Source organism: Nocardia sp. XZ_19_231 (genome assembly GCF_015355705.1).
GTDB classification, from domain to species: Bacteria; Actinomycetota; Actinomycetes; order Mycobacteriales; family Mycobacteriaceae; genus Nocardia; species Nocardia salmonicida.
The window spans coordinates 172,669-227,790 of record NZ_JACUZI010000003.1 but is presented as its reverse complement, the minus strand read 5'-3'; the positions used below and the strand labels follow the sequence as shown (position 1 = coordinate 227,790).

Genomic DNA, 55,122 nt, shown 5'->3' with positions numbered 1-55,122 from the left:
CCGCGCGGCGCTTCCGACGCACGGATTTGCCTCGATCGGCGCCGAGCAAGCCTCTCCGGCGCCGAATGTGACAGAAATCATAGCCGCTGCTGATGCCGTGTTATTGGCCCCGTCGAACCCCGTGGTGAGCATCGGCGCGATCCTCGCCGTGCCCGGGATCAGAGGCGCGTTGCGCACCAGCGAGGCCAAGGTGATCGGCCTGTCGCCGGTGATCGACGGAAAGCCGTTGCGCGGCATGGCAGATGAGTGCCTCACGGCGATCGGCGTCGAATCCACCGCCGAGGCGATCGGCCGCCACTACGGCGCCCGCTCGGCCACCGGCATCCTCGACGGATGGCTGGTGCACTCCACCGACTCCGCCGATATCGCGGGCGTCGAAGTGCGCAGCGTGCCGCTGTTGATGAGCGACCCCGAGGCGACCGCTGAAATGGCGCGCGCCGCACTGGAATTGGCGGGAGTGAAGGCATGAGCGCACAGGAGGCGGACGACTCGATCCAGCCGGAGAACGGCCACGTCGGCGTGTTGCCCGACCATGCCGCCGACGAGCTGCGGATCCTTCCGGTGACCGGCCTACCGGAGTTCCGGCCGGGTGACGACCTCGCCGAACACCTTGCGGCACAAGCGCCGTGGCTTGCCGACGGTGACATCATCGTGGTCACCAGCAAGATCGTGTCGAAGGCCGAGGGGCGCATCGTCGCCGCCCCACTCGACCCCGAGGAGCGCGACACCGCTCGTCGCAAGCTCGTCGAGGACGAAGCCGTTCGGGTGCTCGCGCGCAAGGGCCGCACCCTCATCACCGAGAACCGGCTCGGCATCGTGCAGGCGGCCTCCGGTGTCGACGGCTCCAATGTGGCCGAGGGCGAATTGGTGCTGCTTCCTGTCGATCCCGACGGGAGCGCGAAAGCCCTGCGCACCGCGCTCGCCCAGCGGCTCGGCGTCGACGTGGCCGTTGTCGTCACCGACACGATGGGCCGGGCCTGGCGCAACGGGCAGATCGACGCGGCCATCGGTTCGGCCGGACTGCGGGTGCTGCACGACTACGACGGCGCCATCGACAAGCAGGGCAACGAACTGCACGTCACGCAGGTGGCCATCGCCGATGAGCTCGCCGCGGCCGCCGATCTGGTCAAGGGCAAGCTCGGCGGAGTCCCGGTGGCGGTGGTGCGCGGGCTGAACACCGAGGACGACGGTTCCACCGCGGCGGCGCTGCTGCGCGGCGGCATCGACGACCTGTTCTGGCTCGGCACCGCCGAGGCGCTCGAGCAGGGCCGCAAAGAGGCTGTGCCGCTGCGTCGTTCGGTCCGCGCGTTCGCCGACGAACCCGTCGACCCGGAACGGATCCGCGCCGCCGTCGCGGTCGGACTCACCGCGCCCGCACCGCACCACACCCGCCCGGTGCGCTTCGTCTGGCTGCGCAAGGCGACCCTGCGGGCGCGGTTGCTCGAGGCCATGACCGAGAAGTGGCGCGCCGACCTCACCGCCGACGGGCTCGCCCCCGAACGCGTGCAGCGTCGAATCGCGCGCGGTCGCATCCTTTTCGACGCGCCGGAGGTGATCATCCCGTTCTGCGTGCCGGACGGCGCCCATGACTATCCCGACGCTCGTCGCCAGGCCGCCGAGCAGACGATGTTCACGGTGGCCGTCGGCGCGGCGGTGCAGGGCCTGCTCGTCGCGTTGGCCGCCGACGGTCTCGGCAGCTGCTGGATCGGCTCGACCATCTTCGCGCCCGAGATCGTCCGCGAGGTCCTCGATCTGGACGAGGACTGGATGCCGTTGGGCGCCATCGCAATCGGGCATCCACTCGAAGAGCCCGCACCGCGCGCCGTCGGCTCGGCCGGCGCGGGATTGGTGGAACTGTGACCTCGACAGCGATCGTGGAGTCGGCCCGATGAGCGCGGAATCGCTGCACGCCTCGGCGACCGAGTTGCTCACCCAGTGGGAGCCCAAAACCGGCGCGGATCACTCACTGCGCGAAGCGTTTCTGGCCTTTCTCGGCTCGGCGCCGCGTGGCTGCCTGCGCGAACACGCCCCCGGCCACATCACCGCATCGGCCATCGTGCTGTCGCACGATCGTCGCGACATCCTGCTCACCCTGCACCCGCGCGTGGGCCGCTGGATTCAGCTCGGCGGTCACTGCGAACCCGATGACAAGACCGTGCAGGACGCCGCGCTGCGGGAGGCGGTGGAGGAATCCGGCATCGCCGACCTGATCCTCACGCCGGGTCTCTACGGCGCGCAGGCCCACCCGATCACCTGCTCGCTCGGAGTGCCGACGCGACATCTCGACCTGCTGTTCGAGATCGTGGCGCCCCCGGGTGCGGTACCGGTTCGCAGCTCCGAATCGACCGATCTGCGGTGGTGGCCGGTCGACGGGCTACCTGCCGGCGCCGACGTTCTGCTTCGGTCAGAGCGGTGATGTAAAGGCCCCTGAAAAGGTCTCTGACCTGTAACGACGACGGTCGTGCCCAGCTGGGCACGACCGTCGTTTTCGTTGGTCTACCGGCTGATCTTTACAAATCGCGAAATTTGTCTAGACATCCGACAAGTCCGCACCTATCGTCTGTGACAGAGAGTTACGCACATCACAGGTGTGAGATGTGCCTCGGAACTGGAGACGATGATGTCGACTGATGCCAACGCGTCCGAGCAGCGGGTCGCGCCGCCGCAATGGCGAGATTCCAAACGATATTTGTGGCTGTGGGGCCTGTTCGCCCCGACCGGCCTGTTCACGATCGCGATCCCGCTGATCTGGGGTCTCAACCAGCTCGGCTGGCACCGCATCGCCGAGATCCCGTTCTGGCTCGGGCCGGTGCTGATCTACATCGTGATCCCGCTGGCCGACCTGTTCTTCGGGCCCGACGGCGACAATCCGCCCGACGAGGTGATGGAGTACCTGGAGAACGACAAGTACTACCGCTATCTCACCTACCTGTACCTGCCGTTCCAGTACGCCTCGCTGATCTTCGCCTGCTACATCATCACCGCGCCGAACCTGCACTGGCTCGGCTTCCCCGGTGGCGCCAACGTGGTGGACAAGATCGGTATCGCGATCAGCGTCGGGATGATCGGCGGCATCGGCATTAACACCGCGCACGAGCTCGGTCACAAGAAGGTCGAACTGGAGCGCTGGCTCGCGCGCATCGCGCTGGCCCAGTCGTTCTACGGGCACTTCTACATCGAGCACAACCGTGGTCACCACGTGCGGGTCGCCACCCCGGAGGACCCCGCGAGTTCGCGTATCGGTGAGTCCTTCTGGGCCTTCTGGCCGCGCACGGTCTCGGGCAGCCTGCGCTCAGCCTGGCACCTCGAGAAGGAACGTCTCGGCCGGCTCGACAAGAGCCCGTGGACGCTGCGCAACGATGTGCTCAACGCCTGGGCGATGTCGGTGGTGTTGTGGCTCGGGCTGATCGCGGTGTTCGGGGTCGAGGTGCTTCCGTACCTGATCCTGCAGGCCGTGATCGGGTTCAGCCTGCTCGAGTCGGTGAACTATCTCGAGCATTACGGCCTGGTCCGGCAGAAGACGCCGAGCGGGCGCTTCGAGCGACCGGCGCCGGAACACAGCTGGAACAGCGACCACATCGTCACCAACATCTTCCTGTACCACCTGCAGCGGCACAGCGATCATCACGCGTATCCGACCCGGCGCTATCAGACGCTGCGCAGCTGGGACGGTGCGCCGAACCTGCCGAGCGGCTACGCCAGCCTGATTCTGATCGCCTACTTCCCACCGATCTGGCGCAAGGTGATGGACAAGCGCGTGCTCGCTCACTACGGCGGGGACGTGACCCTCGCCAATATCCACCCCAAGCGCCGCGAGCAGGTGCTGGAAAAGTACGGAACCGAGGTCCAGTCGTGAGTGCCTATAAATGTCCGGTATGTGATTTCGTCTTCGACGAAGCCAAAGGCGCGCCACGCGAAGGATTTCCGCCTGGCACACTGTGGACTGCCGTTCCCGACGACTGGTGCTGTCCGGACTGTGGGGTGCGGGAGAAGATCGACTTCGAGGCGGTAGGAGTTTCGCAGTGACCGAGTACAAGCTCTTCCAGTGTGTCCAGTGCGGTTTCGAATACGACGAGGCCGAGGGCTGGCCCGACGACGGCATCGCGCCCGGCACCCGCTGGGACGACATCGCCGACGACTGGACCTGCCCGGACTGTGGAGCCCGCAAGTCCGACTTCTTCATGGTCGAGATCGAACGTTCGTGAGCGTCGCGGGTACCCCGCGCACCGGTTCGCGCATCCCGTATCAGGAGGCCGCGCGCGAACTGCTGCGCACCTCGGTCCTCGACGGGATGCGCGAACTGCTCACCGAGCGTGACTGGTCCAAGGTCACGCTCGGTGACGTCGCGGCCAGGGCCGGGGTGAGCAGGCAGACGCTCTACAACGAGTTCGGTTCGCGCTCGGGGCTCTCGCAGGCCTACGCGCTGCGCCTGGCCGATGATCTCGTCGACCATGTGCGCGAGGCGCTAGACGCCAATGTCGGTGACGCGCGCGCGGCGATTCGGGTCGGGATGAGCGGGTTCTTCCTCTCCGCCGCGGGCGACCCGCTGGTCCGTTCGCTGTTGAGCGGGGAGATGAAGCCGGACCTGCTGCGGCTGATCACGCTCGACGCGGCCCCACTGCTCGGGCACGCCACCGCGCGCCTGACCGAGGTTTTCATGCACAGCTGGGTGGACGCGACGCGCGCCGAGGCCGATGTGCTCGCGCACGCGCTGGTCCGCATCGCGCTGAGCTACATCCCGAATCCGCCCGTGCCCGAGCGCGACGCCCCCGCCGAGATGAGCGCCCTGCTCGGTCCGTATGTCGAGGCGATTGTGCAGGTACGAGGGCTGCGCGTCCCGTCAGGTGAAGTAGAGCACTGAGACAAGTCACGAGCGCGGATCGGCACTTGTGTAACCATCACCACGTTTGGGGAGCTGGCGGTGTGTAACGCGCCTAGGGTCTGTCAGTATTCACATCGGTCGGCGATGGTCTTTTTGTAGCGGAGCGGGTGTGCAAACGGTTGGCAAACCGGGGGGTCTTCGTGATCCCAAACGGTATCTCTGGGCTCTAGGGCTGATCGCCCCGGCGTGCGCGCTGTTGCCCTCCCAGCTGGTTTTCCATACCAAGGCTGAAGTGTTCTGGTGGATCGGACCAGTCATCGTGCTGATCGCCATCCCCGTGCTGGACTGGATCGTCGGTGAAGACGGCAACAATCCCCGGGACGAGGACTACGCGGCGCTCTCCGCCGACCGGTACTACCGGTGGTGCACCTACCTGTTCCTGCCGATCCAGTTGGTCAGCCTCGGCGTGGCCTGTTTCATGTGGACGAGCCCCGAACTGGCGCTGGTCGACAAGCTCGGACTGGCCGCCACGGTCGGCTTCGTCAGCGGCATCGGCATCAACGCCGCCCACGAATTGGGCCATCGGGTGGAGAGTGCTGAGAAATTGCTGTCGAAGATCGCGCTGGCCCAATCGGGCTACGGCCACTTCTTCGTCGAGCACAATCGCGGACACCACGCCCGCGTCGCCACCCCCGAGGATCCGGCCAGCGCCCGCATGGGTGAATCGCTGTGGGAGTTCTTGCCGCGCAGCGTGATCGGTGGTTTCCGGTCGGCCCTGCAACTCGAGAGCGCGCGCCTGTGCCGGAAGGGTCGCGGCTGGTGGAGCGTCGAGAACAACATCCTGCAAGCCTGGGCGATGACGGCGGTGCTGTTCGGTTCGCTGACGCTGGTCTTCGGCCCGGCGATCGTGCCGTGGCTGATCATCCAGGCCGTGATCGGCTTCGGGCTGCTCGAGACCGTCAACTACGTCGAGCACTACGGGCTGCTGCGCGCTCGCAAGCCCAACGGGCGCTACGAACGGTGCTCCCCGCGCGACAGCTGGAACTCCGATCGCCTGGTCACCAACATCTTCCTGTTCCATCTGCAGCGCCACAGCGATCACCACGCCAACCCCGGTCGCCGCTATCAGACCCTGCGCAGCACCGAAGAGGCACCTCAGCTGCCCGCCGGCTACGCCACCATGATCGTGCTGGCCGCCGTCCCGCCGCTGTGGCGTGCGGTGATGGACCCCAGGGTCGCGGCGCACTACGGCGGCGACCTGCGCCTGGCCAACGTCGCGCCCGAGAAGCCGCGACGGTTGCTGGCCCGATACCGCGCCGCGGCCTGAGACCCCACCTCGACGGACCGGGGAACGCGCGCGGCCCCAGACGGTAACCTAACCAACGTGACGACCTCAGAACTCCCCGCGCGCACCGAGCTCACCCCCGACGTCCGCAACGGCATCGACTACAAGGTGGCAGACCTCTCGCTGGCCGAATTCGGCCGTAAGGAGATCCGCCTCGCCGAGCACGAGATGCCGGGCCTGATGGCGCTGCGTCGTGAATACCACGACGTCCAGCCGCTGAAGGGCGCGCGAATCTCCGGATCGCTGCATATGACGGTCCAGACCGCCGTCCTGATCGAAACCCTCGTTGCTCTCGGCGCCGATGTGCGCTGGGCCTCGTGCAACATCTTCTCCACCCAGGACCACGCCGCCGCCGCCATCGTGATCGGCCCGAACGGCACCGTCGACGAGCCCGCGGGCATCCCCGTGTTCGCCTGGAAGGGCGAGACGCTGGAGGAGTACTGGTGGGCCGCCGAGCAGATGCTCACCTGGCCCGGCGAGCCGGCCAACATGATCCTCGACGACGGTGGCGACGCGACCATGCTCGTGCTGCGCGGTGCGCAGTTCGAGAAGGCCGGTGTGGTTCCGCCCGCCGACGCCGACCACTCGGCCGAGTACACGGTGTTCCTCGACCTGCTGCGCGAGAGCCTCGAGGCCGACAAGACCAAGTGGAGCGCCATCGCCGAGTCGGTCAAGGGCGTCACCGAGGAGACCACCACCGGCGTGCTGCGGCTGTACCAGTTCGCCGCCGCGGGTGAGCTGGTGTTCCCGGCGATCAACGTCAACGACTCGGTCACCAAGTCCAAGTTCGACAACAAGTACGGCACCCGCCACTCGCTGATCGACGGCATCAACCGCGGCACCGACGTGCTCATCGGCGGCAAGAAGGTGCTGATCTGCGGCTACGGCGATGTCGGCAAGGGCTGCGCGGAGTCGCTGGCAGGCCAGGGCGCGCGCGTGCAGGTCACCGAGATCGACCCGATCAACGCGCTGCAGGCGCTGATGGACGGCTACGACGTGGTCACCGTCGAGCAGGCGATCGGCGACGCCGACATCGTCATCACCTCGACCGGCAACAAGGACATCATCACCCTCGATCACATGAAGGCGATGAAGGATCACTCGATCCTGGGCAACATCGGCCACTTCGACAACGAGATCGATATCGCTGCGCTGGAGCGTTCGGGCGCGACCCGGATCAACATCAAGCCGCAGGTCGACGAGTGGACCTTCAAGGAGTCCGGCAAGGCGATCATCCTGCTGTCCGAGGGTCGCCTGCTCAACCTCGGCAACGCGACCGGTCACCCGTCGTTCGTGATGTCGAACAGCTTCTCCAACCAGGTCATCGCGCAGGTCGAGCTGTGGACCAAGCCGCAGGAGTACGACAACGAGGTCTACCGCCTGCCCAAGCACCTCGACGAGAAGGTCGCCAAGATCCACGTCGAGGCCCTCGGCGGCACCCTGACCAAGCTCACCAAGGATCAGGCCGAGTACATCAACGTGGACGTGGAAGGCCCGTACAAGCCGGACCACTACCGCTACTGAGTTCTGTACCCGCACGGTGGCCCGTCGACCTTCGGTCGGCGGGCCACCGTCGTCACCTCATCCGACCGGCCCGGTGGCGCAGATCGAGGGGCGACCGTTGCTGCTCAGGCCGGCCAGTCCGCAGATCAGGGCGCCGGCGAGTTCGCTGGAGCCGGTCGCGGTGGCGGCTTCGTTGCTCCCCGTCAGCAGGGCGGGGCCCGAGCCGGTCGTCACCACGCCGGTGACCAGCTCACTCAGTGAACCCATGACCTCGGAGGATCCGACCGCTTCTTGTGCCGCGGCGGTCGGGGCGGTGATGCCCCCGCCGACTGCCATGGCAGCGGTGACGGCGAGGACGGCGGCGGTGGTGCGGAAGATCGTTTTCATGGCGGAATCCTTGTCGGTCCGACGGGCGAGGACCAGACGGCAGAAATGGGGTGCCGGACGGACCGGGCGCGGGTCGGCGCTGGTTCGATCGGCGGGTAATCTGCTGCGCATGGGCGTACTGATTGCGGTCGAGGGGCTCGATGGTGCCGGTAAACGGACTTTGATCGATGGGCTGATCGCCGAATTGTCCGCGAAGGGCCTGCGGGCGGACAGTCTGGCCTTTCCGCAGTACGGGCATTCGATCCATGCCGATCTCGCGGCGGAAGCGCTGCGGGGCGGCAATGGCGATCTGGGCGGGTCGATCAACGGCATGGCGATCATGTTCGCGCTCGATCGGTCCGCCGCGCGTGCGGAACTGTCGGACCTGCTGGGCGGCAACGACATCGTGATCCTGGACCGGTGGGTGGCTTCCAACGCCGCCTACTCCGCCGCACGGGCGCACCAGGACGCCGATGGTGAAATCGTGTCGTGGGTGGGCGATCTGGAGTTCGGCAGGCTCGCATTGCCTGCGCCGGATCTCACCGTCCTGCTCGACGTGCCCACCGAGGTGGCGGTCGAACGGGCCCGTCTGCGAGGCGAACTCGACGACACGCGCGCCCTCGATGCCTATGAACGGGACGGCGGTCTGCAGCAGCGCACCGGCGAGGTCTATCGTGAACTCGCCGACCGCGACTGGTTCGGCCGGTGGTGGACATACCGATCCGATGACGATAGGCCCGCGTTACTCACCCTCTGCTCGGAAATCTTTTCCGGATGAGGTTGGATACGCGACGGGTTCGCACCATTAATGGCGTGGCGGCCCGATCTTGGCCTGGGAGATGACAACATAGGACTATGAAGCCCAAGATTCTGGTCGTCGACGACGATATGGCACTCGCTGAGATGCTGACCATCGTCTTGCGCGGGGAAGGGTTCGACCCGCATGTGGTGGGCGACGGCACACAGGCCCTGTCAGCGGTGCGGGAGATCCGCCCCGATCTGGTTCTGCTCGACCTGATGCTGCCCGGCATGAACGGCATCGATGTATGCCGGGTGCTGCGGGCCGATTCCGGCGTTCCGATCGTCATGCTCACCGCCAAGACCGATACGGTCGATGTGGTCCTCGGCCTGGAGTCCGGCGCCGACGACTACATCGTCAAACCCTTCAAGCCGAAGGAACTCGTCGCCCGCGTACGAGCGCGCCTGCGCCGCACCGAGGACGAGCCCGCCGAACTGCTCTCGATCGCCGATATCGTCATCGACGTGCCCGCGCACAAGGTGACTCGCGGCCCGGGGCAGATCTCGCTCACCCCGCTGGAGTTCGACCTGCTGGTCGCGCTCGCGCGCAAGCCTCGTCAGGTGTTCACCCGTGAGGTACTGCTCGAGCAGGTGTGGGGTTACCGGCACGCCGCCGACACCCGTCTGGTGAACGTGCACGTACAGCGGCTGCGCGCCAAGGTCGAGAAGGATCCGGAGAACCCGGAGATCGTGTTGACCGTGCGTGGTGTCGGTTACAAGGCCGGACCGCCGTGATCGGTCACTGCGGGGCGCCGCTGTGACCACTGGTCCAGTGGCGCAGCTGCGGCGGTGGGCGAGCCCGATCATGGCCTGGTTCCAGGCCGTCGGGACCGCACTCGGCCACCTGTGGCGCCGGTCGTTGCAGCTGCGAGTCATCGTTTCGACGTTGACCCTTTCGCTCATCGTGATCACGATCCTCGGGGTCGTGCTGACCGGTCAGATCACCGACCGGCTCCTCGAAGCCAAGATCAACGCGGCTGTCGAGGAGATGGATCGTGCCCGCAGCACGATCGAGAACAAGATGTCGGGCGTCCAGTCCGGCAACAGCCAGGAGCAGCAACTCGACGACGCGCGAGCCGCGCTGTCCAGCCGTGGCGGCACCGGTCAGTCCAGCGGCGCCGCGGGGAGTTTCGACTCGGCGCTGGCGATGGTCGGCGGCACTCCGCCCCACGAGATCGCGACGGGCCCGCTCTCGGAGGTGCCCGCGGAGCTGCGCCGGTTCGTCCAGCGCAACCAGGTCTCCTACCAGTTCACCACCGTCGCCGACCCCGACGGCTACCGAGGGCGCGCGCTGGTCATCGGCAGCCCGAGTGCCGAGGTCGCGACGTTGGAGATCTACCTGATCTTCCCGCTGGCGAGCGAGGAATCGAGCCTGTCGCTGATGCGCGGCACGATGCTCATCGGTGGGGTGGTCCTGCTGGTGTTGCTCGCCGCGATCACCGCGCTGGTCACCCGGCAGGTGGTGCTGCCGATCCGGTCGGCGGCGCGGATCGCGGGCCGATTCGCCGACGGCAGACTCAAAGAACGCATGCTGGTGCGCGGCGAGGACGACATGGCGCGGCTGGCGCAGGCGTTCAACGAGATGGCCGAAAGCCTGTCGAACCAGATCACCCAGCTCGAGGAATTCGGCAATCTGCAGCGCCGTTTCACCTCCGACGTCAGCCACGAACTGCGCACCCCGCTCACCACGGTGCGCATGGCCGCCGACCTCATCCACGGCTCCAGCGACGATCTCGATCCCGCCCTCGCCCGCAGCTCCGAACTGCTCGTCAACGAGCTCGACCGGTTCGAGGGCCTGCTCAACGACCTGCTCGAGATCTCCCGCCACGACGCGGGTGTGGCCGAACTGCAGGTCGAATCGCTGGATGTGCGGATGTGCGCGCGCGCCGCGATCTCCACGGTGCGCCACCTGGCCCGCGACGCCGAGATCGAGGTGGTGATCGACCTGCCGGAGGAGCCGGTGATCGCCGAGGTCGATCCGCGCCGCGTCGAGCGCGTGCTGCGCAACCTGCTCGCCAACGCGATCGACCACTCCGAGGGCAAGCCGGTGCTGATCCGCATGCGCGGCGACGCCGAGGCCAATGCCGTGGCGACGGTGGTTCGCGATCAGGGTGTGGGGTTGCGGCCGGGCGAGGAGAAGCTGGTGTTCAACCGGTTCTGGCGCTCGGACCCGTCGCGGGTGCGTCGGTCGGGTGGCACCGGGCTCGGCTTGTCGATCAGTGTCGAGGACGCGAATCTGCACGAGGGCAGGCTCGAGGCGTGGGGCGATCCGGGTGTCGGTGCGAGCTTCCGGCTGCTGCTGCCGATGGTGCGCGGCCGCAAACTCGGTCAGAGCCCGCTCGCGCTGGAGCCGATGCTGCGCAAGGTCCCCGCACTGCCGGAAGTCGAACCCGAGCCGACGGTCGTCGAAACCGAACCTGCCGAGCAGACCGGAGCCGAGCCGACGGATATCGATCCGACTGTCGACGACTCGACCGTCGCGGAGCCGGGAGCGGTCGAACCGCGAGACACCGAACCATCGGAGGACCCCGGCATCGACCGGCCCGCCACGGATGCGCACCCGACGACCAACGGTCGCGGCGCTGCCCCAGCCGACCTCGACGAGCCGATGTCTACCGAGACCAGAGACGGGAAGTCATGACCAGCGCGCGTGGTGATCGTCGGGATCGGCACGGCGCCGCACTGGTCGCGGCGATTCTGGCCGGGCTGATGGTGCTCACCGGCTGCGCGAGCCTGCCGGAGTCCTCCGCACCCCAGGCACTCGGCACGATCAATCGCGCCCCCACCTCGGAGGGGCCCACCCCGCCGATCTCCGGCCGCGACCCCGACCTGCTGCTCGGCGACTTCCTCACCGCCAGCGCCGATCCCACCAACAGGCACGCCGCGGCCCGCCAGTACATGGCGCCGGAGACGGCGGGCAGCTGGAACGACGAGGCGAGCACCACCATCGTCGACGATCGCCCCGACACCCTGCGCGAGTCGCGTTCGGGCGACAAGGCCAGCTACGTGCTGCGCGCCCGCAAGGTCGGTGAGCTCGCTCGCGACGGCGGCTATCGCGCCACCGAGGGCACCCTCGAGAACAAGATCGAGATGAGCAAGATCGATGGCGAGTGGCGGATCACCGAGCTGCCGCCGGGCGTCGTGATGGACAACGACGCCTTCGTCAATTCCTATCATCGCTACGTCCTGCACTACATCGACCCGGGCAATTCGCTGCTCGTCCCGGATCCGCGCTGGATCTCGGCGCCGCGCGCGCAGCTCACCGAGCGATTGATCGGCATGCTCGCCGAGGGCCCGCAGTCCACGATCGCCCCGGTGGTGCGCAACCAGTTGGCGCAGCCGGTCGCGCTGCGCGGTCCGATCACCAAGGCCAACAACGAGCCGGGTGATGTCGGTGTCGGCATCGGGGGAGTGCGTATCGACTTCGCCGGGATCGGCGGACTCGGACAGCGCGACCGCGAGCTCCTCGCCGCGCAGGTGGTACTCACTCTGGCCGGCGCGGATATCCTCGGCCCCTACGTGCTGCTCGCCGACGGCAAGCCGCTCGACGACCGGTACGTCAACGGCTGGTCGGTCGCCGATGTCGACCAGTACAGCGCCTCGGCACCCGGCCAGAACCGAATCGGCCTGCACGCCCTGCGCAATGGCACCCTGGTACAGGTCACCCCGGACGGGATCGTCACGCCGAGCGGTTCCTTCGGCGAGGCGACCAATCTACAGTCGGTCGGCATCTCGGCCGACGGCCAGTTCGTCGCCGCGGTCGCCGACTCGGGCAAGCCGATCCCCGAGCCCGCCCACACCCTGCTCATCGGCAACTACGGCGCCAAGGCGTTCGCGGTCGCCGAGGGCGCCAGCATCGCCCGCCCGTCCTGGACCAGCGACGGCGGCGCCGCGTGGACGGTGATCGACGGTGATCGGGTCATCCGGGCGGTCACCGATCGCGCCACCGGCAATGTGTCCACCGAGGACGTCGACATCACGGCCCTGTACGAAGGCACCGGCGCCCCACGACCGCCGATCAGCGAGGTCGTGATCTCGCGCACTGGCGTGCGTGCGGCGCTGATCGCCGACGGCAAGGTCTACGTCGCGGTGGTCCAACGGCGTCCCGACGGCAAGTACGCGCTCACCTCCCCGCTGCCGCTGGCGCTCGGTCTGAGCTCGCGCGCGGTCTCACTGAGCTGGGTCACCGGTGACACCGTGATGGTCGCCCGCGAAGGCAATGTCGACCCGGTCTTCACCGTGTCCATCGACGGCTCCCAATTCAGCCCGGTGACATCGCAGAATCTCACCCCGCCGGTTCGAGTGGTGACGGCGGCCCCGGCCACGCAGTACGTGGCCGATTCCCGGGCCGTGCTGCAGCTGCAGACCGCCGATCCGACCCGCAACGACCGTTTCTGGCGCGAGGTACCCGGTTTGACCGGAGAACAGGTTGTACCGGTCCTACCGAGCTGAGTATGTCGGTACCGACTGCGATACTCGCTCGCTATGAAGGCGCTGCTGGATCTGATCCTGCCCGACCGGTGCGGTGGCTGCGGATCGCTGGGCGAGAGTTGGTGCGCGGAGTGCGCCGCTGAACTCGGCCGCGGTCCCATCCGGGTGCGACCGCGCGCCGACCCCGGTATTCCGTGTTGGGCGCTCGGCCCCTACACCGGTGTCGGTAGGCGGGCGGTGCTGGCGGCAAAGGAGCAGGGCCGCCGCGACCTTGCCGCCCCGCTCGGGCTGGCGCTCGCCCAGGCGTTGGCCCGCTTACGCGCCCCTGACCGCCCACTGCTGCTCGTGCCCGCGCCGACCAGAACCGCGGCAGCGCGTCGCCGTGGCGGTGACCCGGTGGCCCGCTCGGCCGTGGTCGCCGCACAGTGGCTGATCGATTGCCGAACCGCGCCGCTGCTGCGGATGGGTCGCGGTGTTCGGGATTCGGTGGGCTTGACGACGCATGAGCGTAGACACAATCTGCGCGGCAAGATCATGACCGTCGCCGATCCGGCCGAGTGGGTCGTCATCGGTGCGAAAGCCCAGGTAGTTCTGGTCGACGATGTGCTGACCACCGGCGCCACCGCCTGCGAATCGACACGTGTTCTTAGCCGGATCGGCATAGTACCGCGAGCGGTTTTGGTTACCTGTGCGGCTTGACGGAGGAAAGTTCGCGTGAACAGTGGCGGACTTGCCGATGGCGGACTAGCGTCGCGAACACACACCGAACCACAAGTTTGGGAGGTGGTGCCGCGGATACAGGTGCCGGGCGATTCCCGATCGGCACAGCTCAATCCCGCCGCCCTACGTTCGTATTGTGCGGCCATATCCGGGAGGTACGCGTGACGACTTCTTCACGGGCATCAGTGCAAGATGCTGAACCCACGGCACTACAGAACGGTGCCACCGAGACGATCGATTCCGAGAGCCCGAACGCCGAAGTGGTGGTCTCCGGTCGAAATGTCGAAATCCCTGACCACTATCGAATCTACGTCTCGGAGAAGCTTTCTCGGTTAGAGCGCTTCGATCCGTCGATCTTCCTCTTCGATGTGGAACTGTTCCACGAACGCAACCGTCGTCAACGCAAGGCTTGCCAGCGTGTGGAGATCACCGCGCGTGGCCGTGGACCGATCGTGCGCGCCGAAGCGTGCGCCGACAGTTTCTATGCCGCGCTCGAATCGGCCACCCAGAAGATCGAGAGCAGACTGCGCCGGACCAAGGACAAGCGGCGCATCGTGCACTACGGCGACAAGACGCCGGTCTCGGTCGCGCAAGCCACCGCAACATTGGTTGACGACTCGCTGTTCGCCCCGCCGGACGGTTCCGCTGCCCACGACCACGACGAGACCGTCGACGAGTCGGGCCCCGGCCACATCGTGCGCACCAAGGTGCACACCGCGACACCGATGTCGGTGGACGACGCCCTCTATCAGATGGAATTGGTCGGCCACGACTTCTTCCTCTTCCACGACAGCGAGACCGACCGCCCGTCGGTGGTCTACCGCAGACACGCCTTCGACTACGGCCTGATCAAGCTGGCCTAGAACCACGACCGATCCGGGCATCCGCATTCCGCGGGTGTCCGGATCTTGTTCACCCGCCGAAGGTTTCGTGATGCACGGCCTCGGTCAGCGACCGTCCCGACCGCCATCCGAAACGTTCCAGATCCGGCACCTGCTGGAATGCGCTGACCGGTCCCACGCACAGCCAGGCCACCGGCTTGATCTGCGCGGGTAGACCGACGAGCTCGCGCAGGAATTCCGGCTCGTAGAACGACACCCAGCCCACCCCCACCTGCTCCGCGGTCGCCGCGAGCCACAGATTCTGAATGGCAAGCACGGTCGAGTACACGCCTGTCTCCGGCACGCTCGCCCGGCCGAGTACCTGCGGCCCGCCACGCGAATCATTGTGCGTGACAACAACACCCGTGCCGCTCTCGACGATCCCGTCGATCTTGATCGGCTCGAAAGTCGTCGCTCGGTCGGCGGGCAGCGACGCACCGAACTCCACGCGCTTGTCCGCCACATGCTCGGCGAAACGGCGCAGCGTCTCGGCTCGACGCACCACGACGAAATCCCACGGCTGGGAGTTCCCGACGCTGGGCGCGCGATGCGCGGCGTCGAGAATCCGCAACAGGGTGTCGTCGTCGACGGGCTCGCCGGTGAATTCGGCGCGCACGTCACGACGCAGACGGATCGCGTCGTAGACGCCGAGTTGGTCGGTACTCACGCCGACCATACAACCGCAGCCGGTCAGCCCACCGTCCGGCGGGCCAGCTTGCGACCGGCGGCCAGCGCGGTGCGCAAGCCCTGACGACGCCCGGTCACCGGGTCGATCGAGGGGGTGGTGTTGCCGGCGAACAGGCGCTCGGACTTGGTCTCGGGCGCGTCGTCGGTGGTGTGGCGCAGGTACTTGTTCGGCAGCGAGAGCTTGAGGATGGTGCGCCACGACTTGAAGTACTGCACCGGCAGCGAGCCGGTGGTGTAGGGCAGGTCGTACTTCTCGGCCAGCTCGCGCACCCGCACCGCGATGGCGGCGTAGCGGTTGCTGGGCAGGTCGGGGAACAGGTGGTGCTCGATCTGGTGGCTGAGGTTGCCGCTCATGAAGTGCAGCAGCTGTCCGCCGCTGATGTTGGCGCTGCCCAGCATCTGGCGCAGGTACCACTCGCCCTTGGTCTCGCCCTCGATGTCGGCCTTGGTGAACTTCTCGGCGCCGTCGGGGAAGTGTCCGCAGAAGATGATCGCGTTGGTCCACACATTGCGCACCACGTTGGCGGCGATATTGGCGGTGAGCGTGGTGAGGAACGACGGGCCGGTGAGCAGCGGGAAGACCACGTAGTCCTTGGCGGCCTGCTTGCCGATCTTCTTCAGCACCAGCGTGCGGTCGGCCTCGAACTGCTTCCACTCGGGCGAGTCCTTGTCCCACTTCTTCTTGGCGACCTTGCCCAGCTCGAGGTGCTGGATCGCCACGCCGTACTCGAACAGCGCTTGCAGCAGGAAGTTGTAGATGGGGTTGCCGAGGTAGAACGGCATCCAGCGCTGGTCACGGGTGACGCGAAGCAGGCCGTAGCCGATGTCGTCGTCCATGCCGAGCACGTTGGTGTACTTGTGGTGCAGGAAGTTGTGGGTGATCTTCCAGTGCGCCGACGGGCCCGCGTTGTCCCATTCCCACGAGGTGGAGTGGACTTCCGGATCGTTCATCCAGTCCCACTGCCCGTGCATGACGTTGTGCCCGATCTCCATGTTCTCGATGATCTTGGCGGAGCCGAGCAGGGCGACACCGGCCAACCAGGCCGGGGGCAGGAAGCTGGCGAACAGCACTGTGCGGCCGCTGATCTCGAGCGCGCGCTGTAGCCGGATGACATTGCGGATATAGCGCGCGTCGGCCGCTCCGCGCGAGGATTCGATCTCCCGGCGGATCGCATCGAACTCCGCGCCTAGAGCTTCGACATCCGCTGCGGTGAGGTGCGCGTATTCCTTGACATCCGAGATCGCCATGGCGGCTACAGTACCGTAAGTTACGAGAGCGTAGGTTGGTGATTTCGGCGACGAAATGTGTGATAAGTCCTATTGCGTCGTCGAGATAGAAATGTTATCAGGCGTGTCGGGCCATTCGGCGAGCTGCCTTGTCGCGCAACACACCCCGCTCGTGCACAGCGCGTTCGCCCAGTGCCCGCTTGGCCTCGCGCAGAGCCAGCTTCTCCTGCCGTGCTCGCGCCTTGAGCGCCACCTTGGCCTCGCGCAGCACTTCCTTCTCGTGCCGTGCCTTGACCTCGAGGGTGACCTTCGCATCGTGCAGCGCCGAACGCAGACCGAAGCGCTTACCGGTCTCCGGGTCGACCCGCAGGCTTTCGGGCAGCGAGATACCGGAGAACTTGCGCTCCGATGACGTCTCGGGCGCGTCGTCGGCGGTGCGCTTGAGGAAACGATCCGGCAGCGCCAGCTTGTGGATGGTGCGGAAGGCCAGCAGGTACTGCTTGCCCAGTGAGCCGGTGGTGTAGGGCAGGTCGTACTTGTCGCACAGCTCGCGCACGCGCACCGCGACCTCGGAGTACCGGTTGCTCGGCAGGTCGGGGAACAGGTGATGTTCGATCTGGTAGCAGAGGTTGCCGCTCATGAACGCCATCACCGGGCCTGCCTTGAAATTGGCGCTGCCCAGCATCTGGCGCAGGTACCACTCGCCCTGGGTTTCCCCGTCGAGCTGTTCGGCGGTGAACTTCTGCGCGCCGTCGGGGAAGTGGCCGCAGAAGATGACGGCATAGGACCACAGGTTGCGCACCAGATTCGCGGTGGCGTTGGCCTTCAACGTCGACTTCCACGCCGGTCCGGTCAGTGCCGGATACAGCACGAAATCCTTGGCGACCTGACGGCCCGCCTTGCGGTAGAACTCCATGTCCGGCGCCGAGGTGTGGGCGTTCATCGGAATCCCGGCCAGCTCCTTCTCGATGCCGAGATCGTGGAGTGCGATACCCCACTCGAAGGTCGCGGCCAGCAGCAGGTTGGCGGCAGGCTGAGCCAAATGCAGTGGGCGCCACTCCTCGTCGCGCGTCATCCGCAGAATGCCGAAACCGAGATCCTCGTCCTTGCCGAGGACGTTGGTGTAGGTGTGGTGCGAGTAGTTGTGCGCGCGCCGCCACTGCGACGAGGTGCCCGTCATGTCCCACTCCCAGCTGGTGGAGTGGATCTCGGGATCGTTCATCCAATCCCACTGGCCGTGGCTCACGTTGTGGCCCAGCTCCATGTTCTCGATGATCTTGGCCACCGAGAGCATCGCGGTACCGCCGAGCCATGCCCAGCGGTTACGGCTGCCGAACAGCACCGCTCGCCCGGCTACCTCGAGGGCGCGCTGGGCCGCGATGGTGCGACGAATGTACTTGGCGTCGCGTTCGCCGCGGGAGGTCTCCACCGAGCGGCGGATCGAATCGAGTTCTTTCCCCAGGGTCTCGATGTCGGCCGCCGTCAGATGGGCGAAGGCCTGGATATCGGTGATGGCCACCGGGGGTCCTCCTGTGTTGTATCAGCGGCAGGTGCCGCGGGTTCTCGGCCTGGGAACCTCGATCATCCCTCGCCGAAGGCGCTCCGTCGTCGCACCCTGTCGGCGAGTCCAGATCGAGGCGGCCGAGAACCGGGCGCTGCACGCCGTGGGTTCTCGCCCTCGATGCTGTTCGGCCTATGAGTGATCCTAGGTCGCGCCCTCAGGTATGGATCGAAGTGAGGGGCCTCAGCGATTGCCGCCGGTCACGGGTTATGGCCGACGCTTACTCCGAGGATACCCGCTCAGCCGCTCGGCAATCGGCTAGATGTCCAGCGTGCAGTCGCCCGCGGCGGCGGAAATGCAGGTTTGCACCTTGTCACCGGGTTGGCGTTCGTCGCCGTTGCGCAGATCGCGGGCGTGTCCGGCGGACAGGGTCACCACGCAGGTCTGGCAGATGCCCATCCGGCAGCCGAAGGGCAACTGCACGCCAACGGATTCCCCGGCTTCGAGCAGGCTGGTCGCCCCGTCGACGGTGAGGGTGCGCCCGGTGGTGCCGAAGGTCACGGTGCCGCCCTCGCCGACCGCGGAGCGTTCCACCTCGAAGCGTTCGATGTGCAGTTTCTCGGCCACACCCGCGTTCTTCCAATGGTTTTCGATCGCGTCGAGCATCGGGGCCGGTCCACAGGCCCAGGTCTCGCGTTCGCGCCAGTCGGGGTAGAGCTCGTCGAGCCCGGCCAGCGAGAACAGGCCCTGCTCATCGGTGAGTTGCAGGTGGGAGACGAAGCTGGGGTGCTTGTCGTGCAGAGCGCGCAGCTCGGCGCCGAACATCACGTCGGCGTCGGTGGGCGCGGAATGGACGTGCACCACGTCGTTGACCCCGTCGCGGCGGTCCATCGTCCGCAACATCGACATCACCGGGGTGATACCGCTGCCCGCGGTAATGAACAGCACCTTCGCCGGCGGCGGCTCCGGCAGCACGAACCCGCCCTGCGGCGCGGCCAGCCGCACGATGGTGCCCGCGGCCACCCCGTTGACAAGGTGGCTGGACAACTTGCCCTCCGGCATCGCCTTCACCGCGATGGAGATGAGTTGTTTACCGCCCTCGCCGGTCCAGTCCGGGGGACAGGTCAGCGAGTAGGAACGCCAGTTCCACCGGCCGTCGATCAGGATGCCGATGCCGATGTACTGCCCGGGGCGGTACTTGAAATCGAAGCCCCAGCCCGGCTTGATCACCAGGGTCGCCGAGTCGGCGGTCTCCTTCTGCACCTCCACGATGCGGCCGCGAAGCTCGCGCGCCGACCACAGCGGGTTGGCCAGGTGTAGATAGTCGTCGGGCAGTAGGGGAGTGGTCACTCGGGCGACCGCGCCGCGCAACACGTTCAGCTTGCCGCCGCGATCGGCGACCTGCGCCGCCGGTGCTTCGAGCCATTCCCGGAACTTGTTCAGGACCATCTGTGCCGTTACTCCCTGTCATACATCCGCGTCACGGTGGGGTGACTCGCTCGCAGCAAGGTTACGGCATCGTAGGTTGAGCGCTAGTTGTGAACATTCGGCAACCGGGGCGTCGGCCGCCGAAAACTACAACAGTTCGAGCAGGAACGGCAGCTCCTGGGGCGCGTACCAGGCAAGCTGATGGTCCTCGGCGTCGCCGAGCACGAATTCCGCATCGGTATCACCGAGGTCGGCGGCATCGATGACGTCCACGGCCTTGGCGACCTGCGGCTCGGCCTCGGCCAGGTCGACATGCACCGCGGCGACCTGCTTGAAGCTGATCGGCCCCGACAGCTTCACCACAGCATCGTCGAGATCGGGCCGCAGCTTCGCCCCTGGCACATCCGCCGCGATCACCGCGCGCCGATACACCGGACTACCCGGGGCGGCCGTTGTCGCTTCGTCGCCCGCGTCGTCGTCCGGATCGTCGAGTCCGTCGCGCTCGGCGCCGATCAACCGCATCGAGGCTCGTGCGGCTTCCTGCATCGCCACCTCGGCGAGTTCCTCGTCGTCGCCCGCGGCGTACGCCTCGCGCAGGGCGGGCGTCACGGCGAACGCGGTCGCGCCGAGCGGGAGCAGTTGCTGCTCGTCGACGAGTTGGCGCAGGATCGGGATAGTCGCCGGGATGTAGACGCGCATCGTGTCGTTCTCAGAGACAGGCACCGAGCAACTCCTCCATCGATTCGTGCACCGAGGCCGCGAGGACATCGATGTCGGCCATGGCGTCGCGGTCGGCGTTGAGTCCGTAGAAGACCTGACCGTCGTACGAGGTGAGTCCGAAACTCAACGTCTGATTGCGCAGCAGCGGCGATACCGGATACATCTCCAGCATGCGTGCCCCGCCGATGTACATCGCGGTCTGTGGTCCCGGCGCGTTGGTGATCACCAGATTGAAACTGTTGTCGGCGAAGGTACTCGCCGCCCGCACACTCATCGCGTGCAGGCTCGCCGGCGCGAACCCGGCCAGGTGCACGAGCGTGCGCGCCCGCACCCCGCGACGCTGCCTGCCCGCGGCCTCGGTGGCATGGGAGATGTGCGACAGGCGCATCGTCGGATTCGGTTCACCCACGGGCAGATCGATGAGGAACGAGGACACCTCGCTGGCCGGGGTCAGCTGATTGTCGCCGTCGACGTAGACCGACATCGGCACCACCGCGCGCAGATTGGTCGACTCGACCAGCGCCTCGTTGCGCGAGAGCAACCAGTTGCGCAGCGCCCCGGTGACCACCGCGAGCACCGTGTCGTTGATCGAGCAGTCGAAATGTCTGCGGATGGTGCGGTAGTCGTCGAGATTGGTGCGCACCACATCGAAGCGGCGGCTGCGCGAGGTGCGGGCGTTGAGCGGGCTGTCCGGTGCCGCGCTCGCGGTCGCCGCGCGCACCACGTTGGCCGCGGCCTTCACCGCCATCCGCGTGCCGCGCACCACGCCGAACGCGTTCGATCCCGCGTCGCGCATCACGCTGTAGGCCTCGCGCGGCTGGGCGGCCAGTTGCGACAGCGCCCCGGCCAGCAATTCCACATCGGTGGGTTCGCGCGGCGCGCGCCACGAGTCGTCGGCCAGTTCGCGCGGCAGGGGAGAGTTGTCGAGGATCACGTGACCGATCTCGAGGGCGGTATCACCGTCGACGAGCGCCGAGTGTGACTTGGTGAACACCGCGGCGCGCCCGTCGGCGAGCCCTTCGATCAGATACATCTCCCACAGCGGTCGCCCCTGATCCAGCGGACGCGACGCGAGCCGGGCGACGAGATCGTAGAGCTGGGAGTCGCTCCCCGGGCCCGGCAGCGCGGAGCGACGGATGTGATAGCTGATGTCGAAACGGCTGTCCTCGACCCAGACCGGCCGACCCAGGGCCAGCGGGATCTCGCGCACCTTGCGGCGGTAGCGCGGCACCATCGGCAGCCGGGATTCGACCAGGTCGACGAGGCGTTCGTAGTCGAGTACCTGGCCCTCGGTGTCCGGGGAGGAGTTGTTCAGGATCGCGAGAGAGCCGATATGGATCGGGTTACTGCTCGACTCGAGCCGATAGAACGACGCGTCCTGCGGCGTCAATCTCGTGATCACGCGCTCCGAAGCTCCTTCCGGTGCCGTACGGCGCTGATCGGGCACGCGGTACATCCTACGTCACGGTAGGTGAATAACAGTGCCGGGCAACGAGGCTCGCCGGGCGTCGTGACCTGGGGTAATGACTGGACCGGTACAGGGGGCACGGGTCCGCGCCGCCGGGTACGGTGGTCTGCGGACTACCATCGCCGTTGAACACAACTCCGACCAGAGGACTGACGAGACCCGTGCCTGCGCTGACACTGACGAGGTTGCTACGGATTGGTGAAGGTCGCATGGTCAAGCGGCTCTCGAACCTCGCCGATGAGGTCATCGCGTACGGCGACGAGATCGAAGCGTTGACCGACGAAGAGCTGCGCGCCAAGACCGACGAATTCCGCAAGCGCTACGCCGACGGGGAAACCCTCGACGACCTGCTGCTCGAGGCCTTCGCCGTGGCGCGTGAGGCGTCGTGGCGGGTGCTGAACCAGAAGCACTACAAGGTTCAGATCATGGGCGGCGCCTCGCTGCACCTGGGCAATATCTCGGAGATGAAGACCGGTGAGGGCAAGACCCTGACCTGTGTGCTCCCCGCGTACCTCAACGCCATCTCCGGCGACGGCGTGCACGTGGTCACGGTCAACGACTACCTGGCCAAGCGTGACGCCGAGTGGATGGGCCGCGTGCACCGCTTCCTCGGCTTCGAGGTCGGCGTGATCCTGGGCGGGATGACCCCCGCCGAGCGTCGGGTGGCCTACGCCGCCGACATCACCTACGGCACGAACAACGAGTTCGGCTTCGATTACCTGCGCGACAACATGACTCACTCCCTGGACGATCTCGTCCAGCGTGGTCACAACTTCGCCGTGGTCGACGAGGTCGACTCGATCCTCATCGACGAGGCCCGCACCCCGCTGATCATCTCGGGCCCGGCCGACGCCTCGTCGAAGTGGTACGCCGAATTCGCGCGCATCGCGCCGCTGCTGAAGAAGGATGTCCACTACGAAGTCGACATCAAGAAGCGCACCATCGGCGTGCACGAGCAGGGCGTGGAGTTCGTCGAGGATCAGCTCGGCATCGACAACCTCTACGAGGCCGCGAACTCGTCCTTGGTGAGCTACCTGAACAACGCCATCAAGGCCAAGGAGCTCTACCAGCGCGACAAGGACTACATCGTCCGCGACGGCGAAGTGATCATCGTCGACGAGTTCACCGGCCGTATCCTGGTCGGCCGCCGCTACAACGAGGGCATGCACCAGGCGATCGAGGCCAAGGAGAAGGTCGAGATCCAGCCGGAGAACCAGACCCTGGCCACGATCACTCTGCAGAACTACTTCCGCCTCTACAGCAGGCTCTCGGGCATGACCGGTACCGCCGAGACCGAGGCCGCCGAGCTGCACTCGATCTACAACCTCGGCGTGGTCCCGATCCCGACGAACAAGCCGATGGTCCGCAAGGACCAGGCCGACCTGATCTACAAGTCGGAAGAGGCCAAGTTCGCCGCCGTCGTCGACGACGTGACCGAGCGGCACGAGAAGGGCCAGCCGGTCCTGATCGGTACCACCAGCGTGGAGCGCTCGGAGTACCTGTCCAAGCAGTTCACCAAGCGTGGTGTGGCGCACTCGGTGCTGAACGCGAAGTTCCACGAGCAGGAAGCCCAGATCATCGCCGAGGCCGGTCGCCCCGGCGCGGTCACCGTGGCCACCAACATGGCCGGTCGTGGTACCGACATCGTGCTCGGCGGCAACGCCGACATCATCGCCGACATCCTGCTGCGCAAGCAGGGCCTCGACCCGGTGAACACCCCCGACGAGTACGAGGCCGCCTGGCACTCCGCACTCGACCAGGTCAAGAAGCAGACCGAGGACGACGCCGAGACGGTCCGCGAGGCCGGCGGTCTCTACGTGCTCGGCACCGAGCGCCACGAGTCGCGTCGTATCGACAACCAGCTGCGTGGTCGTTCCGGCCGTCAGGGCGACCCGGGCGAGTCCCGCTTCTACCTCTCGCTGGGTGACGAGCTGATGCGCCGCTTCAACGGCGCCGCGCTCGAGGCGATCATGACGCGCCTGAACCTGCCCGACGATGTCCCGATCGAGGCCAAGATGGTCTCCAAGGCCATCAAGAGCGCACAGACCCAGGTCGAGCAGCAGAACTTCGAGATCCGCAAGAACGTTCTGAAGTACGACGAGGTCATGAACCAGCAGCGCACCGTGATCTACGGCGAGCGCAACCAGATCCTGCGTGGCGAGGACATGGAGGGTCAGGTTCAGAACATGATCACCGACGTGACCACCGCCTATGTCGACGGCGCCACCGCCGAGGGTTATGTCGAGGACTGGGATCTGGACAAGCTCTGGACCGCCCTCAAGACGCTGTACCCGGTGAGCCTGGATCACAAGGAACTCACCGGCGAGACCGCCACCGGCGACGCGGGCGAACTCACCCGCGACGAGCTTCGCGAAACGCTCCTCGAAGACGCCCACAACGCCTACGAGAAGCGCGAGCAGGAGATCGACGGCCTCGCGGGCGAAGGCGCCATGCGCAACCTGGAACGCCAGGTCCTGCTCTCGGTGCTCGACCGCAAGTGGCGCGAGCACCTCTACGAGATGGATTACCTCAAGGAGGGCATCGGCCTGCGCGCCATGGCCCAGCGCGATCCGTTGGTCGAATACCAGCGTGAGGGCTTCGACATGTTCGCCGCCATGCTGGAAGGACTGAAGGAGGAGTCGGTCGGCTTCCTCTTCAACCTGCAGGTCGAGGTCCAGCAGCCTCAGCCCGAAGGCGTCTCGATCGACAAGGGCCTGCGCTCCCCGGTCGGTGCGCCGGTCCAGGACGCGCCCGTCCAGGCACCACCGGCCTTGCGCGCCAAGGGAATCACCGACCAGGCCCCCCGAGCGATGAACTACTCGGGCCCCGCCGAAGACGGCCACGCCGAATCCCATTCCGATGCCCAGGAATACGGCGGCCAGCAGCAGTCCGGCACCCGCCGCGAACGCCGCGTAGCGGCTCGCACCGACTCGAAGGGCAAGCGCCGCCGCTGAGGCAGAGCTAGCTGATCAGCACGACCGAGGCCCCTGCTTTGCGCGGGGGCTTCCGTCGTATTCGGGCCTACGGGGCGATCCGCGATTCAGCTCGCGCGATGGATCGGGTGGACTCGGGAGAGGGCCCGTTTGGCTTCGGCCAGGGAGATCATCTGGTCTTCGTCGTCGATGTCGGCGACGGCTGCTTCCGCCCATTCTCGGAGCAGGGTCGACACGCCTACGCGGCGTTCGTCGGCCAATGTCTTCAGGCGGCTGTGTAGGCCGAGGGGGAGGCGGATCGACGTAGTCACCATGATGTCTTCGTTGACGGGAAGACGTGGTGGGGCGTCGGTGGGCTCATTGGAGAAACTCAGCCGATCCATGAAATCGGCGAGTTCTTCTTTGCTGGACGGAAGTCCCTGCTCGCTCATGATCGGGTCTCACTTTCCCACTGCTCGAATTGCGCCAGTTCCTCGGCGCGCATCGCGCGTGCGCCGATGATCACCCACGTCCAGTCCTCCCGCTGTCGCATCACCACGATCAGCGGGCGGCCGGCTGTGGTGCGCCCCCACACCGTCAAGACGGTCACCTGGCCGTCGAAGGCCGGGCGTGGCCACCGTCGTGACGCTGCGAGGACCTGCCGAACCTCGCTGGGTTCGATGCCGATCAGGTGAGCGATCGCCCAATCAGGCCACTCGAAACCCATAAGTCCATAATACGCATGTAGTAACGCCATGTGAAAGCGCTGAGTATCGAGCGAGCGTCGGTTCGCTACGCTCACGATGACCGGGTTCGTCGATGAAGGAGGCCGCGCGGGTGCGCAACGGTGAGGTGATTCGCCCGCTGTCGGCCTCGGAACGGTGGTTCTGGCTCGTCGATCAGTTGTCGCCGGCGAATTGCGTCGTCCGCTTGCGGGTGCGCGGCCCGATCGGCGCCTACCGGCTCGAAGACGCCACCGACGCACTGCTCGCGGAATTCCCGTTGCTGCGAACAACGGTTGTCGACGGTCCTTGTTTCGCCCCGTCCGACGACCCGCACCTACCGGTGCTGCACCGCATGGTCGAAGACCCCGACGAGTGGCGCACGATCTTCGACGAACAGTTGGCCGAGCCCATCGACCTTGCGACAGCACCCGGCCGTCTCATCGATTTGGCTTGGCGCCCTGGCACTTCCGAGGAATACCACGACCTGATTCTCGTCCTGTCCCACGTCCTACTCGACGGCCGCTCGATGACGTCACTGGGTTGGCGAATCCTCGCCTACGCCTTCGGAGCCCCCGTCCCCACTTTCTCGCGCCCGCCGATTCCGGCCCCGGACGACCTCATCCCACCCGCATTCACCCGCCTCCTAAACTGCCTGCGCACCAACATCACCGGCCAACTCACCGCTATGGCCCGCCGCCCGACCAGCCTCCCCGGCATCGCGCCACCGCTACCGATTCGCCGCACCCGCACCGTGATTCGCACGATCGAGGAGGAAGCCCTCACCGACCTGCGCACCCGTTGCCACCAGCACGGCGTCACCGTCAATGCCGCCTTGACCGCCGCTCTGGCCGACGCACTCGGCGAACTCGCACCCCGACCGTCCGGCGTCGCCGGCATCGGCATCCCGGTAGATGTCCGCTCCCGCCTCGACCCGCCCCCCGCCGACGACGAGCCGGGCATGTTCACCGCGGTAGTCCCCACCTTCGTCCCCTACGGCCCGACGCACTCCCTCTGGGAAGCGGCCCGCGCGGCGAAAACCCAACTCACCCAACAACTGGCAAAGAACAACGACCTCACCGCCCTGGCCGCCATCCGCTACGGCTGCCCCCGATCGCTCGAATCCGGCAGGCGCACCATCGAACTCATCGACCGCCGAGCCCCCTGGAACGTCACCCTCAGCAACCTGGGCAGACTGTATCCCCCCGAAACCCCTGAGCCGCTGCACATCACCGACCTGACAGTCGCGGGCACGAACTCCTGCGCCAGCGCACTGACAGTCGCGGTAGCCACCCTCGGCCCCACGATGTCGATCACCTTCTGCTACGTAGACACCATGCTCCCGCGCACAACCATCGAAGCCATGGCCGACCACACCATCCGCTCGGTCACTCGCTGAGCAGTCCGCGCACGATCTCCCGTAGTGCTGCTCGGTCGGGTTTGTTCGTCCGTCCGCTGACCGGGATTCTGTCCACCACCACGATGTCGTCGGGGACGGCTGTGGTGTCGATGACCTGGGGCAGTCGTTCGCGAAGGAGCGCCACGATGTCCCCGGATTCCGGATCGGCGACAACGGCGAGCACGATCCGCTCGTCGCCGATCTCGTCCGGTAGGCCGACCATGATCGCTTCCCGCACGCCGTTGATCGCGGTGATCACCGGCTCGTACAGACCCGGGTAGATGTTGGTCTTGCCCCGGATCATCATGTCCTTCTTGCGTCCGGTGAGGACCAGTTCTTTGCCGTCCCAGCGCGCGAGGTCGCCGGTCGCGATCTCGGTGAGGGGCTCCGCGCCCAGATATCCACGACACAGGTTCGGCCCGGACAAGACGAGTTCGCCGTCGTCGGCGATCCGCGCCTCCACGCCCCGCACCGGCGCCCCGAGTAGATCCCCGTCGTGTGCGAGCTTGGCGGCGCCGGTCGCGACCGCTACCGGCAAGATCTCGGTCATCCCGTAGATTGCGAGAAACTCGGTGTCGGGCAACGACTTCCGCGCGCGACGAAGGAGTGCGGAGGTGACCGGCGCGCCGCCGAGAGCCACCTGGCCTAGATGTGGCGGGGCCACGAGGTCGCCGGCTTCGACCGCGTCGAGAGCGACAGCGAGGTCGGCCGGGGTATAGAACGCGTGTGTCGCGCTGCGCAGATTCCGGGTGAACCGGACAGGGTCGATGTGCGTGCCGAACCGCGGATACCGCGGCATCGCCCACCGTGCCCCCGCCATCAAGGCGGGCAGCCCCATCATGAGCTGCTCGGTGTGCAGGAAGGCGCCGGGTGCGAGGCTGGTCTTCCCACCCATCGCGGCGAGGCCGGCGCTCAGTGAAGCGCGAGTGTGCACAACGGCTTTCGGATCATCGGTGGTCCCGGAGGTGAACACGATCAACGCCGCCGCTTCGGGATCGGCGGCGGGCACGGTGGTCCGGCGCGCGTCACCGGTGAAGCGCCGCAACGGAGTCGACCCGAACGGTGTCCCCGGCACCCACACCCCACTGTGGATATGTCGAACATCGAGCGCGCCGAACCGCGGCAGTTCCAAGCCCTTCTTGCGCCCGAACCCGGCCAGCGGGCCGCTCACGGCATACAGCAGCGATTCCGTTGCTGCCCAAGTGGGTTCGACCATGCCGACTCGTCGGGCGAACAGTTCCGGACCCACGCCAGGGTCGACGAACACGATCGTCCCGCCCGCCGCGATCACCCCGAAGATCAGCAGCACCGACGACACGCTCGGCCGGATCGAGAACAGCATCCGATCACCTGCCGAGAACCCCGCCTCGCCGAGATTGTTCGACACCCGGCCGACAGTGTCGACCAGTTCCCGGTAGGTGAACGCACGCTTGCCGACCGTCCCGAGCGCCGAGGCGTCCGGAATCCGTTCACCCTGCGTGGCAAGCCGTTCGAGAAAGTCGGTCATCGGTGGTCCCCCTCGGTAGTCGTGCACAGCGTCCGGGCATGGCGGGCGCGACGCTCACCGAATATCGACCACTTCGGGCCGATACCGATGGTCGGCGTACCAGGCGAGCGTCTTACGGATTCCCCAGGCACGCACCCGCCGATTCGAGCCGAACACCCGCACATCCCGACGCAACCCATAGTCGGTGGTTATCGTGCGCACCGCGTTGACCAGCGCCCGATCCTCGTGCAGGTCCTCGATCGCGGTCCGCGGGAACCCTCCTGCGGCAACATACAATTCGGCGGTTATCGCCATATTGCACCCAGGTGTCATCACGTAGGGTCCGAGATATTTCGGGTCCCGGTTACCCGAGCGCACCTTGCCGAAGGTCGACGCCACTTCCAGGGCCACCCGGATGATCGTGCGGTCGATCCAGGAAACGCCCTCATCGGTGCGCGGAATCAGCTGACCGCTGACCAGGCGCAGCCCCGAGTCGAAACCGGCCTTGATCCGCGCTGTCCAGTCGGGCGCGGGCAGGCAGTCGGCATCGGTGCGCGCGAGGTAGGTCGCGCCGTGCGCGATCGCGTGGCGCATCCCGGTATCGGCGGCGGCTCCGGTCCCCTTCTGCTGCTCGTGGATCATTACGATGCGCGGCACCGGATGCGCCGAAGCGAACGCGCGGACCAGCTCGACGGTGCCATCGGTCGAATTGTTGTCGACCACGACAACCGTGAAGTCCGTGTCCTGTTGCGCGGCAATGGCAGCCAAGGTCTTACCGATGCCTCGTTCTTCGTCGAAGGCGGGAATCACCACCCAGAGCGCACTCGGTTCACCACTGCTCACAGGTCCTCCACCAGTCGATCGAGCCCGCCGACCTGGGTAACCCAGCGGTGGAAGTTGTCCAGTCCCGTCGTGAACGGTACGTCCGGCCGGTAGCCGAGTTCACGCTCGGCTCGCGAGAGGTCGTAGGTCGCCGATCGGGTGACGAGCGCGACCGCGTACCGCGACAGCGGGGGAGTCCACCGTTGCGCGACCGCCGATATCCGCCACAGCGTTTCGATCGCCGCCAGCGCTCCGCTGAGTACGGGCGCGGGCACCGTGCGACTCGGCCCGGTCAAGGCGAACCGTTCGGCCACGGCGTCCAAGGTCGGCCACACCGACACCGGTTCCGCGTCGGCGACGAAATACGCTCGCCCGCCGACATTCTCGGCCTCGAGTGCGAGACCCACTGCTTCCACGAGATGGTCGATGTAGCACAGCGAGGCCCGAACATCGCGCCCGCCGGAAAGATCCGGCAACCGGCCCGCGCGCAACTTCGCCAGAATCTGCACGATCGGTCCGCGCCGATCCCCTGGCCCCCACACCGCTCGAGGCCGCAGGGAACATGTCGTGAACTCCGGGGAGTTCGCCGCGAGCACCAATTGCTCGGCGACAGCCTTGGTTTCGCAATAGCTGTTCAGAAAACGCTCGGGATAGGGCACCGTCTCATCGATTCCCACCTGATCCCCACCGTCGGGCGCCATCAACGCACTCGGACTCCCGATGAACACGAACCGCCGCACCCCGGCCGCCGCGGCTTCCTGCACCAGCCGATCGGTCCCCGCCACATTCACCGCGAAGTACTCCGCGGGTCGACCGAATTCACCGAGCAGGGCAGCCGCGTGCACCACAGCCCGCACCCCGGTCACCGCACGCGCCAACGCGCCGGTATCCCCGAGGTCGGCAACCGTTACCTCGACACCCTCCGGCGCCGCCGCCGCATCCCGGACCATCGCCCGAACCGGCACTCCCCGCGCCACCAACGCGCGCACGATCGCCCCACCGACGAACCCCGTTGCGCCTGTCACCAGCACAGTCATCGCGCCACGCTAACTCGTCGACACGAGTCGCAGCAGGCCGGAGTCGCGGTGCCGTACCGCCGTCGCCCGATCGCATGCGGGCCCGGCGCATCGATCACCGCTCGCCCAACGTCTTCCACCAGGTAGCCCCGAACAGCATGGTCATCGCCGCGGCCCGGCCGGACGAGATCCCCCGCTCGGCGGCCACTTTCCGCGCCGCCGGAATCTGCGCGGCGTGCACCCCGACGCTCAGGACCACATCGATCCAGAAGGCGATGCGCAACAGCCGACTACGGAACGGCCGCACCAGCCCGACGATCAGAAATGCCCAGCCGAGCACCGGAATCGACCGCAGCGCCAGCACCGCTTCCCGGCGCGGTCCCGGTGCCGCGACTGTCGCTGCCCGGTGTCGACCGCCTGGCTCGCTCACCGGATCCGGAACAACATGCAACGAACGCGACCGCGTCACCGCACACCAACCCCTCGATAGGTCACCGCTGCCGCGGTGGGTCCGCCATCGGCGGCAACGAACAACAACGGCCGATCGGCCAGGCCCGCGTCACGGGCCACGACGAACGCGGCGGTCAGCGCGGAAGTGTGCACGTCCCCACCGAATTCATCGGTCACCACCGCGGCCACCCCGAGTTCGGCGGCCAATCCGCCAGCGAAGTCGGGCGTCGGCTTGCCGCACAGCAGCACCACCTGTCCCGCGTCGATACCGTCGGCCGCCAGCGCTTCTCGTGCCGCGACGGCGGCGTGTTCGACGAGTTCCGCTGTCCCGGTGAGCAATTCCACCGTCAACGAGGACCGCCCCTCGGCTCCCATCGCCGAGAGCTTCACGTATCCCTGCGGATCGGGCAACGCGTCACCCGCGCTCACGTGCACCCCACCGAAACCGACAGCGTCCTGGTCGTTCTCGAGCACGAACGCCGCACCCACCGGCTCGAACGCGAAATCGGCGTCGGCTTGCTGCGACGGATGCGCGTCCCCGGACACTACGACCACATGCCCGGCGGGCAGATCGGCCAGCAGCGAAGCGGCCACCCCTACCGCGTTCACGACCCCGCAAGCCCCGTTCATCAGATCGAACGACAAGCACGGCACGTCACCGCGCCGATAGTCCAACCCGATTCCCGCCGCCTGCTGGATCAGCGCCGCGACCGCCGGTTCCACGAGGTTCGCATCGCGATAGACCCCCACGTTGATCAGCGCGTCGACCTGTTCGGGCTGACAACCGGCCCCCGTCAACGCTTCGCGCGCGGCCTCGGCCGCCTGTCCCACCGAGCTGACGCCGCCACTGCGCGTCACTGCCGAAGAAATGATGATTCCCATACTGTCCTATACCCGCAGATCGCCGATTGTCACCGACAAGAATCCGGCGACCACCCCGGAAGCCGCCGGTATCAGTAGTACTTTCGATCCCGGCGCGATCAGTCCCTGCCGCAACGCGTCGTGCAACACCACGAAATGCGAGGTCGACGCGGTGTTGCCGTATCGGTCGAGCACCGCGAGGCCCGGCGGCATCGCCGCGTCGAATTCGCGCTCGGCGATCTTGTTGATCAATTCCACAGCAGGGCCGCTGAATTGGTGATGGATCAGGTAGTCGTAACCCTCCTCGGCGAAGCTGGATCCGCGGGCGGCGAGGAACTCCAGCTGCCGCGAGGTCCACAGCAGGTACCGGGACTCGTTGTGCATCGAGCGATTGTCGGTGTAGAGCGCGACACCCGGCCCCTGATCGCTGGGCATCCCCAAGCACAGCTTCGCGAACGCGGCGCTGGTGTTGAGCTCCACGTAGTCGAGCCCGGGCCCCTCGGTGCCGTCGAGCACCACGGCCGCGCCGGCGTCACCGACGGTGAGCGAGGCGAACTGCGGGTCGTACTTCTGCGAGATCTCACGCACCGCGGTATCGGAGATCGGCGTGATGCATTCCCCGGAGACCACCATGCCGCGACGCACCACGCCGGATCGAATCATCCTGTCCAGCAACAGAACCCCGGTCATCATCCCGGCACACGCATTGGACACGTCGAAGTGGATCGCCCTGTTCGCCCCGAGCGCGGTGCGCAGCATCAGCGCGAACGACGGTTCCAGGCAAAAGTCCTCGCCGCGGGTTCGGGTGATCGAGCAGGAGATGATCACGTCCAGATCGGCGGCGGCGTAGCGGGAATTGTCCAGTGCGCTGCGGGCGGCGGCGAGAGCGATGGTGAAGGAGTCCTCCGACTCGCCGCGCACCCTTCGCGCCCTTACCCCGCTGACCTTCTCCAGATCCAGCGGCGCGTCGACGGCCAGCTGCGCCAGCAACTCCGCCGTGGTCACTTCCCTGGCCGGCAGATACGCGCCGACGGCTTCGATTGTCGATCTCACCATGCTTGTTCACTTCCAGCTATCGCGCGATGCACAGTTCACCACCAGCGCATCTCGCCGATCCTAGCCACAGACCTTCACTAATCGGGCCAGCTCGATTAGATTCTGCCGGGGTGTGGAGCTCCGCCCGACGCCATGAACTAACCCTACTCGCCGCAGGTCAACCCTGGTTGCCTGGATTATTGCTGCTGGGGCGGTTCGCGCGGCCGATCCGCAAGGTCCCCGAACTCGGCTGGTTCGTCGCCGATCCGCTGGTGGCCCGCCAGATCTACAACGACAGCACCCATTTCAGCATCGTGTCCGAGGGCGCGGCCGGGCACTGGTGGGCGCAGGTCATCGGCGACTGGGTCGAGGATCTGTTCGAGGGGCCGGGTCACACCGACCTGCGGACCAAGGTGCGCGACCTGTTCACCCTCACCCATACCGATGCGCTGGTCGAACGGGTGATCGGCCCCGACCTGCGCGACCTGCGTGAACGGCTCGCGGCGGGGGAGACCGTCGACATCGCCGCCCTGGCGCAGATCCTGGTCGGCCGCAGCGTCTCCGACCTGGTCGGCATGCGCCCCGAAGACATCGCCGCGGCCATCGGCGGCGACTACACCGACGACCAGGACGCCCTGTTCCTGCGCCTGTTCCATCACGTCGAGGAGCTGGTCAACCTGGGTTTCGGCACCATGGCTTCTACCACCCTCGATCCCGTGGCACTGGATCGCGCCCGCGAGCTGGCCACCCAGCTCGCCGTGAATGTCCCCGACGCCTACGCCCGCGCCGACCCCGACACCACCCTCGGCCGCTGCCGCGAACTGGGATTGGACGTGGAGCACGCGGGCGGCCTGGCGATCCTGATGGCCGTGGCGGGCACCGACACCCTCGCCAGCGCCATGACAAGAATGGTCGCGATCATGCACGACACCGGCGAGCATCGCGCCCTGCTCGCCGCGCCCGACCGACTCCCCGACGCGGTCCGCGAGACCCTGCGCGTCACCAGTCCGGCCTATCTCGTCGGCCGTTCGGTGACGGCGGACGTCCGCATCGCCGACCGCGACCTACGCGCGGGCGAACACGTCAAAATCCTCACCTGGACGATCAACAACGCCGCGGGCGAGTTCCGCGTCGACCGCGGCTACAACCCCGAAACCCGCCAGCTCTGGTTCGGCGGTGGCCGTCATCTGTGCCTGGGCGCCCAACTCGTCCACTCCGAACTCACCGCGCTACTCGAAGCGCTCACCGCCGCCGGCCGCCCGTGGGAGATCGTCGAACGTCGCTACCGCAGAAAGGTTTTCATCCCCACCTATGAAAAGCTGCGCATCCGCCTCGCGCGCTGAACAGCACAGAAGCCCCGTCGGGTGGACGGGGCTTCTGCGACGGGTACTACTGGTTTTCCGGCGCGTTGATCCGGTTGTGGAAGCCGATGCCGATGGCGATCGCGGCGGGGACGCCGGTCAGCACCAGGCCCGCGGCCGCACCGAGCGGGATGCCGACGGCGGCACCGGCGAGGCAGCCCGCGAGGCCGGTGGCGCCACCGAGGGCGAGCACCGGGATGCCGAGGAGCATGCCGCCGACGCCGCCGATGGCGCAGCCGGCGACGCCGCCGGTGAGGGTGCCGACGAGGGTGCCGATGGCGGTGATGATGCCGAACTGGGTGGCAGCGGCGCCGACGGCGTCATCGAAGGCGTCCTGACGAACGACGTCCTTCAGCAGGGTCGACGGGCGGGCCGAGGCCGCGTCGGTGCGCGGCGTCAGGGTGGCGCGGGTGCCGTCGACGGCGGCGTCGATCGGGTACTCGAGGTCGTCGATCGTGTAGGCGAGCGGCAGGGCGGCGACGATGTTGCCCTGGTTGTCGCGCACCTGGAACTGATTGTTCTCGGTGGTGAGCGAGCCCGCGTCGGTCTCGACGACCACGGCGTCGCCCTCGATGCCGGTCTTCCAGTTGATGCCGGGCAGCACCTGGTTCACGCCCTGGTTCACGCCGTCGAGGAAGGCCGGGACGGGAGCAGGCGCCGGAGCGGCGTGCGACGTGCCGGTGGCAACGCCGAGCGCGGCAATGACGAGTGCGGAGGTTGCGGCAACCTTGCTGATGTTCATGAATGCAGTCTTTCCCTCAATGGCGATGCTCCCTGGGGAGCGCAGGCCCTCGATCGAGCACCCATGATCAAGTGTCCAACTGTTTGTTGCTGAAATGTAACTTAGAAAGTTGTAAGAGTTCAAAACGGACAGTGACGTGCGTCATTCTCGGTCAATTCGATTAGCTTTTAACGACTTTCACCCGCAATTCGCCGGCCGTGATCTGAAGCACATCATTGTCGAAGTCCTGTGACCAGCCGCAACCGCCGGGAGAGGTCGGAGGCGAACACCCGTTCCGGGTCGACTCGATCCCGGATCCGCCGCCATTCGTCGAGCCTCGGGTACATGGTCGCGATCATCTCGGGCGTGGTCCGTGATTCCTTGGCGAGGTACAGGCGTCCGCCCGCCGCCAGCACCCGTTCGTCGAGGTCCACGCAGAACCGGTCGAGCCCGCTGGTCAGCCCGAAGTCCAAGCTCAGCATGTATCCGGGATGTGGCCACGACAGCGGCGCCGGGTTGCTCGTGCCCATCCGCTTGAACACATTGAGGAACGAGTGGTGCCCCGACTCGGCGATGGCTCGCACCGTGTCGGCCAGCTGTTGCTCGGCCCCGAACGGCATCGAGAACTGATACTGCAGGAACCCCCGCTTGCCATAGGCGCGATTCCATTCACCGAGCAGATCGAGGGGGTGATAGAACTGCGTCAGATTCTGGATTCGTCCGCGCGCCCGCCGGGGAAACAGGCGATGAGCGGCCTCGGCCGCAATGCGGGTCGTCACCGAATTGACCATCCCGTTCGGAAAGATATCGGGCACTGTGAACAATTGTGGCGCATCGAAGTTCAAGGGTTTGCTGCGCAACCTCACCGGCAACTGGTCGACCGTGGCCAGCGACCCCCGACTGAATCCGGCCCGACCGAGTTTCGCCCCGGTGGAAATGGTGTCCGGTACCGCCATCGAGTAGTCGTACCCGTCATCGGAACCGCCGGTCAGCAATTCCATCGTCTCGTCGAGATCGCGTGTGCGGTCGTTGTCGACGAGGAAATACGCGGTCTCGGTGTGCTTCAACCGGACTCGCGCGCCGACGATGATGCCGGTGAGCCCCATCCCGCCCACCGTCGCCCAGAACAGCTCCGAGTCGGCCCCCTCCGGCGTCAACGTGCGCACCGAGCCGTCGGCGGTCAGCAGGTCCATCGACACCACGTGATTGCCGAAGCTGCCCTGCGAATGATGGTTCTTCCCATGGATGTCCGCACCGATCGCCCCACCGACCGTCACCTGCCTTGTCCCCGGCAGCACCGGAATCCACAGTCCGAACGGCAGCGCGGCCCGCATGAGCGCGTCCAAACTGACGCCCGCGTCGACCTCGGCGATCCCGCTGTCGGGATCGATGCCGTGGATGCGGTCCAGCGCGGTCATGTCGACGACCAGCCCACCCGCGTTCTGCGCCGGATCGCCGTAGCTCCGCCCGAGTCCACGCGCGATCACTCCGCGCGGGCCCGCGGTCCGCACCCGTTCGGCGATCACCGCGATATCGGGTGTGCGCAGCACTTCGGCGACGGTCGGTGCGGTGCGCCCCCAACCGCTGAGACTGCGGCACGCGCTGACTGGTTTACCCTGCGTGAATGTCACAGGGGCTCACGCTAAAACGGGTTCCTGTGGGCAGCCTGAGGTATTCGTGCGTTTATTGCGGAGATGCCCGCGCAGTGGTGAGCGCGCCCTCGTGCATCGTCGCGATGCGGGTGCAGGCCGCCGCGAGCAGGGGTTCGTCGTGGCTGATCAGCAGGACACCGAGGTTGTCGCCGACTCGGGTCATGACCAGGCGGATGATGGTGGCGGTGGTGGCCGCGTCGAGCATGGCGGTGGCTTCGTCGAGGATGAGGTAGCGGGGATTCTGGGCGAGGGCGCGGGCCAGGCAGGCGCGTTGGAGTTGGCCGTCGCTGAGGGCGTGCGGGCGACGGTCGAGCAGGTCGGGGGTGAGGCCGACGGCAGTGGCCAGTGCCGTGAGATCGGGGACCGTGGTGCGGCGGATGCGGGCGGGCTCGGCGATGATCTGGGCGACGGTGAAGTGCGGATTGGTTGCGGCACGGGGGGATTGGAAGACCATGGCGACGGTGCCGCGAGCCTGCCGGGGTGTCTGTCCGTCGACGGTGACAGTGCCGGAGGTGGGCGTCAGCAGCCCGGCCATCGTCCGTGCGAGCGTGGTCTTCCCCGATCCCGAGTCGCCGGTGATCCCGACGATCTCCCCCGGGCCGATCTGCAGATCGACCTTGAGGATGACGGGTTGTTGGCCATAGCCCGCGGTGATGGAGTCGGCGATCAGCATCAGGACCTCGGTCGGCGAATCATGCGCTGCTGCTGGGAAATCAACTGTGTCGGGCCACCCGCGTAGGGGCAGCTCTCGGACAGGTTCGTCAGCGCTCGCGGAGGATGGGGCAGCGGGTGCAGGCCGCGTTCGGGCAGGGCGGCGAGCAGGTCGCGCGTGTAGTCGTGCCACGGATCGTCGAGCACGTGCGCACCGGGGCCGACTTCCATCAGGCGTGACGCGTACATCACCGCGACGGTGTCGGCGATGTCGGCGCGGATCAGGTGCCCGAGATCGTGCGTGATCAGCAGGACAGCGGTGCCGCCATCGGCACACTCGCGCAACAGTTTTCCGATCTGGTCGGTGCGTGCGCGATCGAGCCCGGAAGTGGGTTCGTCGGCGATGATCACCTCGGGGTCGCCGGCCAAGGCCGCAGCCACGGCAGCCCGTTGGGCCATGCCGCCCGAGAGCTCGTGCGGATACAGATCGAGCGCGGCGACGGAGAGGCCGGCGCGATCGACGAGGTCGGCGGGGGTGTGTGCGGTGCCGAGCGCGGCGATCGCTTCCCCGAGTTGGGATCCGACGGTCCGCACCGGGGTGAAGTAGGTACTCGGCGACTGCGGGACCAGGGCGATGTGTCGGCCGCGATACCGGGCGTGGTCAGCGAGGATATCCAGACCCGCACCACCGAGTTGCAGGCGAACGGACCCGGTGGTGACAGCTTCGCGGGGCAGCACGCCCATCACCGCACTCGCGACAATCGACTTCCCGCAACCGGATTCGCCGACGAGTGCGGTGATGCTGCCCGCTTCGACGTCGAGCGACAGCTCGGTCACCGCATGCACCACATCGCCACGGCCGACCGGAATTCGCACGGTCAGCGCATCGATCGACAAGCCGGTGCCCCGACGTCCACGGTCGATGTCGATCAGTGCGCCCGCTGTCTCGTGTGGGAGAGAGGATCCTGTCATCGCGGCATCCTCGACGGTTTCGGTGGGGCGAGAAGTCCGCGCAGTGACGACCCCGCGACAGCGACCGCCACCGTCGTCAGCACCAGGAATCCGGCGGGGAACGCCAGCGTCCACCACCCGCCCAGCAGTAGCGAAGTGCGCGCTTCCTCCAGCAGAGTGCCCAGGCTCGGTTCGTGCGGCGGCAGTCCGAACCCGAGGAACGACAAGGTCGACTCGTGCCAAATCGCATGGGGGAGAAGCAGAACCACCGCGATCAACGCCTGCGGGGCGATGGCGGGCAGCAGATGCCTGAACAGCAGGTGAGCGCGACTCGCACCCGCGAGCACCGCCGCGGACACGTACTCGCGCTCGCGCAGACTCAAGCCCTCCGCCCGCACGATCCGCGCCACCTGCACCCAGTGCGTGAGTCCGATCGACAACACCACCGCCAGCGCGTTCCCCCGGAACAGCGCCACGATCACGATCCCCAGCAGCAGATGCGGCAGCGCGTTGGCGGTATCGGCGATCCGCATCACCACCCGGTCCACCCACCCGCCTGCCAGCGCCGACACCGCACCGACGAGCACGCCGATCACCGTCGACACCGCCGCCGCGCATGCTGCGACGATCAGCGAGGTTCGCAGCGCCGCCGCGATCCGCACGAACAGCGACCGCCCGGCCGAGTCGGTCCCGAACCACCACTGCCCCGACGGCGCCTGCCGCGCACTGGCGAAATCGGTCAGCCGATCGTCGACTCCGCCCACCCATGGCACGGTCACCGCGTACAGCACGACCACGACCAGCACCGATAGCGCGACGGACAACCGTCGCTCAGCAGCCCCGTGCATACGCCCACGCCACCTCTCACCCATCGGCGCGCACCCGCGGATCGAGCAGCACCACCGCGACATCGGCGAGCAGCGACCCGAGCATCACCGCACAGGTCGTGCCCACCGTGAGAACGGCCAACAGCGCCATATCCAGGTCCTTCGCCGACTGGACGAACGCACCCGCGATCCCCGGCCACGAGAAGATCTCCTCCACCAGCACCGCGCCGACCACGACCTCCGGCAGTCGGGCGCCGAGGATCGTCACGAACGGGGCCAGCGAGGTCGGCAGGATGTGGCCGCGGGTGATCGTCGCGGTATCGATGCCGCGCGTGGCCGCCCCGACCACGAAATCCTCGCCGCGATTGCCCGACACCGATTCCCGCACGGCCAGGAGCAGCCACGGCACCTGCGAGACAGCCAACGCGGCGGCGGGCAGCACGAGATGTCGCACCACCTGGCCGAATCCGACCTCGGCCCCGGCGTCGGTGAGCCCCGCGGGCGGCAACCAGCCGAGCCCGACCGCGAACAAGGCGATCGCGGCAAGCGACACCACGAACGGCGGCAGCCCCTGCATCACCACGCACGACGCGGTGACCAGCCGGTCGATCAACCCGCCGCGATGCATACCCGCCCAGACTCCCGCGCCGAGCGCCACTGCGATCGCCACACTCATCGCGACGACGACCAGCAGCACCGTCCACGGAATCCGTTGGGCGAGAAGGGTGCTCACCGGCTGTGCGAAACCGCGCGAAATGCCCAGATCGCCGCTGAACAGGTCACCGAGCCAGCGTCCGTACAGCTGGTACCACGACGCGTCGAGCCCGAGTCGATTCGTGAGCAACTCCCGATCCGACGCACTCGTCGTCTCGTAGCGTGCGCCGAGATACCCGACCAGCGGGTCGAACGGCGACACCGCCGCCGCGGCGAACAGCGCGGCCGACACGGCGGCGAGCACCGGGATCAACGTCACCAATCGCCACCCGACCATCGCCCGGAGGCCGCGTCCACGAACGCGACTACGCCCCATCAGCGGGTCCAGGTCTGTAGCGACCACCACGGTCCCCAGGTGACGCCGTGCGCGTGTGGCTCGAGAATCGGCCCCGACATCTTCCAGGACGAATCCTTCACCACATAGGTGTGGTCGAGGTGCACCAGGAACACGTGGCTCGGAGCCTGGGCATATCGGCTCTGGACCTCCCGATACGCGGCGGCGCGCACAACGGGATCGGTGCTGCGCCTGGCAGTTTCGAGTTGGGCGTCGATCACTGGGTCCGAGTGACGGCTCGCGTTGTCGTACGGGCTGCCCCCGCTCGGGTCGAGTGGCGGCGAGTGCAGGGTGTTGTAGGCCTGGGTATCGGGGTCGTAGGGTTCGCTACCGCCGCCGAGCAGGATCGCGGCCTGCGCGATGCGCGGTTCGATCCGATCCCAGGAGAGCGCTTCGAGATCGACCTCGATGCCCACGCGCCGAGCGTCGGAGGCGAAAGCCAGTGCGAGATCGCGCCGCAACGTGTCGGTGGAGTTGTACATCACGGTGAATCGCGCGCGTACTCCATCTTTGGCGCGCACGCCCTCGGTGCCCGTCCGCCAGCCCGCACCATCGAGGATCTGCTCGGCGCGGGCGCGATCGAAGGCGAAAGAGACGGCCGGGTTATGGGCTTCGCCGTAGACATCGGCGAAGGGTGTGTAGGCCGGACGGCCGTAACCGCCGAGGATATTGTCGATCATCGCCTGGCGGTCCACCGCGAAGTTCAGTGCCAGGCGGACGGCCGGGTCCCCAGCCACCGGATCGCCTTCGGGCATCGCTACGCCGCGCCAATCGGCGGAAGTGTTGGCCTGCACCGACATCCGCTGCGCGAAGGTGGCGGCCAACAACGGCGGCAGCGAGGTTCCGTCGAGCTCGCCGCCGGCCATCCGTTGCGCGCGGGTGTTGTCGTCCGGCACCTGGAGCACTGTCAGTCGCTTGACCGAAGGTGCCCCACCCCAATAGTTTTCGTTCGCCTCGAAGACCGCCCGAGTCGGCTCCAGCGCGGTGAGTCGATAGGGTCCGGTGCCGATCGGGGCGGTATTGAGCGGCGATGCGGTCGCGGGCCCGGGGGTCGCGACCGCCTCCGACGGAACGATTCCGATCAGCAGCTTGGTCGGGAACGCGGCATAGGGATGACGCAGGGTGAACCGCACCGACAGCGGATCGACAGCGTCGACGCGCTCGATCATCGAAAACGACGACCGCACCTCCGAGGCCGACGCCGGATCCAGAATCGCCCGATAGGTCGCCACCACATCGGCGGCATCGAACGCCGATCCGCCACTGAACCGCACCCCGGGCCGCAGCGGTGCCGTCCATACGGTCGCGTCGGCGTCGGGGATCGGCAGTCGAGTCGCCAGGGCCGGGGCGAAGTCGGGGACACCGGTGCCGCCGGTCAGGCGCAGCAATCCGTCATAGACCTTGGCCTCGCCTGCCGCGCTGTAGCCGGCGACGGGGTTGTATCCGCCCAGTTCATACGCATCGGCGAGGACGAGCGAGTCGGTGGACCCGCTCTCGGGCGCACCGCAGGAGGTCAGCGCGACCGTCAGCGCGGCCCCCACAGCGAACAGCGGCCGAGCGCGCATCGATCATCCCTACACTTCTCATGTTTATCTGAACAGATGAACAGATAATAGTCGCGGGCAGTGCCGTCCTGTCCACTCGGCGATTAAGCTGGGCATCGCCATGGGAGAGCCACGCACACTGCACGGGTCGCCGGTCGAACTCGGCCGGCGCGCGATCGGCGACGTCGAGATCCGGGAATGGGCTCAGCGCTTCGATCTGCTGTCGGATCCGGGTCGTCTGGAAATTCTGCTGTGCCTGCACCGCTCACCCGGCATCAGCGTCGGCGAACTGGCCGCCGCGATCGGCCGCAACGAGAACGCGATCTCGCAGGCCCTTCGCGTCTTGCGCCACGAGGGTTGCGTCACCTCGAGCCGCGAAGGTCGTTCGGTCACCAACCGGCTCACCGACCCGATCATCCACGAAATTCTCCACACCATCGGCGCCAAGCACTGACGTCGAAAGTCCACTCCTCGGAGGCGATGATGGCGAAGATCCTGTTCGTAATGACCGGTGCCGATCAGTGGACGTTGTCCCGCAATGTCAAACGCCACACCGGGTACTGGGCAGACGAATTCGCCACGCCCTACCGGGCATTCACCGAGGCCGGGCACGAAGTCGTCGTAGCCACGCCGGGCGGGGTGAAGCCGCCGGTGGATCTGGGAAGTCTGGCGCCGGTGCCCAACGGTGGTGAGGAGGGTGCGCGCAAGGTCGCCGAGATCATCAAAAGTGCTGCGCCGCTGGATAATCCGGTGCCATTGGGCGATGTCCGTCTGAACGACTACGGCGCGGTGTTCTATCCGGGCGGGCACGGGCCGATGGAAGACCTGGCGGTGAACAAGGATTCGGCGGCGCTGCTGGTCGAAACCCTGAGCTCCGGCAAGCCGCTGGCGCTGGTCTGCCACGGCCCCGCGGCGATCCTGGCAACCGCCGCCGACGGGCCGTCGCCCTTCGCGGGCTATCGCCTCACCGCCTTCAGTGATGCGGAAGAACGTCTGGGCGGGCTCGCCGACCAGGCCAAATGGCTACTCGAAGACCGACTGATCGAACTCGGCGCGCAGTATCACAGCGGCGAACCGTTCGCGCCGTTCCTGCAAGCCGACCGTAATCTGCACACGGGGCAGAACCCCGCCTCGGCCGGTCCGCTGGCCGCGGCGGTGCTCGACGCTCTGTAAATATCTGCGGCTCAGGAGAATTCGGCGAGAACCTGGTCGGGCATGTGGCGCTCCTGTTCGTTCATATGGCAGATCCGGGACGGACGATCATGAGAACGACCACGGCCGTCCACAGCAGGTTGTAGATCCCCGCGAGCATCGACAGCACGCGCAGGCGCTTGCCGTCGTCCGGCTGGTCGAGGGCTTCGCGCTGCATCGGCACGATCTGCACGGCGAGCAGCCCACCCGCCACGGCGGTGGTCACCATCGCGGTGGTGATCCAGATTTCGTTCATCCGGCCCTGGATCGTGGCCAGCACGATGCCGATCACCGGCACGACGATCGCGAGTTTCGCGTAGTTGCCGGTGATCCGGTGCATGGCGACCGCGACCGACCTACTGCGGACCGACTCGGGATCGGGCCCACCCGCTACCGGTGCGTACCGGGGGAAAAGGCTGGTGGCGACCGCCGAGCCGCCGACGAAGACAATGCCCGCGAGCACATGCACGGACAACAGGATGTGTTCCAACTACCGACTCCCTCCGACCTTCAATACGATTGAAGCCTAGTTCGAGCTTCAGTCATATTGAAGGTCGAATGCGTCACGCCTGGGGTCGAGGGGGGAGTTCCCCGGTGAACGCGTCGACGATCGCGGCGCCCACGCGCCGCAGAATCGGATCCGCTTCGGCCCCGAACAGCGCAATGTCGACTCGCGCCACCGCCTCTCGCGCCTGCGCGAGCAGCCCCGCTCCCGCCTCCGTCAACTCGATCGCCGACGCCGACCCCGCCCGCGCCGTCCGATCCTGTACCAACCCCGCCCCGACCAGCCCCTTCACCGCGGCGTGCACACTCTGCACACTCGTCCCCGACATCCGCGCCAACTCACTGAACGAGGCCCCCGGCACCCCATTGATGTGCCCGAGCAACCCCAGCCGGGCCACCGTCAGATCCAACACCCCCAACTCCACCCCCAACGCCGCCTCCACCCGCCGCGAGATCGTGATCACCAAAATGCTCGGGCTCGTAGTCGGCGGTCCAGGACGTTCGTTCTCGGTGGTCACCACTCCATTTTCCCGCACGAGACCACAACCGTCGTGTACCGGGAGGTATCTGCGCCGTGTCCCGGCGAAATAGATTCGGGCCCAGCGAGTTCGCGGGCGCCGCGCCGGCCTAGGCGGGGAGGGCGGGGAGGGTTCTCGTGTGGGTGACTTCGGGGGAGACCGTGATGATGTCGCAGGCGGCGACGATGCGGTGGGGCAGGTCGGAGCCGAGGTGGGTGAGGCTGGGGGTGACGATCGCGGCGGCTTCGGTGGTGGTGACCACGTCGAGCAGGCGGCCGATCGGGTCGGCGGTGCGGTCACTGAAGACGACGGTCTTGGTGAAGCGGTAGCCCAGACGCTCGGCTAGGGAACGGATCTGCGTTTCGTCCCAGGACTGGGCGACACCTGAGATGTCGCGGCGCAGGTAACCGATCGCCGGTGGCTTCATGGGCATGACGGTACCGGCGGACAGTGTCGAGGTTGTGAACGCGAGCGAACGCGAGTCGAATTCGAAATCTGAACGAGATCTATTTCGGATTTGGATCCGCCGGGTATCAGAGCGTGATCTACTGCTCGCCACTCGGGCGAATCAGCGCCTCGACGACGTCGAGGGCGTCCGGCGTACTTGGAGACGATGATGGTGGACAGAAGAGTGCAGCGCGTGGCCACGTTCGCGGCCGCGGCGGGGCTGGCGATGACGGCGTTTCCGGGATCGGCGGCGGCCGCTCCGGCGACCATCGCGTGGGATGACGGCAACAGTCACTTCACCCGGACGGTGTCGAACACCAACCCGGTGGTCGGCGACACCGTCACCGTGACGACGAAGTTCGAGCGCACCGGCATTCCGGTGGAATACATCTACTCGGTCAAGGATCTGCACCCGGCGTGCCTGACCCCGGTCGCGGGCTCGGCGAAGATGTCGGGTGACGCCGTGTCGATCGATACGTCGTCCTCGGACTGGGTCCGCGCCGAGTTCGGCATCACCAAATACCCGGTGTACCCGAATATCTCGCCGAAGTCGCAGACCTTCGAGATCCAGTACAAGGTCGGCGTGAACTGCGCCCGCGATACCCCGCTGCCGACGTCGATGCACTACGGCGGGTCGCTCGGTGACGGCATCTATCAGGGCAAGGGTCCGGCCATCACGGTGTCAGGCGACGCCGTGTCCAGCACCACCATCACCGAGGTGTCGGGTGCGCAGGTCGGCAAGGCCGTCACCCTGGAGGCGAGCGTGACCCCGGCGGGTGCGGGCGGCACGATCCAGTTCAAGGCGGGCGACAACGTGCTCGGCGACATCCCGGTGGGCGCGAACGGCAAGGCGAGCATCGTCTGGACGCCGGGTGCCGCGGGTTCCTACAACATCGGCGCGGCCTTCTCCGGGCGCAGCGGTGTGGCGAGTTCGTCGAGCTCCAAGACGGTCACCGTGGCCGAGTTGCCGACCGACGGCGGCGGTGGCGGCGGCGTGGATACCGGGTCGTTCAGCTTCTGAGAGTCGGCCCGGCACGGAAATCGGTTGCTACCAAGCGTCGTTGGCGATCAGGGCGGTCAGCAGCGTGCGAATCGCGGCGACCCGCCGTTCCGTGCCGGGCAGCTGATCGAGCGCGCATTCCGGATCGGCGGGCGGCCCGAGATGGGTGCAGCCGCGTGGACAGTTCTCGATGGCACCGGCGAGGTCGGTGAACGAGGCGATCACATCGTCGGGGGTGATGTGGGCCAGGCCGAACGAACGCACGCCGGGAGTATCGATCACCCAGCCGCCCTCGGGCAGCGGCAAGGCCACCGACTGGGTGGAAGTGTGCTTGCCCTTACCGACACCCGACACCACGCCGACGGCCCGATAGGCATCGGGCACAAGACGATTCACCATCGTCGACTTGCCGACGCCGGAGTGTCCGATCAGCGCGGTGAGCCGGTTGTTCGCGATCTCGAGCACCGGCTCCATCGGGTCGTCGATGCCGGCGTAGAGGATCTTGAGATCGAGACCGTCGAAGGCGGAAGCGAATTCGGATTCCGCGACCAGGTCGCGCTTGGTGAGCACCAGAATCGGTTCCAGCCCACCGGCATACGCGGCCACCATCGCTCGCTCGACGAAACCGGTGCGCGGCGGCGGATCGGCCAGCGCGACGACGATGAACAGCTGCTGGGCATTGGCGACGACGATGCGTTCGAACGGGTCGGTGTCGTCGGCGGTGCGGCGCAACACTGTGCTGCGCGCGCTCACCCGCACGATCCTGGCCAGGCTGTCGGGCCTGCCGGTGAGGTCACCCACCACGTCGACCTGATCGCCCACGACGATCGGGGTGCGGCCGAGCTCGCGGGCGCGCATGGCGACGATGCGCCGGTCGGCGTCACCGTCGAGCACGCATCCCCAGCGACCGCGGTCGACGGCCACCACCATGGCGGCCTCGGCGTCGGCGTGCTGCGGACGGGTCTTGGTGCGGGGACGCGACGAGGCCTTACCCGGGCGCACCCGGACATCGGATTCGTCGTAGCTGGCTGAGGATCGCCCCTGGCGGCTCAGCGCGCCACCCCCTCGTCGGATAACGCGGATGCCAGCATCTGTTCCCACAGCGCGACGAAGGTCGGCAGGGTCTTGGCGGTGGTGCCGATGTCCTCGATCTCCACGCCGGGCACCCGTAGGCCGAGAATCGCACCCGCGGTGGCCATTCGGTGATCGGCGTAGGAATGCCACTGACCGCCGTGCAGTGGGGTGGGCACGATCTCGAGGCCGTCCTCGGTCTCGGTGACATTGCCGCCGAGGCGATTGATCTCGGCGGAAAGTGCTGCGAGACGGTCGGTTTCGTGTCCGCGCAGGTGCGCGATGCCACGCAGCCGCGAGGGTGAATCCGCGAGGGCGGCCAGTGCGGCGACGGTGGGGGTGAGTTCGCCGACGTCGTGCAGGTCGATGTCGATGCCGGCCAGGCGTTCCGGACCGTGCACGGTGAGAATGCCGTCGAAGATGCGCGCCTCGGCGCCCATCCGGACGAGGATCTCGCGGATCACGTCACCGGGCTGGGTGGTGCCGCGCGGCCACATCGGGATGCTCACCTCGCCGCCGGTGACCGCGGCCGCCGCCAGGAACGGGGTGGCGTTGGACAGATCGGGCTCGATGTCCCAGTCGACCGCGCGGATCGGGCCGGGCGCCACGGTCCAGGTCTGGGCGTTGCCGGAATCGGCGGGGGTCTGCACGGCCACGTCGGCGCGACGCAGCATTTCGATGGTCATCTCGATGTGCGGCATCGACGGCAGGGCCTTGCCGTCGTGGTGGACGGTGATGCCCTCGTCGAAGCGGGCGGCCGAGAGCAGCAGCCCCGACACGAACTGCGAGGAACCCGAGGCGTCGATCGTGACGTTGCCGCCGCGCAGCGTGCCGGTGCCGTGCACGACGAACGGCAGCGCGTCACCGTCGACATCGAGACCGAGCTTGCGCAGGGCGTCGAGAATGGTGGACAGCGGGCGCAGCTTCGCCTGCTCGTCGCCGAAGAACGCGACGTCGCCGGTGGCCAGTGCGGCGGCGGGCGGCAGGAATCGCATGATGGTGCCTGCGAGGCCGCAGTCGACCGCGGCGCTGCGCAGGGGAGCCGGGGTGACCTCGAGCGTCTCGGCGTCGCCGACGATCTCGGTGCCGAGAGCGCGCAGGGCACCGATCATCAGGTCGGTGTCGCGGCTGCGCAGCGCACCGGTGAGCGTAGACGGCCCATCGGCCAGTGCGGCCAGGATGAGCGCACGGTTGGTGATGGACTTCGAACCGGGCAGGGTCACGGTCGCGTGGACGGGGACCTCGATATGGGGCGCAGGCCAGAAACTCACGCCCCTATCTTCGCTTATGTGCGGTTCGGATACACCGGTGGTGCGGATTTCGGCGTGGGGTGGCGTCGTCGGCGGGCCATGATGTCGGTCCCCGCGCGTATCTTGACCTTTATGTGTGGACGATACGCGACGACCACGAATCCGGGCCGGTTGGCGGCCGAACTGGACGCTGTCGACGAGACGGGGCTCGACGAGCCGGATGCCGCCGTCAGCTACAACGTCGCGCCGACCACCCAGGTGCTCACCGTCGTGGAGCGGCACGAACACGGCGAACCCGACGACGATCCGCGCCTGCGGATCCGGCGGATGCGTTGGGGCTTGATCCCGCACTGGACCAAGGCGGCCGAGCCCGGCGTCCCGGCCAAGGGCAAACCGCTGTTCAACGCGCGTGCCGACAAGGCCGCCACCGCGCCGTCGTTCCGCGACGCGGTCAAACACAAGCGCTGCCTGGTGCCGATGGACGGCTGGTACGAGTGGCTGGTCGAGCCCGCGCCGACCGGCAAGGGCAAGGCGGTGAAGCGGCCCTTCTATATGTCGCACAGCGACGGTTCCCTGCTCTACATGGCCGGACTGTGGTCGGTGTGGCGTGATCGCAGCCGGCCCGATTCCGAACCGCTCCTGTCGTGCACCATCCTGACCACCGACGCGAGCGGCGAATTGGCCGACATCCACGACCGGATGCCGTTGCCGATGCCGCGCGAGCACTGGGACGCGTGGTTGGACCCGGACCACCCGGCACCCGCCGACCTGTTGCGCCCGCCCTCACCGGCGGAGTTGGCGACGATCGTGACGCGTCCGGTCTCCACCCTGGTCAACAACGTGCGCAACAACGGGCCGGAACTACTGGTGCCCGACGGGACCAGCGACATCACACAGTGAGCGCGGCGATCTCGCGACACAGCGGCTATTCCTCGCTTCGCGACGCTGCGGGTGGTGGCCAGGAACGTTGCTGCCACCGCTCGGAGCCGCGCTGTGGGCGATGGTCGCGAACGACAACGCGGCCGAGCGGAGCGTGGTGTACGCCTCCGTCCGGCCGCGCGTGAGTCGTCAGAGCGAGCAGGGCACCGAATCGGTGGCGATGTTCAACCCGCACTTGATGATTCCGGTGATCAGATCGATCACCTCGGTAGCGACCCCACCGCCGAGCTTCTCCGACTTCTCGGCTCGCTCGTCGGTTTCCGGTGCGGTCTTCGGCGAATTCTTCGGTGTGGTGCCCTGGCCGTTGAGCGGATAGTCGCCGGGTTCGGCCTGCGACGGCGGAACCACCTGCGGAGCCGCGATGGCAGGGGCTACCGCGGCAGCGCCGAAAGCGATTACCAGGGCACCGGACAGGGCGGCGATCGTCGAACGAGCGGACATTTTCGCATCACATCCTCGGGTCGAATCGGTCGTACCGGGCGCAGAATGCGTCGAAGTGAATTCGGAACGAGGCGCCGACCGGATTGCCTCAGCTGGTGATCGAGGCGGTGACGGCCGCGCACGCCCGCACCAGATCGGCGGGCGCCAACTCGATCTCGAGCCCGCGTTTGCCCGCGCTGCACAGCACCCGATCCCAGTCGAGCGCGGAGGCGTCGACAACAGTGGGCAACTTCTTGCGCTGGCCGAGCGGCGAAACCCCGCCGAGCACATAGCCGGTGGTGCGCTCGGCCTTGGTCTTGTCGGCCATGCTCGCCTTCGACGCGCCGAGCGCGGCGGCCGCCGCCTTCAACGACAACCGCGCGGGCACCGGCACGACAGCGACCGCCAGCGCGCCGGATGAGAGTTCGATCACCAGTGTCTTGAAGATCTGCGCGGCGAGCACTCCCAGCTCCTCGCCGAGTGCGTCGACGGCCTCGTCGCCATAGGACTCCGCCCGCGGATCGTGGGAATAGGAGTGCACCCGATGCGCGATACCGCCGAGAGCTTTGATCGCGGGAGTCGACATAGGCGCTCACCCTAATCGCCGACCGCACCCAGCTCGGCAACCACATTTCCCGCGGTATGGGAACACGAATGCCGGGGTGCATGTTGCACACAAGTGACAAGCCACCCAGCCGAGACGACGTGAAGGAGAGATAGTGACACTGCTGCTCGAGGAGCGTCCTCTCCTGCCACGGGGTGCGCGATTGCCAGTCGATTCCGTCGTGCCGGTAGATTCGGCTACTACGGCGATCGAAGGGATTGGTGTGACGAGCGACGACGACGTGGTCTCCGACGGTGCGTCCGGCACAGAAGTCGACGAAGCCGAGCTGGCGGCCCGGTTCGAGCGCGATGCGCTCCCGATGATCGATCAGCTCTATGGCGCCGCCCTGCGCATGACCAGGAACCCGGCCGATGCCGAGGACCTGGTGCAGGAGACGTTCGTCAAGGCGTTCCAGGGGTTCAAGTCCTTCCGGGAGGGCACCAATCTGCGTGCCTGGCTGTACCGGATCCTGACCAACACCTACATCAACTCCTACCGCAAGAAGCAGCGTCAGCCCGCGCAGTACCCGACCGACGAGATCACCGACTGGCAGCTGGCGGCCACCGCCGAGCACTCCTCGGTGGGCCTGCGCTCGGCCGAGGTGGAGGCGCTGGACGCGCTGCCCGACGACCAGATCAAGTCCGCGCTCCAGCAGCTGCCGGAGGAATTCCGGATGGCGGTGTACTACGCCGACGTCGAGGGCTTTCCGTACAAGGAAATCGCCGACATCATGGGCACCCCCATCGGTACCGTGATGTCTCGGCTGCACCGTGGACGCAAGCAGCTCAAGGGCCTGCTCGCCGACGTGGCGCGCGAACGTGGATTCGACCGTGGGGAACGCCAGGAGGTAGTCAAGTGAGTGACGATCCCGATCTCGATATGGACTGCACCGCGGTCCTCGCGGATGTGTGGCTCATGCTCGACAACGAGTGCGACAACGCCACTCGGGAGCGCCTGCAGGAGCACATGGATCACTGCAGCCCCTGCATCGAGGCCTATGGCATCGAGGAGAAGATCAAGGGTCTGCTCAGTCGCAAATGCGGTGGTGAGCATGCTCCCGATGGGTTGCGCGAGCGACTGAAGCTCGAGATCCACCGGACGATCACGGTCACCAGGATCGAGACCACCGAGGGCTGATCACCCCTCGAAACGACAACAGCACGCTCTCATCGAGAGCGTGCTGTTGTCGTCTGTGCGCAGCGGCACGACTCAAGCGTTAGGACGCTTGCCGTGGTTTGCGGCGTTGCCCTTGCGGCTGCGCTTCTTACGTCCACGCTTACCCATGGGAGCTCCCTTCTATGTCTGGTCGAGAGCCATTGTTTCATGTGTGATTGGCTGTAGCTTCGGCGGATACCGGCCACCGTCGCATCGCGGGGGCCACACGACTATTGAACGGGGTGCCATGCCTGAAGAAGTGCGCGCGGAGATGGTCTCGACCGTGCTCGCTGTCGAGGTCACCGTGGGCGAACACGTCCAGGTGGACCAGACACTGGTGCTGCTCGAATCGATGAAGATGGAGATCCCGGTCCTCACCGAGGTCGAGGGCGACATCACCTCGGTCGACGTCACACCGGGCCAGGTTCTACAGGCGGGCGACCTCATCGCCACCATCGCGTAAGTCAGACGAAACGAAGCGGTAGATCCAGCGTGGCAACACTGAGCGAGCTCCTGGCCGAACACACCGACCTCCCCGGCATCGCCGTGGACCATCTGCAACGGGTGGTGGGCGATTGGCAGTTGCTCGCCGATCTCTCCTTCTCCGATCTGCTGCTGTGGGTGGGCGCGGGCCCGGTCGTCGCCGGTTCCGATGTGGTGTGTGTGGCCCAGATCCGGCCGACGACCGCACCCACCGTGCATCTGGAAGACAAGGTCGACACCACCGCCTCGCGCACCGATTTCCCGCAGGTCTTCGACGCCCTGGTGAGCGGGAACACCGTGCGCACCGACGCCGAGGTCGAGGTGAGCGGGGTCTATCACCCGAGCCCGGTACACGCGGTGCGCGAAGCGATTCCGGTGCGCTGCGGCGACGACGTGATCGCGGTGCTCAGCCGTGATTCCGACCTGGCGCGTTCGCGGGTTCGCAGCACCCTCGAAACGGCCTATGTGTCCTGCGCCGACGATCTGTGCCAGATGATCGCCGACGGCAGCTTTCCGGTGCCGGAGGACAGGGCGGCCACGCACTCCAGCCCCCGCGCGGGCGACGGTTTCATCCGCCTCGACACCGAGGGCCTCGTCGTCTACGCGAGCCCGAACGCGCTGTCGGCCTATCACCGGATGGGGATGCAGGCCGATCTCGTCGGTCAGGATCTCGCGGTGACCACGCGTTCGTTGATCACCGATCCGTTCGACGCGCAGGAAGTGGTGGCCGATATCCAGGCCGCGCTCGCCGGTCGCACCGGGCGCCGGATGGAGGTCGAGGCCCGCGGGGCGACGGTGTTGTTGCGCACGCTGGTGCTGCGTCCGGGTGGGGAACTGGCCGGGCCCGCGGTGCTGGTGCGCGATGTCACCGAGGTGAAGCGGCGCGACCGCGCGTTGCTGAGCAAGGACGCCACAATCCGCGAGATCCACCACCGGGTGAAGAACAACCTGCAGACCGTGGCGGCGCTGCTGCGGCTGCAAGCCCGCCGCACCGAGAACCCGGAAGCCCAAGTGGCGCTGACGGAATCGGTGCGCCGGGTCACATCCATCGCCTCGGTGCACGAGATGCTGTCGATGTCGGTGGACGAGGAAGTCGACCTCGACGAGGTCATCGACCGGCTGCTGCCGATCATGGCGGATGTGGCGACGGTGCACACCGCGCGGATCAAGGTGCGCCGGGCGGGCTCGCTCGGGGTGTTCTCCGCGGAGCGGGCGACACCGCTGGTGATGGTGTTGACGGAGCTGGTGCAGAACGCGATCGAGCACGCCTTCGACGCGGGCGAGAACGGTACCGTGACAATTCGCTCGGAACGGTCGGCGCGCTGGCTCGACGTGATCATCTCCGACGACGGCCGTGGCCTGCCCTCAGGGTTCAGTCTAGAAGGTTCCGACCGGTTGGGTCTGCAGATCGTGCGCACCCTGGTGACGTCGGAACTGGGCGGCTCGATCGGTTTGCATCCTGGTGCCGATGTGGGCACCGACGCGGTGTTGCGGGTCCCGCTCGGACGTCGTTCCGGGCGCTGAAACTACTGAAAACAGCTGGTGGGCAACAATAAACCCGGCACCGTAAGGTGCCGGGTTCTCACACATGCGTTACCGGGCCGGGGGCTGATGGCCCGGCAACGCCAGGTCCGTCGACTTAGACGGAGGTACGCGTACGGGTGCGTGCGTTGCGCCGCTTGAGCGCGCGCCGCTCGTCTTCGCTCATTCCACCCCACACGCCGGCATCCTGTCCGGACTTCAGGGCCCATGACAGGCAATCGGCAGTGACGGGGCAGCGGGCGCAGACCAGCTTGGCATCGGCAATCTGCGCGAGCGCAGGACCACTGTTACCCACCGGGAAGAACAGTTCGGGGTCCTCATCGCGACAGATGGCCTTGTGGCGCCAGTCCATTCCTCTGCTCCTTTGCGAGGGCGCCACAAAGGGCGCCTGTAGTTAGTGGATCGTTCACTTGTGCGACTCGAATGTTTCCGCACGGTTGCTTGTGAATGCTTTCACGATCACCGTAGATGTCAATAGGTCTCCGGCGCACCGTGGGGGAGATCACGCTCTGGGCCCCCACAAGGGGAACCCGCCCGGTCCTTTGTACTCGCGTCTCCGGGTTTTCGCAGCGCAACCAGGAGATCTTTCTTGACGGTCGAGTGTCAGGACGGCTTGGGAGCCACCACGTCCAGCACGCTGGGGACAGATGTGAAATGCACCATCTTGCGTTTTCCGATGAAGTCGCCATCGATTTGCAGGCCGATCTCCGTGCCCGTCTCGATTCGCGCGGACGGCACATCATCGGCACGGAAAAGCATGGGCGACTTGGGGTTTCCATTCTCGGCCAGCAACTGTCGCGCAAGCAACAGGGTTCGGGGCACGCTCATCGACTTGACCGCGAACACACCGAGACCCGATTCGAAGGTGGTGGTGGGATTCGTGCGAATCGGACGGTCCTCGAGATAGGTCCACGGGCTCGAATTCGTGACGAAGGCGTAATAGACCTCCTCGAGTGGATCCCTTCCCGTGACCTCGAGGGTGACGCTCGGATCCTGACGCCGGGCCCGGAAGAACTGACGCACCGTGGTTCGCAGATATCGCGCCGGCGTCGCCTTGCGGCCCTTGGCGCGGGCGGTGTCGATCGACTCGCACACATCGGCGTCCAGGCCGACGCCCGCGCTGAAGGTGAACCACCGGTCGTCGGCGAGGCCGAGTCCGATCCGGCGGTCGGCGTCGCGCGCCAGCAGATCGATGAGCTGGTTGGTAGCTGTCACGGGATCGGCAGAGATACCGAGCGCGCGGGCGAAGACATTCGCCGAGCCGCCGGGAATGATCCCGAGGCGCGGGCGCCACACCTGGTCGTCGCCGACCTGGGGCACCGGAAGGAAGCCGTTGATGGTCTCGTTGACCGTCCCATCGCCACCGTGCACGACGATCAGGTCCATTTCCTGCGTCGATGCCCACTGGGCCAGTTCGGCCGCGTGGCCGCGATGCTGGGTGTGCGCAACGGTCAGCTGTGTTCGGCTCTCCAAGGCGTGGGCGAGCAGATCCCGGGTGGCCGGGGTCGTCGAGGTGGCATTGGGATTGACAATGAGCAGCGTCCGCACAGTGCCGAGGGTAGTGCGCTCAGGCGAACAGCCGACGCGCGCCGGGCGCCACGACGCGTCGTCGTAGGCTGGGGCACGTGGCAGAGCAGGACGTGACAGACGGTGACCAGCGCGAGGGCGGCGAACAGGTGTCGACCGGCATTCCGATGACGGTGCGGCTGGCCGGTGGGCTGGTTTCGCTGGAGGGACTGGCCGGGGTGGTGACCGCGATCGTGCTGATCGTGCGGGCGCTGACCGGGCACGATCAGTCGGCGGCGAGCGGGGTCGGCACCGCGCTCTGGTTCGGGGTGCTGTTCGGCGGGGTGCTCGCGGCGGGCATCGGGCTGCTGCGCGGCAAACGCTGGGGGCGGGCCATCGCGGTCATCGCGAACGTGTTGCTGGTGCCGGTGGCTTGGTCGTTGCTGACGGACTCGCATCAGCCGTTGTGGGGGAGTCTGCTGGGGCTCGTGGCGGTCGCCGGGTTGGTCACGCTGTTCGCGCCGGCCACCAGTCGCTTCATGGCTCAGGACTACGGCGAGATCCCGGGTGAAGACCGCCTCTAGTCAGGCCGTTTCCGCGCGCAGCGCCTCGCGGCACAGGTGGTCGGCTCGGCGGGTGGTCTCGGGTTGCCGGAATCCCTGGGTGAGGGCGAGCACCTGTGCGCAGGCGGTATCGAGGTCGATGAGATGGCCGACCGAGACGAAGAGCGGTTTCACGTCATCGCGGGTGCGCAGTGCCCGGCCGACGACTTCGCCGTCGATGGTCACATCACTGACATCACCGCGACGTGGGCCGGGCGCGCAGTATTCGCCCCACACCGATTTGGCGACACCGATGGTCGGAATGCCGGTGAGCAACCCGACATGGCACGCCAATCCGAACCGTCGGGGATGCGCCAGTCCTTGTGCATCGCACACGAGTAGATCCGGTGTGGTGGTGAGTTTTTCCAATGCGGCAACCGTCGCGGGCAATTCCCGGAACGCGAGTAGTCCCGGCACATAAGGAAATTTCGAAATCCCGTGTGCGACTGCCGATTCCACGGTTTCCATGGTGCCGATGTCGATAATTACCGCAGCCGTCGCGACGGTGCCGTCTTCGGCATAGGCCGAATCGATT

General features: G+C 67.0%; 60 protein-coding genes (2 of these 60 cut by a window edge). 27 read left to right on the top strand and 33 right to left on the bottom strand.

Annotation, left to right across the window (positions count from 1 at the left end):
- From cofD to ahcY, 9 genes are all read left to right on the top strand, one after another.
- Positions 1 to 469, top strand: partial view of a 2-phospho-L-lactate transferase gene (cofD, locus tag IBJ82_RS14320; RefSeq protein WP_370585304.1) — the 3' end only. 518 nt of this gene lie to the left of the window's left edge; the window shows 469 of its 987 coding nt (coding positions 519-987); its start codon lies beyond the left edge, outside the window; it ends in the stop codon at positions 467 to 469.
- Positions 466 to 1,860 (top strand): coenzyme F420-0:L-glutamate ligase, encoded by a 1,395-nt coding sequence (locus IBJ82_RS14315; RefSeq protein ID WP_228537129.1) that lies wholly within the window; start codon positions 466 to 468, stop codon positions 1,858 to 1,860. Before cofD ends, IBJ82_RS14315 begins: the two co-directional genes overlap by 4 nt.
- 28 nt (positions 1,861 to 1,888) lie before the next feature.
- Positions 1,889 to 2,416, top strand: coding sequence for an NUDIX hydrolase (locus IBJ82_RS14310; protein ID WP_194826428.1), 528 nt, complete (start codon positions 1,889 to 1,891; stop codon positions 2,414 to 2,416).
- A gap of 204 nt (positions 2,417 to 2,620) precedes the next feature.
- Positions 2,621 to 3,856, top strand: coding sequence for an alkane 1-monooxygenase (locus IBJ82_RS14305; RefSeq protein ID WP_194826427.1), 1,236 nt, complete (start codon positions 2,621 to 2,623; stop codon positions 3,854 to 3,856).
- Positions 3,853 to 4,026, top strand: coding sequence for a rubredoxin (locus IBJ82_RS14300; RefSeq protein WP_082844102.1), 174 nt, complete (start codon positions 3,853 to 3,855; stop codon positions 4,024 to 4,026). Before IBJ82_RS14305 ends, IBJ82_RS14300 begins: the two co-directional genes overlap by 4 nt.
- The gene (locus tag IBJ82_RS14295) at positions 4,023 to 4,205 is read left to right on the top strand and encodes a rubredoxin (RefSeq protein WP_194826426.1); all 183 of its coding nucleotides are present in this window, start codon (positions 4,023 to 4,025) and stop codon (positions 4,203 to 4,205) included. Before IBJ82_RS14300 ends, IBJ82_RS14295 begins: the two co-directional genes overlap by 4 nt.
- Positions 4,202 to 4,861 carry a TetR family transcriptional regulator gene (locus tag IBJ82_RS14290; RefSeq protein WP_194826425.1) on the top strand — a complete coding sequence of 220 codons (660 nt, stop codon included), beginning with the start codon at positions 4,202 to 4,204 and terminating at the stop codon, positions 4,859 to 4,861. The genes IBJ82_RS14295 and IBJ82_RS14290 overlap by 4 nt, the downstream gene beginning before the upstream one ends.
- A 193-nt stretch (positions 4,862 to 5,054) precedes the next feature.
- A complete protein-coding gene (locus IBJ82_RS14285) occupies positions 5,055 to 6,149 on the top strand; it encodes an alkane 1-monooxygenase (RefSeq protein WP_228537231.1) in 1,095 nt (364 codons plus the stop codon).
- 57 nt (positions 6,150 to 6,206) lie between these two features.
- Positions 6,207 to 7,691 (top strand): adenosylhomocysteinase, encoded by a 1,485-nt coding sequence (ahcY, locus tag IBJ82_RS14280; protein ID WP_194826423.1) that lies wholly within the window; start codon positions 6,207 to 6,209, stop codon positions 7,689 to 7,691.
- Positions 7,692 to 7,748: 57 nt separating this feature from the next.
- On the opposite strand, the gene IBJ82_RS14275 is transcribed toward ahcY, so the two are convergent.
- The gene (locus IBJ82_RS14275; protein WP_194826422.1) at positions 7,749 to 7,937 is read right to left on the bottom strand and encodes a hypothetical protein; all 189 of its coding nucleotides are present in this window, start codon (positions 7,935 to 7,937) and stop codon (positions 7,749 to 7,751) included.
- Positions 7,938 to 8,166: 229 nt separating this feature from the next.
- Between IBJ82_RS14275 and IBJ82_RS14270 the strand changes: the two genes are divergently transcribed.
- The 6 genes from IBJ82_RS14270 (at position 8,167) to hpf (ending at position 14,848) form a co-directional block, all read left to right on the top strand.
- Positions 8,167 to 8,814: a dTMP kinase gene (locus IBJ82_RS14270; RefSeq protein WP_194827132.1), complete on the top strand. Its 648-nt coding sequence runs from the start codon at positions 8,167 to 8,169 to the stop codon at positions 8,812 to 8,814.
- A 77-nt stretch (positions 8,815 to 8,891) separates the two neighbouring features.
- Positions 8,892 to 9,569 (top strand): MtrAB system response regulator MtrA, encoded by a 678-nt coding sequence (mtrA, locus tag IBJ82_RS14265; RefSeq protein ID WP_056813049.1) that lies wholly within the window; start codon positions 8,892 to 8,894, stop codon positions 9,567 to 9,569.
- Between the two features lie 70 nt (positions 9,570 to 9,639).
- Complete coding sequence (mtrB, locus tag IBJ82_RS14260; protein WP_194827131.1) at positions 9,640 to 11,475, top strand: MtrAB system histidine kinase MtrB; 1,836 nt, start codon at positions 9,640 to 9,642, stop codon at positions 11,473 to 11,475.
- Entirely contained in the window at positions 11,472 to 13,286 is a 1,815-nt protein-coding gene (gene lpqB / locus IBJ82_RS14255) for an MtrAB system accessory lipoprotein LpqB (protein ID WP_194826421.1), read from the top strand. The genes mtrB and lpqB overlap by 4 nt, the downstream gene beginning before the upstream one ends.
- A gap of 33 nt (positions 13,287 to 13,319) precedes the next feature.
- The gene (locus tag IBJ82_RS14250) at positions 13,320 to 13,964 is read left to right on the top strand and encodes a ComF family protein (protein ID WP_194826420.1); all 645 of its coding nucleotides are present in this window, start codon (positions 13,320 to 13,322) and stop codon (positions 13,962 to 13,964) included.
- Between the two features lie 254 nt (positions 13,965 to 14,218).
- Positions 14,219 to 14,848, top strand: a complete 630-nt coding sequence (gene hpf / locus IBJ82_RS14245; RefSeq protein ID WP_194827130.1) for a ribosome hibernation-promoting factor, HPF/YfiA family — start codon at positions 14,219 to 14,221, stop codon at positions 14,846 to 14,848.
- Positions 14,849 to 14,897: 49 nt separating this feature from the next.
- Here hpf and bluB read toward each other — a convergent pair whose 3' ends face one another.
- The 6 genes from bluB to IBJ82_RS14215 form a co-directional block, all read right to left on the bottom strand.
- Complete coding sequence (bluB, locus tag IBJ82_RS14240) at positions 14,898 to 15,542, bottom strand: 5,6-dimethylbenzimidazole synthase (RefSeq protein ID WP_194826419.1); 645 nt, start codon at positions 15,540 to 15,542, stop codon at positions 14,898 to 14,900.
- 14 nt (positions 15,543 to 15,556) lie between these two features.
- Positions 15,557 to 16,801 (bottom strand): fatty acid desaturase, encoded by a 1,245-nt coding sequence (locus tag IBJ82_RS14235; RefSeq protein WP_194826418.1) that lies wholly within the window; start codon positions 16,799 to 16,801, stop codon positions 15,557 to 15,559.
- A gap of 97 nt (positions 16,802 to 16,898) precedes the next feature.
- Positions 16,899 to 18,299 carry a fatty acid desaturase gene (locus IBJ82_RS14230; RefSeq protein WP_194826417.1) on the bottom strand — a complete coding sequence of 467 codons (1,401 nt, stop codon included), beginning with the start codon at positions 18,297 to 18,299 and terminating at the stop codon, positions 16,899 to 16,901.
- 300 nt (positions 18,300 to 18,599) lie between these two features.
- Positions 18,600 to 19,730 carry a ferredoxin reductase gene (locus IBJ82_RS14225; protein WP_194826416.1) on the bottom strand — a complete coding sequence of 377 codons (1,131 nt, stop codon included), beginning with the start codon at positions 19,728 to 19,730 and terminating at the stop codon, positions 18,600 to 18,602.
- Positions 19,731 to 19,856: 126 nt separating this feature from the next.
- Positions 19,857 to 20,408 (bottom strand): hypothetical protein, encoded by a 552-nt coding sequence (locus IBJ82_RS14220; protein WP_194827129.1) that lies wholly within the window; start codon positions 20,406 to 20,408, stop codon positions 19,857 to 19,859.
- Positions 20,409 to 20,418: 10 nt separating this feature from the next.
- Positions 20,419 to 21,831, bottom strand: coding sequence for a wax ester/triacylglycerol synthase family O-acyltransferase (locus tag IBJ82_RS14215; protein WP_194826415.1), 1,413 nt, complete (start codon positions 21,829 to 21,831; stop codon positions 20,419 to 20,421).
- Between the two features lie 227 nt (positions 21,832 to 22,058).
- On the opposite strand from IBJ82_RS14215, the gene secA reads away from it, so the two are divergent.
- A complete protein-coding gene (gene secA, locus IBJ82_RS14210) occupies positions 22,059 to 24,851 on the top strand; it encodes a preprotein translocase subunit SecA (RefSeq protein WP_194826414.1) in 2,793 nt (930 codons plus the stop codon).
- An 86-nt stretch (positions 24,852 to 24,937) separates the two neighbouring features.
- On the opposite strand, the gene IBJ82_RS14205 is transcribed toward secA, so the two are convergent.
- Positions 24,938 to 25,261 carry a hypothetical protein gene (locus tag IBJ82_RS14205; protein WP_194826413.1) on the bottom strand — a complete coding sequence of 108 codons (324 nt, stop codon included), beginning with the start codon at positions 25,259 to 25,261 and terminating at the stop codon, positions 24,938 to 24,940.
- A complete protein-coding gene (locus tag IBJ82_RS14200) occupies positions 25,258 to 25,536 on the bottom strand; it encodes a hypothetical protein (protein ID WP_063005896.1) in 279 nt (92 codons plus the stop codon). Before IBJ82_RS14200 ends, IBJ82_RS14205 begins: the two co-directional genes overlap by 4 nt.
- A 92-nt stretch (positions 25,537 to 25,628) precedes the next feature.
- On the opposite strand from IBJ82_RS14200, the gene IBJ82_RS14195 reads away from it, so the two are divergent.
- Positions 25,629 to 26,930: a hypothetical protein gene (locus tag IBJ82_RS14195; protein WP_194826412.1), complete on the top strand. Its 1,302-nt coding sequence runs from the start codon at positions 25,629 to 25,631 to the stop codon at positions 26,928 to 26,930.
- Here the strand turns inward: IBJ82_RS14195 and IBJ82_RS14190 are convergent.
- From IBJ82_RS14190 to IBJ82_RS14165, 6 genes are all read right to left on the bottom strand, one after another.
- Positions 26,920 to 28,437, bottom strand: coding sequence for a class I adenylate-forming enzyme family protein (locus tag IBJ82_RS14190; protein WP_194826411.1), 1,518 nt, complete (start codon positions 28,435 to 28,437; stop codon positions 26,920 to 26,922). The two genes, IBJ82_RS14195 and IBJ82_RS14190, sit on opposite strands and share 11 nt — an antisense overlap.
- 54 nt (positions 28,438 to 28,491) lie before the next feature.
- Positions 28,492 to 29,259: a glycosyltransferase family 2 protein gene (locus IBJ82_RS14185; protein ID WP_194826410.1), complete on the bottom strand. Its 768-nt coding sequence runs from the start codon at positions 29,257 to 29,259 to the stop codon at positions 28,492 to 28,494.
- On the bottom strand, positions 29,256 to 30,275 hold the full coding sequence (locus tag IBJ82_RS14180; RefSeq protein WP_194826409.1) for an NAD(P)-dependent oxidoreductase: 1,020 nt from the start codon (positions 30,273 to 30,275) through the stop codon (positions 29,256 to 29,258). Before IBJ82_RS14180 ends, IBJ82_RS14185 begins: the two co-directional genes overlap by 4 nt.
- A 94-nt stretch (positions 30,276 to 30,369) precedes the next feature.
- The gene (locus IBJ82_RS14175; protein WP_370585303.1) at positions 30,370 to 30,684 is read right to left on the bottom strand and encodes a hypothetical protein; all 315 of its coding nucleotides are present in this window, start codon (positions 30,682 to 30,684) and stop codon (positions 30,370 to 30,372) included.
- A gap of 35 nt (positions 30,685 to 30,719) precedes the next feature.
- On the bottom strand, positions 30,720 to 31,586 hold the full coding sequence (locus IBJ82_RS14170; RefSeq protein ID WP_194826408.1) for a hypothetical protein: 867 nt from the start codon (positions 31,584 to 31,586) through the stop codon (positions 30,720 to 30,722).
- Positions 31,587 to 31,592: 6 nt separating this feature from the next.
- Positions 31,593 to 32,621: a 3-oxoacyl-ACP synthase III family protein gene (locus IBJ82_RS14165; protein ID WP_194826407.1), complete on the bottom strand. Its 1,029-nt coding sequence runs from the start codon at positions 32,619 to 32,621 to the stop codon at positions 31,593 to 31,595.
- Between the two features lie 167 nt (positions 32,622 to 32,788).
- Between IBJ82_RS14165 and IBJ82_RS14160 the strand changes: the two genes are divergently transcribed.
- Positions 32,789 to 33,943: a cytochrome P450 gene (locus tag IBJ82_RS14160; RefSeq protein ID WP_194826406.1), complete on the top strand. Its 1,155-nt coding sequence runs from the start codon at positions 32,789 to 32,791 to the stop codon at positions 33,941 to 33,943.
- Between the two features lie 46 nt (positions 33,944 to 33,989).
- Here the strand turns inward: IBJ82_RS14160 and IBJ82_RS14155 are convergent, their stop codons facing one another.
- The 7 genes from IBJ82_RS14155 to IBJ82_RS14125 form a co-directional block, all read right to left on the bottom strand.
- Positions 33,990 to 34,703 carry a hypothetical protein gene (locus IBJ82_RS14155; RefSeq protein WP_194826405.1) on the bottom strand — a complete coding sequence of 238 codons (714 nt, stop codon included), beginning with the start codon at positions 34,701 to 34,703 and terminating at the stop codon, positions 33,990 to 33,992.
- Between the two features lie 212 nt (positions 34,704 to 34,915).
- Positions 34,916 to 36,313: an FAD-binding oxidoreductase gene (locus IBJ82_RS14150; RefSeq protein ID WP_194826404.1), complete on the bottom strand. Its 1,398-nt coding sequence runs from the start codon at positions 36,311 to 36,313 to the stop codon at positions 34,916 to 34,918.
- Positions 36,314 to 36,365: 52 nt separating this feature from the next.
- Positions 36,366 to 37,007 (bottom strand): ABC transporter ATP-binding protein, encoded by a 642-nt coding sequence (locus tag IBJ82_RS14145; RefSeq protein WP_194826403.1) that lies wholly within the window; start codon positions 37,005 to 37,007, stop codon positions 36,366 to 36,368.
- A complete protein-coding gene (locus IBJ82_RS14140) occupies positions 37,007 to 37,957 on the bottom strand; it encodes an ABC transporter ATP-binding protein (protein ID WP_194826402.1) in 951 nt (316 codons plus the stop codon). The genes IBJ82_RS14145 and IBJ82_RS14140 overlap by 1 nt, the downstream gene beginning before the upstream one ends.
- Positions 37,954 to 38,784 carry an ABC transporter permease gene (locus IBJ82_RS14135; protein ID WP_194826401.1) on the bottom strand — a complete coding sequence of 277 codons (831 nt, stop codon included), beginning with the start codon at positions 38,782 to 38,784 and terminating at the stop codon, positions 37,954 to 37,956. Before IBJ82_RS14135 ends, IBJ82_RS14140 begins: the two co-directional genes overlap by 4 nt.
- 16 nt (positions 38,785 to 38,800) lie before the next feature.
- Complete coding sequence (locus IBJ82_RS14130) at positions 38,801 to 39,793, bottom strand: ABC transporter permease (protein WP_370585362.1); 993 nt, start codon at positions 39,791 to 39,793, stop codon at positions 38,801 to 38,803.
- The gene (locus tag IBJ82_RS14125) at positions 39,793 to 41,376 is read right to left on the bottom strand and encodes an ABC transporter substrate-binding protein (RefSeq protein WP_194826400.1); all 1,584 of its coding nucleotides are present in this window, start codon (positions 41,374 to 41,376) and stop codon (positions 39,793 to 39,795) included. The genes IBJ82_RS14130 and IBJ82_RS14125 overlap by 1 nt, the downstream gene beginning before the upstream one ends.
- A 100-nt stretch (positions 41,377 to 41,476) precedes the next feature.
- Between IBJ82_RS14125 and IBJ82_RS14120 the strand changes: the two genes are divergently transcribed.
- Positions 41,477 to 41,809, top strand: a complete 333-nt coding sequence (locus IBJ82_RS14120) for a helix-turn-helix transcriptional regulator (protein WP_056812972.1) — start codon at positions 41,477 to 41,479, stop codon at positions 41,807 to 41,809.
- 29 nt (positions 41,810 to 41,838) lie between these two features.
- Positions 41,839 to 42,528: a type 1 glutamine amidotransferase domain-containing protein gene (locus tag IBJ82_RS14115; RefSeq protein ID WP_194826399.1), complete on the top strand. Its 690-nt coding sequence runs from the start codon at positions 41,839 to 41,841 to the stop codon at positions 42,526 to 42,528.
- Positions 42,529 to 42,589: 61 nt separating this feature from the next.
- On the opposite strand, the gene IBJ82_RS14110 is transcribed toward IBJ82_RS14115, so the two are convergent.
- The 3 genes from IBJ82_RS14110 to IBJ82_RS14100 all read right to left on the bottom strand — a co-directional run bounded on the left by IBJ82_RS14110 (position 42,590) and on the right by IBJ82_RS14100 (position 43,995).
- Positions 42,590 to 43,036, bottom strand: a complete 447-nt coding sequence (locus tag IBJ82_RS14110; protein WP_194826398.1) for a hypothetical protein — start codon at positions 43,034 to 43,036, stop codon at positions 42,590 to 42,592.
- A gap of 73 nt (positions 43,037 to 43,109) precedes the next feature.
- Positions 43,110 to 43,568, bottom strand: a complete 459-nt coding sequence (locus tag IBJ82_RS14105) for a MarR family transcriptional regulator (RefSeq protein WP_194826397.1) — start codon at positions 43,566 to 43,568, stop codon at positions 43,110 to 43,112.
- 109 nt (positions 43,569 to 43,677) lie between these two features.
- Positions 43,678 to 43,995, bottom strand: a complete 318-nt coding sequence (locus tag IBJ82_RS14100; RefSeq protein WP_056812967.1) for a hypothetical protein — start codon at positions 43,993 to 43,995, stop codon at positions 43,678 to 43,680.
- Between the two features lie 213 nt (positions 43,996 to 44,208).
- Here IBJ82_RS14100 and IBJ82_RS35355 point away from each other — a divergent pair, with 213 nt between their 5' ends.
- Complete coding sequence (locus IBJ82_RS35355) at positions 44,209 to 45,036, top strand: Ig-like domain-containing protein (protein ID WP_194826396.1); 828 nt, start codon at positions 44,209 to 44,211, stop codon at positions 45,034 to 45,036.
- Between the two features lie 27 nt (positions 45,037 to 45,063).
- Here the strand turns inward: IBJ82_RS35355 and rsgA are convergent, their stop codons facing one another.
- Together rsgA and aroA are read right to left on the bottom strand one after the other, a co-directional pair.
- The gene (gene rsgA / locus IBJ82_RS14090) at positions 45,064 to 46,068 is read right to left on the bottom strand and encodes a ribosome small subunit-dependent GTPase A (RefSeq protein ID WP_228537223.1); all 1,005 of its coding nucleotides are present in this window, start codon (positions 46,066 to 46,068) and stop codon (positions 45,064 to 45,066) included.
- Entirely contained in the window at positions 46,065 to 47,357 is a 1,293-nt protein-coding gene (gene aroA, locus IBJ82_RS14085; protein WP_194826395.1) for a 3-phosphoshikimate 1-carboxyvinyltransferase, read from the bottom strand. The genes rsgA and aroA overlap by 4 nt, the downstream gene beginning before the upstream one ends.
- A gap of 111 nt (positions 47,358 to 47,468) precedes the next feature.
- Between aroA and IBJ82_RS14080 the strand changes: the two genes are divergently transcribed.
- Positions 47,469 to 48,236, top strand: a complete 768-nt coding sequence (locus IBJ82_RS14080) for an SOS response-associated peptidase (RefSeq protein ID WP_194826394.1) — start codon at positions 47,469 to 47,471, stop codon at positions 48,234 to 48,236.
- Between the two features lie 168 nt (positions 48,237 to 48,404).
- Here IBJ82_RS14080 and IBJ82_RS14075 read toward each other — a convergent pair whose 3' ends face one another.
- Positions 48,405 to 48,716, bottom strand: a complete 312-nt coding sequence (locus IBJ82_RS14075) for a hypothetical protein (protein ID WP_194826393.1) — start codon at positions 48,714 to 48,716, stop codon at positions 48,405 to 48,407.
- An 88-nt stretch (positions 48,717 to 48,804) separates the two neighbouring features.
- Positions 48,805 to 49,281 (bottom strand): Cys-tRNA(Pro) deacylase, encoded by a 477-nt coding sequence (gene ybaK / locus IBJ82_RS14070; protein ID WP_194826392.1) that lies wholly within the window; start codon positions 49,279 to 49,281, stop codon positions 48,805 to 48,807.
- 241 nt (positions 49,282 to 49,522) lie between these two features.
- Between ybaK and IBJ82_RS14065 the strand changes: the two genes are divergently transcribed.
- Positions 49,523 to 50,158, top strand: coding sequence for a sigma-70 family RNA polymerase sigma factor (locus IBJ82_RS14065; RefSeq protein ID WP_174552018.1), 636 nt, complete (start codon positions 49,523 to 49,525; stop codon positions 50,156 to 50,158).
- Between the two features lie 20 nt (positions 50,159 to 50,178).
- Complete coding sequence (rsrA, locus tag IBJ82_RS14060) at positions 50,179 to 50,436, top strand: mycothiol system anti-sigma-R factor (protein ID WP_194827125.1); 258 nt, start codon at positions 50,179 to 50,181, stop codon at positions 50,434 to 50,436.
- Between the two features lie 72 nt (positions 50,437 to 50,508).
- Here rsrA and IBJ82_RS35350 read toward each other — a convergent pair whose 3' ends face one another.
- Positions 50,509 to 50,583 carry a 50S ribosomal protein bL37 gene (locus tag IBJ82_RS35350; RefSeq protein ID WP_022597109.1) on the bottom strand — a complete coding sequence of 25 codons (75 nt, stop codon included), beginning with the start codon at positions 50,581 to 50,583 and terminating at the stop codon, positions 50,509 to 50,511.
- 118 nt (positions 50,584 to 50,701) lie between these two features.
- Between IBJ82_RS35350 and IBJ82_RS14055 the strand changes: the two genes are divergently transcribed.
- A complete protein-coding gene (locus IBJ82_RS14055) occupies positions 50,702 to 50,917 on the top strand; it encodes a biotin/lipoyl-binding carrier protein (RefSeq protein WP_194826391.1) in 216 nt (71 codons plus the stop codon).
- Positions 50,918 to 50,946: 29 nt separating this feature from the next.
- The gene (locus IBJ82_RS14050; protein WP_194826390.1) at positions 50,947 to 52,461 is read left to right on the top strand and encodes a PAS domain-containing sensor histidine kinase; all 1,515 of its coding nucleotides are present in this window, start codon (positions 50,947 to 50,949) and stop codon (positions 52,459 to 52,461) included.
- A gap of 115 nt (positions 52,462 to 52,576) precedes the next feature.
- Here the strand turns inward: IBJ82_RS14050 and IBJ82_RS14045 are convergent, their stop codons facing one another.
- Together IBJ82_RS14045 and IBJ82_RS14040 are read right to left on the bottom strand one after the other, a co-directional pair.
- On the bottom strand, positions 52,577 to 52,831 hold the full coding sequence (locus IBJ82_RS14045) for a WhiB family transcriptional regulator (protein WP_022567051.1): 255 nt from the start codon (positions 52,829 to 52,831) through the stop codon (positions 52,577 to 52,579).
- A 251-nt stretch (positions 52,832 to 53,082) separates the two neighbouring features.
- Entirely contained in the window at positions 53,083 to 54,027 is a 945-nt protein-coding gene (locus tag IBJ82_RS14040; RefSeq protein ID WP_194826389.1) for a diacylglycerol kinase family protein, read from the bottom strand.
- 146 nt (positions 54,028 to 54,173) lie between these two features.
- Between IBJ82_RS14040 and IBJ82_RS14035 the strand changes: the two genes are divergently transcribed.
- A complete protein-coding gene (locus IBJ82_RS14035) occupies positions 54,174 to 54,569 on the top strand; it encodes a hypothetical protein (RefSeq protein ID WP_194827124.1) in 396 nt (131 codons plus the stop codon).
- Here IBJ82_RS14035 and IBJ82_RS14030 read toward each other — a convergent pair whose 3' ends face one another.
- Positions 54,570 to 55,122, bottom strand: the 3' portion of a protein-coding gene (locus tag IBJ82_RS14030) for an endonuclease V (RefSeq protein WP_194826388.1). Its footprint extends 125 nt past the window's final position; 553 of the gene's 678 nt are visible here — the last part of the coding sequence; its start codon lies beyond the right edge, outside the window — the gene reads right to left on this strand; its stop codon occupies positions 54,570 to 54,572.

What these genes read in the sequence shown, in the direction of transcription:
- IBJ82_RS14315 (WP_228537129.1), top strand. Translation starts at nt 466, where the DNA reads ATGAGCGCACAGGAGGCGGACGACTCGATCCAGCCGGAGAACGGCCAC.
- IBJ82_RS14310 (WP_194826428.1), top strand. Translation starts at nt 1,889, where the DNA reads ATGAGCGCGGAATCGCTGCACGCCTCGGCGACCGAGTTGCTCACCCAG.
- IBJ82_RS14305 (WP_194826427.1), top strand. Translation starts at nt 2,621, where the DNA reads ATGTCGACTGATGCCAACGCGTCCGAGCAGCGGGTCGCGCCGCCGCAA.
- IBJ82_RS14275 (WP_194826422.1), bottom strand. Translation starts at nt 7,937, where the DNA reads ATGGGTTCACTGAGTGAGCTGGTCACCGGCGTGGTGACGACCGGCTCG.
- IBJ82_RS14270 (WP_194827132.1), top strand. Translation starts at nt 8,167, where the DNA reads ATGGGCGTACTGATTGCGGTCGAGGGGCTCGATGGTGCCGGTAAACGG.
- mtrA (WP_056813049.1), top strand. Translation starts at nt 8,892, where the DNA reads ATGAAGCCCAAGATTCTGGTCGTCGACGACGATATGGCACTCGCTGAG.
- mtrB (WP_194827131.1), top strand. Translation starts at nt 9,640, where the DNA reads ATGGCCTGGTTCCAGGCCGTCGGGACCGCACTCGGCCACCTGTGGCGC.
- lpqB (WP_194826421.1), top strand. Translation starts at nt 11,472, where the DNA reads ATGACCAGCGCGCGTGGTGATCGTCGGGATCGGCACGGCGCCGCACTG.
- IBJ82_RS14250 (WP_194826420.1), top strand. Translation starts at nt 13,320, where the DNA reads ATGAAGGCGCTGCTGGATCTGATCCTGCCCGACCGGTGCGGTGGCTGC.
- bluB (WP_194826419.1), bottom strand. Translation starts at nt 15,542, where the DNA reads ATGGTCGGCGTGAGTACCGACCAACTCGGCGTCTACGACGCGATCCGT.
- IBJ82_RS14235 (WP_194826418.1), bottom strand. Translation starts at nt 16,801, where the DNA reads ATGGCGATCTCGGATGTCAAGGAATACGCGCACCTCACCGCAGCGGAT.
- IBJ82_RS14225 (WP_194826416.1), bottom strand. Translation starts at nt 19,730, where the DNA reads ATGGTCCTGAACAAGTTCCGGGAATGGCTCGAAGCACCGGCGGCGCAG.
- IBJ82_RS14220 (WP_194827129.1), bottom strand. Translation starts at nt 20,408, where the DNA reads ATGCGCGTCTACATCCCGGCGACTATCCCGATCCTGCGCCAACTCGTC.
- IBJ82_RS14205 (WP_194826413.1), bottom strand. Translation starts at nt 25,261, where the DNA reads ATGAGCGAGCAGGGACTTCCGTCCAGCAAAGAAGAACTCGCCGATTTC.
- IBJ82_RS14200 (WP_063005896.1), bottom strand. Translation starts at nt 25,536, where the DNA reads ATGGGTTTCGAGTGGCCTGATTGGGCGATCGCTCACCTGATCGGCATC.
- IBJ82_RS14195 (WP_194826412.1), top strand. Translation starts at nt 25,629, where the DNA reads ATGAAGGAGGCCGCGCGGGTGCGCAACGGTGAGGTGATTCGCCCGCTG.
- IBJ82_RS14190 (WP_194826411.1), bottom strand. Translation starts at nt 28,437, where the DNA reads ATGACCGACTTTCTCGAACGGCTTGCCACGCAGGGTGAACGGATTCCG.
- IBJ82_RS14180 (WP_194826409.1), bottom strand. Translation starts at nt 30,275, where the DNA reads ATGACTGTGCTGGTGACAGGCGCAACGGGGTTCGTCGGTGGGGCGATC.
- IBJ82_RS14170 (WP_194826408.1), bottom strand. Translation starts at nt 31,586, where the DNA reads ATGGGAATCATCATTTCTTCGGCAGTGACGCGCAGTGGCGGCGTCAGC.
- IBJ82_RS14165 (WP_194826407.1), bottom strand. Translation starts at nt 32,621, where the DNA reads ATGGTGAGATCGACAATCGAAGCCGTCGGCGCGTATCTGCCGGCCAGG.
- IBJ82_RS14155 (WP_194826405.1), bottom strand. Translation starts at nt 34,703, where the DNA reads ATGAACATCAGCAAGGTTGCCGCAACCTCCGCACTCGTCATTGCCGCG.
- IBJ82_RS14145 (WP_194826403.1), bottom strand. Translation starts at nt 37,007, where the DNA reads ATGCTGATCGCCGACTCCATCACCGCGGGCTATGGCCAACAACCCGTC.
- IBJ82_RS14140 (WP_194826402.1), bottom strand. Translation starts at nt 37,957, where the DNA reads ATGACAGGATCCTCTCTCCCACACGAGACAGCGGGCGCACTGATCGAC.
- IBJ82_RS14135 (WP_194826401.1), bottom strand. Translation starts at nt 38,784, where the DNA reads ATGCACGGGGCTGCTGAGCGACGGTTGTCCGTCGCGCTATCGGTGCTG.
- IBJ82_RS14130 (WP_370585362.1), bottom strand. Translation starts at nt 39,793, where the DNA reads ATGGGGCGTAGTCGCGTTCGTGGACGCGGCCTCCGGGCGATGGTCGGG.
- IBJ82_RS14125 (WP_194826400.1), bottom strand. Translation starts at nt 41,376, where the DNA reads ATGCGCGCTCGGCCGCTGTTCGCTGTGGGGGCCGCGCTGACGGTCGCG.
- IBJ82_RS14120 (WP_056812972.1), top strand. Translation starts at nt 41,477, where the DNA reads ATGGGAGAGCCACGCACACTGCACGGGTCGCCGGTCGAACTCGGCCGG.
- IBJ82_RS14115 (WP_194826399.1), top strand. Translation starts at nt 41,839, where the DNA reads ATGGCGAAGATCCTGTTCGTAATGACCGGTGCCGATCAGTGGACGTTG.
- IBJ82_RS14100 (WP_056812967.1), bottom strand. Translation starts at nt 43,995, where the DNA reads ATGAAGCCACCGGCGATCGGTTACCTGCGCCGCGACATCTCAGGTGTC.
- IBJ82_RS14080 (WP_194826394.1), top strand. Translation starts at nt 47,469, where the DNA reads ATGTGTGGACGATACGCGACGACCACGAATCCGGGCCGGTTGGCGGCC.
- IBJ82_RS14075 (WP_194826393.1), bottom strand. Translation starts at nt 48,716, where the DNA reads ATGTCCGCTCGTTCGACGATCGCCGCCCTGTCCGGTGCCCTGGTAATC.
- ybaK (WP_194826392.1), bottom strand. Translation starts at nt 49,281, where the DNA reads ATGTCGACTCCCGCGATCAAAGCTCTCGGCGGTATCGCGCATCGGGTG.
- rsrA (WP_194827125.1), top strand. Translation starts at nt 50,179, where the DNA reads ATGGACTGCACCGCGGTCCTCGCGGATGTGTGGCTCATGCTCGACAAC.
- IBJ82_RS14055 (WP_194826391.1), top strand. Translation starts at nt 50,702, where the DNA reads ATGCCTGAAGAAGTGCGCGCGGAGATGGTCTCGACCGTGCTCGCTGTC.
- IBJ82_RS14045 (WP_022567051.1), bottom strand. Translation starts at nt 52,831, where the DNA reads ATGGACTGGCGCCACAAGGCCATCTGTCGCGATGAGGACCCCGAACTG.
- IBJ82_RS14035 (WP_194827124.1), top strand. Translation starts at nt 54,174, where the DNA reads ATGACGGTGCGGCTGGCCGGTGGGCTGGTTTCGCTGGAGGGACTGGCC.